This window comes from Psychrobacter urativorans, from assembly GCF_001298525.1.
GTDB lineage: Bacteria > Pseudomonadota > Gammaproteobacteria > Pseudomonadales > Moraxellaceae > Psychrobacter > Psychrobacter urativorans_A.
In genome coordinates this window covers 1,845,484-1,903,154 of record NZ_CP012678.1, presented here as the reverse complement: position 1 = coordinate 1,903,154, position 57,671 = coordinate 1,845,484, and the positions used below count along the sequence as shown (strand labels likewise).

The 57,671-nt window shown below is 42.9% G+C and carries 44 protein-coding genes (2 of these 44 only partly in view); 19 read left to right on the top strand and 25 right to left on the bottom strand.

Annotated features, from left to right (window positions below; all coding sequences use genetic code 11):
* From AOC03_RS08175 to AOC03_RS08165, 3 genes are all read right to left on the bottom strand, one after another.
* Positions 1-46, bottom strand: the start of a protein-coding gene (locus tag AOC03_RS08175; protein WP_062534969.1) for an ABC transporter permease subunit. The gene continues 626 nt to the left of window position 1, outside the view; the window shows 46 of its 672 coding nt (coding positions 1-46); the start codon lies at positions 44-46; its stop codon lies beyond the left edge, outside the window.
* A complete protein-coding gene (locus tag AOC03_RS08170; protein WP_062534967.1) occupies positions 43-789 on the bottom strand; it encodes an amino acid ABC transporter permease in 747 nt (248 codons plus the stop codon). The genes AOC03_RS08175 and AOC03_RS08170 overlap by 4 nt, the downstream gene beginning before the upstream one ends.
* Positions 790-889: 100 nt before the next feature.
* A complete protein-coding gene (locus AOC03_RS08165) occupies positions 890-1,870 on the bottom strand; it encodes a glutamate/aspartate ABC transporter substrate-binding protein (RefSeq protein ID WP_062534965.1) in 981 nt (326 codons plus the stop codon).
* 348 nt (positions 1,871-2,218) lie between these two features.
* Here AOC03_RS08165 and AOC03_RS08160 point away from each other — a divergent pair, with 348 nt between their 5' ends.
* Complete coding sequence (locus tag AOC03_RS08160) at positions 2,219-3,211, top strand: Hsp33 family molecular chaperone HslO (RefSeq protein ID WP_084785813.1); 993 nt, start codon at positions 2,219-2,221, stop codon at positions 3,209-3,211.
* A 152-nt stretch (positions 3,212-3,363) separates the two neighbouring features.
* Positions 3,364-4,185, top strand: coding sequence for a hypothetical protein (locus AOC03_RS08155; RefSeq protein WP_062534964.1), 822 nt, complete (start codon positions 3,364-3,366; stop codon positions 4,183-4,185).
* A gap of 110 nt (positions 4,186-4,295) precedes the next feature.
* On the opposite strand, the gene AOC03_RS08150 is transcribed toward AOC03_RS08155, so the two are convergent.
* The 12 genes from AOC03_RS08150 to AOC03_RS08095 all read right to left on the bottom strand — a co-directional run bounded on the left by AOC03_RS08150 (position 4,296) and on the right by AOC03_RS08095 (position 18,908).
* On the bottom strand, positions 4,296-5,759 hold the full coding sequence (locus tag AOC03_RS08150; RefSeq protein WP_062534962.1) for an alpha/beta fold hydrolase: 1,464 nt from the start codon (positions 5,757-5,759) through the stop codon (positions 4,296-4,298).
* Positions 5,760-5,985: 226 nt separating this feature from the next.
* Positions 5,986-8,220, bottom strand: a complete 2,235-nt coding sequence (locus AOC03_RS08145; RefSeq protein WP_062534960.1) for a PhoX family protein — start codon at positions 8,218-8,220, stop codon at positions 5,986-5,988.
* A gap of 263 nt (positions 8,221-8,483) precedes the next feature.
* On the bottom strand, positions 8,484-9,212 hold the full coding sequence (locus AOC03_RS08140; RefSeq protein WP_084785812.1) for a fumarylacetoacetate hydrolase family protein: 729 nt from the start codon (positions 9,210-9,212) through the stop codon (positions 8,484-8,486).
* A 145-nt stretch (positions 9,213-9,357) separates the two neighbouring features.
* A complete protein-coding gene (locus tag AOC03_RS08135) occupies positions 9,358-10,413 on the bottom strand; it encodes a DUF3616 domain-containing protein (protein ID WP_062534957.1) in 1,056 nt (351 codons plus the stop codon).
* 167 nt (positions 10,414-10,580) lie between these two features.
* On the bottom strand, positions 10,581-12,422 hold the full coding sequence (locus AOC03_RS08130) for a DUF3616 domain-containing protein (protein ID WP_062534955.1): 1,842 nt from the start codon (positions 12,420-12,422) through the stop codon (positions 10,581-10,583).
* 174 nt (positions 12,423-12,596) lie between these two features.
* A complete protein-coding gene (locus AOC03_RS08125) occupies positions 12,597-13,322 on the bottom strand; it encodes an ABC transporter permease (protein WP_062534953.1) in 726 nt (241 codons plus the stop codon).
* A gap of 13 nt (positions 13,323-13,335) precedes the next feature.
* Positions 13,336-14,070, bottom strand: a complete 735-nt coding sequence (locus AOC03_RS08120) for an ABC transporter permease (protein ID WP_062534951.1) — start codon at positions 14,068-14,070, stop codon at positions 13,336-13,338.
* Positions 14,071-14,502: 432 nt separating this feature from the next.
* Positions 14,503-15,402, bottom strand: coding sequence for an ABC transporter substrate-binding protein (locus tag AOC03_RS08115; protein WP_084785811.1), 900 nt, complete (start codon positions 15,400-15,402; stop codon positions 14,503-14,505).
* Between the two features lie 73 nt (positions 15,403-15,475).
* A complete protein-coding gene (locus tag AOC03_RS08110) occupies positions 15,476-16,393 on the bottom strand; it encodes a transporter substrate-binding domain-containing protein (protein ID WP_062534947.1) in 918 nt (305 codons plus the stop codon).
* 51 nt (positions 16,394-16,444) lie between these two features.
* Positions 16,445-17,239, bottom strand: coding sequence for a transporter substrate-binding domain-containing protein (locus AOC03_RS08105; RefSeq protein WP_062534945.1), 795 nt, complete (start codon positions 17,237-17,239; stop codon positions 16,445-16,447).
* Between the two features lie 245 nt (positions 17,240-17,484).
* Entirely contained in the window at positions 17,485-18,276 is a 792-nt protein-coding gene (locus AOC03_RS08100) for an ABC transporter ATP-binding protein (protein ID WP_062534943.1), read from the bottom strand.
* A 347-nt stretch (positions 18,277-18,623) separates the two neighbouring features.
* A complete protein-coding gene (locus AOC03_RS08095; protein ID WP_227514215.1) occupies positions 18,624-18,908 on the bottom strand; it encodes a hypothetical protein in 285 nt (94 codons plus the stop codon).
* Positions 18,909-19,408: 500 nt separating this feature from the next.
* Between AOC03_RS08095 and AOC03_RS08090 the strand changes: the two genes are divergently transcribed.
* Together AOC03_RS08090 and gltS are read left to right on the top strand one after the other, a co-directional pair.
* Complete coding sequence (locus AOC03_RS08090; RefSeq protein ID WP_062534941.1) at positions 19,409-20,710, top strand: glutamate-5-semialdehyde dehydrogenase; 1,302 nt, start codon at positions 19,409-19,411, stop codon at positions 20,708-20,710.
* A gap of 492 nt (positions 20,711-21,202) precedes the next feature.
* On the top strand, positions 21,203-22,474 hold the full coding sequence (gene gltS / locus AOC03_RS08085) for a sodium/glutamate symporter (RefSeq protein ID WP_062534939.1): 1,272 nt from the start codon (positions 21,203-21,205) through the stop codon (positions 22,472-22,474).
* A 104-nt stretch (positions 22,475-22,578) separates the two neighbouring features.
* Here gltS and glyA read toward each other — a convergent pair whose 3' ends face one another.
* The 3 genes from glyA to AOC03_RS08070 all read right to left on the bottom strand — a co-directional run bounded on the left by glyA (position 22,579) and on the right by AOC03_RS08070 (position 26,135).
* The gene (gene glyA / locus AOC03_RS08080) at positions 22,579-23,835 is read right to left on the bottom strand and encodes a serine hydroxymethyltransferase (RefSeq protein WP_062534937.1); all 1,257 of its coding nucleotides are present in this window, start codon (positions 23,833-23,835) and stop codon (positions 22,579-22,581) included.
* 390 nt (positions 23,836-24,225) lie between these two features.
* On the bottom strand, positions 24,226-24,735 hold the full coding sequence (locus tag AOC03_RS08075) for a chorismate--pyruvate lyase family protein (RefSeq protein ID WP_062534935.1): 510 nt from the start codon (positions 24,733-24,735) through the stop codon (positions 24,226-24,228).
* A 50-nt stretch (positions 24,736-24,785) separates the two neighbouring features.
* Entirely contained in the window at positions 24,786-26,135 is a 1,350-nt protein-coding gene (locus AOC03_RS08070) for a GNAT family N-acetyltransferase (protein ID WP_062534932.1), read from the bottom strand.
* Between the two features lie 146 nt (positions 26,136-26,281).
* On the opposite strand from AOC03_RS08070, the gene AOC03_RS08065 reads away from it, so the two are divergent.
* The 6 genes from AOC03_RS08065 (at position 26,282) to AOC03_RS08040 (ending at position 34,726) form a co-directional block, all read left to right on the top strand.
* Positions 26,282-27,064 carry a hypothetical protein gene (locus tag AOC03_RS08065; RefSeq protein ID WP_062534930.1) on the top strand — a complete coding sequence of 261 codons (783 nt, stop codon included), beginning with the start codon at positions 26,282-26,284 and terminating at the stop codon, positions 27,062-27,064.
* A 470-nt stretch (positions 27,065-27,534) separates the two neighbouring features.
* Entirely contained in the window at positions 27,535-29,751 is a 2,217-nt protein-coding gene (locus AOC03_RS08060; RefSeq protein ID WP_062534928.1) for an NADP-dependent isocitrate dehydrogenase, read from the top strand.
* Between the two features lie 443 nt (positions 29,752-30,194).
* Positions 30,195-32,414 carry an NADP-dependent isocitrate dehydrogenase gene (locus tag AOC03_RS08055; protein WP_062534926.1) on the top strand — a complete coding sequence of 740 codons (2,220 nt, stop codon included), beginning with the start codon at positions 30,195-30,197 and terminating at the stop codon, positions 32,412-32,414.
* Positions 32,415-32,643: 229 nt separating this feature from the next.
* Positions 32,644-33,267 carry a pseudouridine synthase gene (locus AOC03_RS08050; protein ID WP_062534924.1) on the top strand — a complete coding sequence of 208 codons (624 nt, stop codon included), beginning with the start codon at positions 32,644-32,646 and terminating at the stop codon, positions 33,265-33,267.
* 246 nt (positions 33,268-33,513) lie between these two features.
* A complete protein-coding gene (locus AOC03_RS08045; RefSeq protein WP_062534922.1) occupies positions 33,514-34,302 on the top strand; it encodes a DUF305 domain-containing protein in 789 nt (262 codons plus the stop codon).
* 58 nt (positions 34,303-34,360) lie between these two features.
* Positions 34,361-34,726, top strand: coding sequence for a glutathione S-transferase N-terminal domain-containing protein (locus AOC03_RS08040; protein ID WP_062534920.1), 366 nt, complete (start codon positions 34,361-34,363; stop codon positions 34,724-34,726).
* A gap of 152 nt (positions 34,727-34,878) precedes the next feature.
* Here AOC03_RS08040 and AOC03_RS08035 read toward each other — a convergent pair whose 3' ends face one another.
* On the bottom strand, positions 34,879-36,840 hold the full coding sequence (locus tag AOC03_RS08035; RefSeq protein ID WP_062534918.1) for a M61 family metallopeptidase: 1,962 nt from the start codon (positions 36,838-36,840) through the stop codon (positions 34,879-34,881).
* 318 nt (positions 36,841-37,158) lie between these two features.
* Here AOC03_RS08035 and AOC03_RS08030 point away from each other — a divergent pair, with 318 nt between their 5' ends.
* Positions 37,159-37,644 carry an FKBP-type peptidyl-prolyl cis-trans isomerase gene (locus AOC03_RS08030; RefSeq protein ID WP_062534917.1) on the top strand — a complete coding sequence of 162 codons (486 nt, stop codon included), beginning with the start codon at positions 37,159-37,161 and terminating at the stop codon, positions 37,642-37,644.
* A gap of 534 nt (positions 37,645-38,178) precedes the next feature.
* Here the strand turns inward: AOC03_RS08030 and AOC03_RS08025 are convergent.
* Positions 38,179-40,410, bottom strand: a complete 2,232-nt coding sequence (locus AOC03_RS08025; RefSeq protein WP_062534915.1) for a carboxy terminal-processing peptidase — start codon at positions 40,408-40,410, stop codon at positions 38,179-38,181.
* A gap of 576 nt (positions 40,411-40,986) precedes the next feature.
* On the opposite strand from AOC03_RS08025, the gene nagZ reads away from it, so the two are divergent.
* Entirely contained in the window at positions 40,987-42,072 is a 1,086-nt protein-coding gene (nagZ, locus tag AOC03_RS08020; protein WP_062534912.1) for a beta-N-acetylhexosaminidase, read from the top strand.
* A 126-nt stretch (positions 42,073-42,198) separates the two neighbouring features.
* On the opposite strand, the gene AOC03_RS08015 is transcribed toward nagZ, so the two are convergent.
* Both AOC03_RS08015 and AOC03_RS08010 read right to left on the bottom strand, forming a co-directional pair.
* Complete coding sequence (locus tag AOC03_RS08015; RefSeq protein WP_084785810.1) at positions 42,199-43,749, bottom strand: OmpA family protein; 1,551 nt, start codon at positions 43,747-43,749, stop codon at positions 42,199-42,201.
* A 335-nt stretch (positions 43,750-44,084) separates the two neighbouring features.
* On the bottom strand, positions 44,085-45,647 hold the full coding sequence (locus AOC03_RS08010) for a hypothetical protein (RefSeq protein ID WP_062534908.1): 1,563 nt from the start codon (positions 45,645-45,647) through the stop codon (positions 44,085-44,087).
* A 511-nt stretch (positions 45,648-46,158) separates the two neighbouring features.
* On the opposite strand from AOC03_RS08010, the gene AOC03_RS08005 reads away from it, so the two are divergent.
* The 5 genes from AOC03_RS08005 to AOC03_RS07985 all read left to right on the top strand — a co-directional run bounded on the left by AOC03_RS08005 (position 46,159) and on the right by AOC03_RS07985 (position 50,560).
* Positions 46,159-46,767: a rhomboid family intramembrane serine protease gene (locus AOC03_RS08005; RefSeq protein ID WP_062534905.1), complete on the top strand. Its 609-nt coding sequence runs from the start codon at positions 46,159-46,161 to the stop codon at positions 46,765-46,767.
* 78 nt (positions 46,768-46,845) lie between these two features.
* The gene (locus AOC03_RS08000) at positions 46,846-47,826 is read left to right on the top strand and encodes a metallophosphoesterase (protein WP_062534902.1); all 981 of its coding nucleotides are present in this window, start codon (positions 46,846-46,848) and stop codon (positions 47,824-47,826) included.
* Positions 47,827-47,970: 144 nt separating this feature from the next.
* Positions 47,971-48,525, top strand: a complete 555-nt coding sequence (gene purE / locus AOC03_RS07995) for a 5-(carboxyamino)imidazole ribonucleotide mutase (RefSeq protein ID WP_062534900.1) — start codon at positions 47,971-47,973, stop codon at positions 48,523-48,525.
* Between the two features lie 215 nt (positions 48,526-48,740).
* Positions 48,741-50,108: a 5-(carboxyamino)imidazole ribonucleotide synthase gene (locus AOC03_RS07990; RefSeq protein ID WP_062534897.1), complete on the top strand. Its 1,368-nt coding sequence runs from the start codon at positions 48,741-48,743 to the stop codon at positions 50,106-50,108.
* Complete coding sequence (locus AOC03_RS07985; protein WP_062534892.1) at positions 50,108-50,560, top strand: YaiI/YqxD family protein; 453 nt, start codon at positions 50,108-50,110, stop codon at positions 50,558-50,560. The genes AOC03_RS07990 and AOC03_RS07985 overlap by 1 nt, the downstream gene beginning before the upstream one ends.
* Positions 50,561-50,595: 35 nt before the next feature.
* Here AOC03_RS07985 and epmA read toward each other — a convergent pair whose 3' ends face one another.
* From epmA to AOC03_RS07970, 3 genes are all read right to left on the bottom strand, one after another.
* On the bottom strand, positions 50,596-51,630 hold the full coding sequence (gene epmA / locus AOC03_RS07980; RefSeq protein ID WP_062534889.1) for an EF-P lysine aminoacylase EpmA: 1,035 nt from the start codon (positions 51,628-51,630) through the stop codon (positions 50,596-50,598).
* A 109-nt stretch (positions 51,631-51,739) separates the two neighbouring features.
* The gene (locus tag AOC03_RS07975; RefSeq protein ID WP_237182085.1) at positions 51,740-52,825 is read right to left on the bottom strand and encodes a 4-phosphoerythronate dehydrogenase; all 1,086 of its coding nucleotides are present in this window, start codon (positions 52,823-52,825) and stop codon (positions 51,740-51,742) included.
* A gap of 222 nt (positions 52,826-53,047) precedes the next feature.
* Complete coding sequence (locus tag AOC03_RS07970; protein ID WP_062534887.1) at positions 53,048-54,199, bottom strand: AI-2E family transporter; 1,152 nt, start codon at positions 54,197-54,199, stop codon at positions 53,048-53,050.
* A gap of 653 nt (positions 54,200-54,852) precedes the next feature.
* On the opposite strand from AOC03_RS07970, the gene AOC03_RS07965 reads away from it, so the two are divergent.
* A complete protein-coding gene (locus AOC03_RS07965) occupies positions 54,853-56,544 on the top strand; it encodes an NAD+ synthase (protein ID WP_062534885.1) in 1,692 nt (563 codons plus the stop codon).
* A 213-nt stretch (positions 56,545-56,757) separates the two neighbouring features.
* On the top strand, positions 56,758-57,671 hold the 5' portion of the coding sequence (locus AOC03_RS07960) for a hemolysin family protein (RefSeq protein WP_062534883.1). Its footprint extends 361 nt past the window's final position; 914 of the gene's 1,275 nt are visible here — the first part of the coding sequence; its start codon is at positions 56,758-56,760; its stop codon lies beyond the right edge, outside the window.

Sequence of the window (57,671 nt, the reverse complement as noted above, 5' to 3'; positions counted from 1 at the left end):
CCATCAAACCGGGATAGGCGGTGGCAAGTTCAGTCATCATACTCATTTTTGACCTCCCGCGATAAGCCCAGGTACACGCAGTTTGCGCTCAATGAAGCCCATAATGGCAATCAATGACAGGTTAAATACCAAATAAATAATCGTCGCATAGGTATAAATCTCAAGGCTATTTTGAGTATATTCACTGATGGTTTTGGTTTGGCTAATCAGCTCCATGACGCCAACAAGTGAGGCGACCGACGCATTTTTAAAACAGTTGGTCAGCTCCGAGCTAAGTGGTGGCAAAATGACGCGAAACGCTTGTGGTAACAGCACTTCTTTATAAGCTTGCGGAACGGTCAGACCGAGCGCATAAGCCGCATTGATTTGACCTTTTGGCAAGGAATCAATACCGGTACGCACCTGCTCAACAATACGCGCTGCTGTAAATAGCCCTAAACCAATACTCGCTGAGAGCATGGCGGACGTATTTGGTGATAAGTCCTTATACCACCACTCTTGTAAGGCTGGTGTCAGCCAACCGGGTGCTATATAAAACCAAAAGAATAACTGCACAAGCAAAGGAATATTACGGAAAAACGTCACATAGGCTGTGCCGATACTACGGGCAGTTTTATTGGGTAACGTGCGCATGATACCGAAGATAGTACCAATCACCATCGCGATTGCCCACGCGATACTACCAATCAATAACAGCCAGCCAAGACCAGTAATCATCCAGTGGATATACAGCTCATTACCGATGCCAGTCTGCTCAAAGAGCACACCCCAGTTCCAGCTATAATTCATTATTGTCTCTCCGAGTAGCGATTAATAGGCTCATACGCTAGGCAAAATTTAAACCATCACCTAGACGCATGAGCGAACCATATTCAGGGACAAAAATTCATTACTGGGCAGTCGCTACTTTAGGCTGAGCGCCGTCATGAGGATTGGCAATAAGCGCTTTTAAGTTGTCTGACATCTCAAATTTTAAGTTAACATTTTTAGGTGGAATCGGATTTAAGAACCACTTGTCATAAATGCTGTTAATCTCGCCTGATTTGTAGACATTGGCTAAGGCTTCATCAACCACGGCTTTAAATTCACGATCGTCTTTACGCATCATACAGCCATAAATCTCAAACGATTGTGGCGTACCGACAATAACCCAGTCATCAGGATTTTTCGCTTTGGCTTTTTCGCCTGCGAGCAATACGTCATCCATCATGAAAGCATCAGCACGCCCACTTTCAAGCATCAAGAAGGCTTCACCATGGTCTTTTGCTGAGATAATGTTCATACCCAGCTTTTTCTCATCATTATACTGACGGATAAAACGCTCTGAAGTCGTGCCGGCAGTCGTGACCAAAGTTTTGCCTTTGAGGTCTGCAAAGTCTTTGATACCCGAGTTTGCTTTGGTGAGCAAACGTGTGCCAATCTCAAAGAAACCATTGGAAAAAGCGACTTGTTTTTGGCGCTCTTCGTTATTGGTCGTTGAACCACACTCAAAGTCTACCGTGCCGTTTTGTACCAACGGAATACGCGTTTGTGAGGTGATGAGGTTGTAACGCACTTTAAGATCAGGCATATTCAGCTTTTCTTTTACCGCATCCACCACTTTCATCTCTAGATCATGCGCGTAACCCATCGGCTGATTCGGATCATCGGCAATATAAGAAAATGGAATCGAAGAGTCACGATAACCGACCACAATCGTACCTGAGTCTTTGATTTTTTGTAGCGTGCCATTCACATTTGTGGCAGCTTCGGTACTTGCGCCATCTGCTGGCACTTTTTCATTGGCAGTTTGGCTGCCGTTATTACAGCCAACCAGACCTAATGCCATAAATGCGGCGAATGTTAAAGGTTTTGAGAGTGAGTAAGCCATGAGATATATCCTTTTATCACATCATTACAAATTTGGAATGGGATTTTCACTATTATCGTCGTCATTACATCATTGTTGTCATCACTATAAACGCAATACGTCTCTGATGTTACTACAAACTATAGTCATGCAACTTAATGTTACTGTACAACAATTTTCCCGACGTTAGTAAAGTTTTTTAAAATGTAACCCAACTTAAACAATTATGTATGCCTTAATATTATTAACTTATCGAACGCTACTGACAACGCTACTGACAACGCGATGGCGTATCATTAGTGATAAATATTGATAAATAATGAATAATCCCCATAAAGTTAACAACTTCTCAACCATAAAAAACGACTTATGACCCAAGATACTCAAGCATCGAACCCTGAAAACAATCAGCCTAATGATAATCAGCCTCAAAGCAATCAACCTCAAAGCAACGCTATCGATAACGATGTGCGTCAACGGTTTTTTATTCAAGAATCACCCGTGCGTGGTGATGTGGTGCGCCTCTCCCGCAGTTATGCTTCTACTATTGCCCAAAAGCCTTATCCTGAAGCCATCAAACGCTTATTGGGTGAAATGCTCACCGCGGCAAGCTTGCTGATTGGTACGGTTAAAATTGATGGTCATCTCTCCATTCAATTGCAATCGTCGGATAAAGATAGCTTGCTTAATTGGGCAATGGCAGAATGTGACCAAGCCGGTGTTATCCGCGCCCTTGCCAGCTGGAAAGCAGAAACTGACGAGCAAGTGCAAGCGTGGGAGAATATGACCAGTGCCAATGACGCGTTTGCTGAGCTAGGCACATTTGGGCAAGGGGTATTATTTATTAATATTCAGCCTGAAGGTGGCGAGCCGTATCAAGGTATTGTCGAGCGCAGTCATGATAATCTAGCGGACTGCTTAGCACATTATCAAAAGCAATCAGCGCAAATTCCAACGCTAATTAACTTGGCATCGGACGGCTTGCAAGCCGGCGGTATCTTGGTGCAGTTATTGCCGCGTCGTGATGATGAAGAGCAAGAGCACGTCGATAATGATTTGTGGCCGCGCCTGTCGGTATTGACGCGTACGATTAAGCCTGAAGAGTTGACCACATTACCAACCACTGAATTGTTATATCGTCTGTACAATGAAGAAGACGTGGTATTGCCTGAACCGGTGGCGTTAACCTTTGGCTGTACGTGTTCAAAAGAAAAATGTGAGCAAGCCATTGAGCAGATTGGTGAAAGCGAAGCATTAGAGATTTGCGCAGAACAAGGCGGTAAACTTGAAATGGATTGCGGTTTCTGTGGTGAGATTTATCGTTTTAATAAAGAAGCGGTTGCTGAGATATTTGCTGAGTAATTATTGCTAATTGGCTTAATTAAACCTGACTTGTTATCTAAAACCCTTAAGCGTCATGCTTGAGGGTTTTTTCATAGGGGTAGACTCCATTAAACTTCGAATCCAATAACTTACACAATTATAATTAATTTTATCTCATGGAAATAAGTAGAATGATTAATAAAAAAATAGATTGGGCAGTTATTTGTACTGCTTTATGGATTATATTTTGGGTATCTTTCTTTATGAAGGGTTTTGATAGTAATGAAGGCTTTGGTGGATTAGGAGCATTTTTATCCGGTATTTTTGCGCCACTAGCACTTTTTTGGTTTTATAAAAGCTATAGAGTTCAAACCAATGAATTAGGATTACAACGTCAAGAATTAGAGTTACAGCGTGAAGAGCTGACTCTACAACGTAAGGCATTAGAACAATCTGTAATGGCTCAAAAAGGTTCAGAAGCAGCTTTAAAAGCACAGTTGGCAATTACTGAACAGCAATTTAGTGCTTATTTAAAGGAATACGAAGGTAGAAAACCCTTCTTTATTTTATTAGACGATGGTTATAACAAGTTAAAAATAGAAAAGCCTATCGGGAATGGAAATACGCTAGATATTACTACTGTCTCTCAAATTAACACATCCGAATGGAGCAATATTTCTGCTAAATGTTATCTTACGATAAAAAATATTGGTGGAGTATTTGAATTAATTGATATCGAAGTTACTGTTACACCAACAACGATAAATAAAAAAATTAAAGCGCACTGGACTTTAAATAGGAATATCAAACAAGGCTTCATTGCCTACTCAATAGTTTTAACTTTAAGAAATAATTTCCAGACATTATCTCCAAAAGATTTTATCACATTTTCAGAAAACACTTTTTCGGATATAATTTTGAATTTTCAATATCAATATGCCGACACCTCATCATCTGACTTATATCAGTTAAAAGTTGACAACGAAGTTTTTGCTTTAGAAAAACTGATGTAAGTAATAGCAAGCCAGTCATACTGCCTAGCTAATATAGAAGGCTCGGTTGAGATTATAGCTTACTATATTAGTCTACCCTACTATCACTCAAAAGCACACTTGTAAATCCCTTAAACCACCACCCGCAACTCATCAGGATAAGAGTGTATGCAAGTGCTAGGCTCATTATCGCTCCACCCATTGTCTAATAACCACGCGACGACTTGTTGATGCACTCTATCGTTATAAAGTAAGTCATAATGACTGACGCCATAAAAGACCGCCTTCCGCCCTTCTGGTACAGACAAAGCATGTTCGCTATCATGTTCGCCTAGCGCAGAGTCTACCGTGACCAAACCATCGCCCAACAAGCTAGTTGCTTTAGAATCGTAAAGCGCTTCGGCTAACGTACCCGCAATAAAATAAGTATTCACATGAAAAGGCAGGTGAGCAGGATGGCGAAATTCATGGGAAAGCACACTGCGACCTTGTAGAAATTTCCAATCTTCATCACGAATACTGCCATGACGTAAATCGATGATACCTGAGCTACGCAAATCGCCTAGTTTGGCTAATGACCCTGCAAAAGGAAGCTTAGCAATCCTATCTTGAACAAAATTACCAATACGCTCAAGGCTTGCCCCATGATGCGGTGAACCAAGAGTGATGAGATTACCCACCCGTTTTACCCAGTTAAAGCCTTGTTGTTGACCATAAAACAGGGCACTACGCGCGACCAATCCACCCATGCTATGACCAATCAAATCAATTTGCGTGATATTTGGATTCTTATCTGCTAAGTTTTGAATGACTTTAGAGAAGTTGCGTCCGTTACTTGAGATGTGTCGCCCTGTATTGTAATCCAGATATAGAACGGTGAGTGTCGGCTGACTTTGAATAATGCGTTCACCTAAACTGTCATTTTGGAAGGGATACCAGCTTAAATGACTCATACACAAACCATGACAGAGAATCACAATACGTCCTGACACTTCCTTATGTTGCAAATGCCCGTGTCTATCGTATAGCACCATTGGAATGGCAAGTGGGTTATGGTGCGTGACCAAATGATCACCCATGACGCCATTTAGAACATTGACGAGGCGTTTCATCTTTTCAGGCAGCGGTTGGGCATTTTTTTTATTGAACATATTGTCATACAGTCTCACGCCTGATGCGACATTATCACCTATCAGTTGCGTGGCTTGACGTACCGTTCCATAGACGCGTCCGACGATACCGCGTTGCCATTTACTTTGATTGCGATCGTTAAAACGTCCTAATGGGCGTAAAACAATCTCACGGTGGATGGCTTCTGCAATATCAGTGACTTCAACCACACCCATCGTCACCAGTTGCGCCAATCCTTCAAAAAAATCAACCAAAGTGACAGGCTCACGGTCAATATCAATATTGCTGTCATCCACACTCAATGCCGTTTGCTTATCCACATAAATATAATCAAGATCAGCGAGCTGCTCATAGACATTATCCTGAAAATCTTGGTTAGATTCAGGAGTAGGATAAGCATCAGGTTCGTCCTGAATATGGGCGAAGAGATCATGAATAGTATCGATTGGCTTTTGATTGGGCATAGTTTTGATAGTTTCAACGATAAGGATAGCTTCATATACTATCCTGTAAATAGGATAAACAGAAGAGAATGATAGCGTTAAATACTAAAAAGTTAAATACTAAAGCACAAAATCCCAAGTCGTAACTTAGGATTTTTGATACACATAGACGTTATTAATAACGATATGAATAAGGCGCTCATAGATATGAGACGTGATTGATTTCTAAATTTTTACTTTGTTCCTTTTAGCCGCTATTTGATGGTGCAAAGGATTCCGCCAATATCACATCACCATCTTCTTTAGTAATCATCACCGTGGCTGAACGTGGGATTTTACCGCCTGCAACCGCGCCCCATTGATTACCCGGATGTTGAATATTAATAAACAGCGTCTTAAAGTCGGGGGTAAGGGTGATGCCTGTCACCTCACAGCCCTCAGGACCAACAAAGAAGCGCTTAATATTGTCATTATTAGCCGGCATACCGACGCGAGTTTGTTGCCCTGCAGTGGTGATGGTCAGCGCCCCGTCACTCACCTTACCCGGTAGCGCAGCAAGCAACATACAGCTGCTGGTATCAGTATACGCGCCATCATCGGTTTGTATCCATAGCACGCCGCGTGGGTCAAAATATAAGCCGTCTGGGGACGAAAAGTCATTATTGTTATTCAGTTTTGAGAGGTTTTCAGTGGCTAAATCATAAGGCGCAGCAAACAGATAGACATCCCATTCAAAGCTTGTGGCTGTATGGTCGCCGCCCGTTTCTGCCCAGCGAATAATATGACCGTTGTCATTGCCGCCTGCTTTGCCGCGTACGTTATAGCTGCGCGGGTTGGTTGCCGATACTGGTTGGTCAGCACTGACACCACGATATTTATTATTGGTCAATGTTACATAAACCTCGCCAGTAATCGGGCTAACGGACACCCATTCAGGGCGATCCATTTTGGTTGCACCCAATACATCAGCCGCTGCACGAGCAAAGATTAAGACTTCATCTTGTCCATGAAAAGGCAATTCGCTATTAGAAGTATCCAGTCCGCTTTGCCCATGTATCAGAGCTTTCCATTCACCGCGACCATCGTCATTAAATACCGCAACGTATAAGGTGCCGTCGTCCATATATTTGCTACCGGCTTTTAGACCGCCACCAATATCATTATTTGACCACGTGGCTTTGGAGACAAATTTATAAATATACTCACCCCTCGCATCATCACCCATGTAAAAAACAATCGGCTTGCCCTGTTCAACGGGCGCATAGGCGCAGTTTTCATGAGCAAAACGCCCCAATGCAGTGCGCTTTTGTGGGATAGACTGCGGGTCAAACGGGTCAATCTCGGTGATATAGCCAAAGGTATTAAAGCCATTGCGATAGTCATCCGCTGCCGTGACCCCAACCGCAGTCATGTCCCAACGGGAAAATTCATCCGCTATTTTGGCGTCTTTAGCTTCGGGCGTATGCCATAAATACTCCCAACCGGGGAAATCCTCTTTTGCCCCATAACGCTCCCGCCCATAATGATGCCCCGCTGTCAGTTGGCTAGCATCCTGACCACGAGCAAATACGCCTAAGAAGTTCTCCTCTGTGGTCAAATAAGTGCCCCAAGGTGACAGCCCTGCACCGCAGTTATTATTAATACCGCGAGTCTGCAAGCCAGTCGGATCAAATTTGGTTTTGACCCAATCAGAGCCAGCAACCGGACCTGTCAATTGCGCCACCGTGCTACTGGTAATACGGCGATGATATTTTGAGTTGCGCACCATCTCATAACCCTTGCCGTCAGCACGGCGCTTCATTTCAACCACCGCAACGCCATGACAATTGACCTCACGGCGTACATCGCTGGCAAGCCTACGATTCTGGAAAATAGGCGCAGCATTGTTATCTTTGATTAAATGATAGCCAAATGGGCTTAGCTCAGCGCTATTCACATACTCATGATTCATAACGAGCAGCCCATTATCCGAAGCTTTTGGGTCATAAGCGCCACCGTTCTTGCCAAAGAACCACATGCCATCATGGTTATCGCCCATACGCCATTCAAAGGACTCAGCAGACTGTTCGCGGTTGTCTTTCCAGTCATCAATACCTGCAATAAGTGGCATACCAAGCGGCAATATCATCTCGGCATTATAGCCTGCCGCCACACTCATCTCCGCCGCTTTAGAATGGGCAACTGCTTCGAACTTTAACGTTTCAGGGCGTTTTAATTCTCCCGTTGCTGGTATAGCGGCAGTATTATCATTCTTAATCAGCGGACGTCCATTGGGCTTACTGTCCTCGCTATTACAGCCGACTAACGGCAAGGTGCCAAAAAATGCCGCTGCTGTTAATCCTGTGCCGCCTTTTAATAGGCTGCGACGGTTTAAACGGCGACTAATGATGGTCTGAAAATCAATATTATTGCTCGGATTCGAGTCTTCGATTTCTTCGTGGGCAAGATTGCGCTTACTATTTATATTATTTAATAATGTCATGTTCAGTCACCTTGGCTTTTAGGCTAGATTGTCATGCAAAGTTAAGAGCGGCGTTGTATATATAAATGTGCTTATCAATATAAATTACGCTTCATCCTACTTTGCATTGATGACGGTTTGGTGACTTTTCAATAATATGACGATGTCTGATTGATCCTTTCTAAATTAAAAAACCTTTAATTAAAACCCTTTAATTAAAACCAAAAAAAATCCCAAGCCGTAACTTAGGATTTTTATTTATAGTAAGATTTTTTATGCAAAAATTATTGCACGCGCGTTCGCCATTCATGTGCACCTAAGACTAATCTCAGCTCATCACCCGCTTGCAATACGCCAACACCGCTTGGCGTTCCCGTCATAATCACATCGCCTGCTTGCAAGCTAAAAGCATGACTGATTTCAGCAAGCAATTCATAAACCGGAAACAACATCAACGCGCTATCGCCATCTTGCTTAAGCTCATTATTGATATAAAGCTGATAATGCACCTGAGTAAAATCGCCAAACGCGTGCGGGTCAATCCAATCAGCAAGCACGCAAGCACCATCAAAACACTTGGCACGCTCCCACGGCTGACCTTTATCTTTTAGCTTGGTTTGCAAATCACGTAAGGTTAAATCAAGCCCCAAAGTGACACCACCAATTGCTTGCTGTGCCTGTTCAGTAGTCGCGTTACTCAAATCAGCCGCTAACTGAATACAAAGCTCTGCCTCGTAATGGGTTTCACCAAAAACAGCTGAATTTGGGCAAACCAGCGGATTGCGCACTGTAACGATAGACGATGCCGGCTTCATAAACAATAGCGGCGAACTTGGTACTTCATTACCCAATTCACGCGCATGAGCCGCATAATTCCGACCCACACATACCACTTTACCGATAGTACTACGCGCGCTACGATTCGCCTCCGCATGTAACGATTTTTCATCACTAATATGGACGCTATCGACAATTAAATGTGCGGTAGAGGTAAGCTGGGAAGATTGACTCATAATAGACTCTTCTTAAAATAATTAATTTGGCTACTATTTATTATGCTCATGTTTTGGGCATAGATTATTAGGCATTGGTTATTGGTTATTGGTTATTGGTTATTATGCATCAGTTATTAAGTGCGAGGAACTGGGCAAACCATTACTATTTAAATCTAGTTTCATCTACAAAGCGATATTTAGCAGGGATTTCCTTTTTCTCATCGCCTTCATCGGCGGTAAATAACAGCTTGGCAACACCATTAACGTTCACTGAATCAATACCTTCGATGTTCTTTAAATCTGAAAGCTCAGGTATATCAATAAATACAGGCGCTTCTTTAGGATTCCCGCTCCACGTCCATATTTTTGAATAATGCTTACCTTTTGCATCTAGCACTTCATTGGCAATCACATATTTATTTAAGATAGTACTAAAATGCAAGGAACGAATACCACCACCCTCTAAATTGAGAAAAATAGGCTTACCAAATATGGGCGCGGCATTTTTCTCGAACACTTCAGCGGGGTTTTCAATAGCAAGGATAATAGAGTATTTTCCTGCCATCGGAGCACGTAAGCCAAGCAGCAAATCTTCGGTTTTATGGGCATACGTTAAGCCTTCAATATTCAACGTGTCAAAATCAGGATTTTTACCCGTTTTTGCTTTAATCGCCGCGGCAATCGATTTTGATCCGGATATTTCATCACGTAACGTTTTAACCGTTCTGACATCCTGAACGGTATCACCGTCTACGCGAAACCGTACCAGTTGTTCACGATTATGTCTGCGCTTACCATTTTTCATTGAAGAATGTGAGGTAGTGATATAGATAAAACCATGATGATCGGCAGTTAAGCCTTCTAAATCATCCAGCTTATGCTCAAACCCTTGGTTAAACTGAAGATTAGCAGCGGCATCCTCAATCAAACTACCATTGTCCGAAATCTTTAAAATATTTAGCGCCCGATGCTCTTCATCTTCAACGATAAGTACCCGACCATCTGGAAGCTGCAATACGGCAGACGGCTCATAAATTTTATTAAAAGTCCCCATGCCATCTTCAGTCAACTGCGGTGCAGCAGTGGCTGCAGCAGCTTTTACCGAGGTACTAGGATAGAAAAACAAACATAAACTGATAACTACGGCTGCTAAAATCGAAGCAAGTATCGCCCAACGGAAAACTGAAGAAGAAATAATCGGTGCCTGTGGTTGGCTCATAAAGCGTCTCATGCTAAATATTATGGATAAGATTTATTATAAAACGAGATGATGTAGGTCATTAAATAGATTGTGTGATTTAACGTAACCACACACTCTATTGAGCTGACAAAACGCCTGTTTATAGCGATGTTTTGGTAACGTTTCAAGGCTCTGACTGATGAATGCTATTGCGTAAATTTCTTATAATCTAACAACACATAGCGGGCATGAATGCCTTTTTTCGCATCGCCTTCATCCGCCATAAATATCATTTTAATAGTGCCATTAGCGGTGATTGAATCAACGGCTTCTATATTTTTTAGGGCTGCTAATTCAGGCGTTTCTACTTTTGCAGGTTTATCTTTCGGATCACCCGTCCATGTCCAAATTTGCGCTTCCTTATTGCCCGCCGGATCATTAATCTCGTTGGCAATCACGAACATACCTAAAACAGGATCAAAGTACAACGAGCGGATACCGCCACCGTTTAGATCAAGGAAGATTGGTTGACCAAATACAGGGGCTGCTTTATTAGTAAATATGTCATCCGAGTTTATGATAGGAATAATGACGGACGACTTTCCTGCCATCGGTCCACGCAAACCAAGCATCAACGAGTGCGTGCTATTATCATAAGCTAAACCCTCGATATCAAGCTCATCAATGTTAATACCAGTATTCAAGCGCGCCTGAAACGCGGCGTTAATCACAGGTGACTTGGCAATCTCTTCGCGCAAGGTACTCATGTCTGAGATGTCCCCAGCGATGTTGCCATTGACGCGAAAGCGTATCAGTTGCTCGCGATTGGGATCACGTTTGCCACTGGTATCCGACGAGTGCGACGTCACTGCATAGATAAAACCTTTATCATCAGCAGTCAAGCCTTCTAAGTCATTCAGCTTACGCCCAAAGCTACGCGTCAGCTGTAAGCTTGCTACGGCATTTTCACTCAAGCTGCCATCAGGAGCGACCGTCATGATATTCATCGCCCGTTGCTCTTCATCCTCAACTACTAACACCCGACCGTCAGGAAGTTGCTGAACGGCTGACGGCTCATACACACCGACTAACGTGCCCATTCCAGACGCATCCAATTGTGGTGGAACGTCTGAGGCTGCCGCAGGATAAAAGAACAATAATGCTTTTAAGAAAATAGATGCTAAAACAGAGAACAGCATGCCCCAGCGGAAGATAGAATAAGAAATATTGAGCATTTTACCATTGCGCGCTGCAATTTGACCGAGCCAATACAACTGATCACTCATCGCATGATAAGTCTCATCGCGGTCACGCATCATCGCCTGCATACGTTCCCAATATTCTTCACGCGTCAATTGCATACGATCTTTATTAATCAGCAGGTTAACTTCCCCATCTGACGACCGATTGGCACGCGCAAGGAAACCATGCAAATCACGAAAATGCGCTTCACGCTTAATAAGTGCTTTAAGCCATTTTGAAAAACCAGTGAAATAATGTGCTTTTTCGGGAGATGCGGCGAGAATAGCGAAAAAGATAGAGGCAGCAGCAGTGAACATAAACATGCCGGCTGGAATTAAGAATGCGACTGACGAGACAAAAATAAATGCGCCTGAAATCATCAATGCCGAAATGATGATGCCATTCATCGAAATCATAATATTGGCTTTGGTCGCTGCCAATGCGATTAAATCAAGTTCGGTACGCAACGCATTACGAAACATCGTTTCGACCGCTTTTGACGTGCCAAGTGGTGCTTTAACCTCACCATCGACTGCGTTTTCTACGCTAGATTCGGCAGGAAGTTCTAACTTAGCCTTTTTCTTCTTTTTCTTTTTTTCACTCAAATCTGGAGTCAAGCTTTCAGTGTCGTTTAAATTTTCACTTTTTAAGTCTTCACTTACTGTGCTATGCAATCCTTTATCTACCTGATCATGTAAACGCTTATTCAAATTCTCATCTAAATTTTCGTTTACATTATCATTGGACGCGCTATCTAAATCTTCATTCACATATTTATATAAATTTTTGTTTGAAACATCGCTCAAAATTCACCTACTTTTTCAATAAAAACAATATTGGCAATCACCCATCATTACGAGCTGCCAATAAAAAAACGTGCAGAAATATACACCCACGACCTTGTGTTAGCATGAATATGCTATTAACATATTTTATATAATAAGAATAAAGATAGCCATTGTAAAAAACTAATGACAAAGTTAAGGAATAGTATGCGTCGTCACATCGGGCGGTACATAGGTCGTATAACGATTCATTTTCTTTTCAAACAGTCTAAAGCTAAATAAGATAACCCAAGACAACAGCAGGTAAACGATACCTGCGGCAAAGAACAGTTCCATCAAAGTATACGTGCGCGCACTAATGGTACGGGCAACGCCAGTGATGTCCATCAACGCAATGGTTGATGCCAAAGCACTGCCCTTAAGCATAAAGATAACTTCATTACTATAAGCAGGAATCACAATACCAAAGGCACGCGGTAAGGTAATACGCGTCAGCTTTTGCCATTTTGACATGCCAATAGCATCCGCAGCCTCAAGCTCACCAATCGGAATAGCCTGAATAGCACCGCGAATAATCTCAGCCAAATAAGCACTGGTATTCAGGGTAAAGGCAATGATGGCGCACCAATACGCTTGGCTGAGCACCGGTTCCCATAAGAACGAATTACGGACGGCTTCAAACTGCCCCAGACCGTAGTAAATTAGGAATATCTGTACCAGTAGCGGGGTGCCACGAAAAAAGAAAATATAAGAAAATGGTAATACCTGTACTGCCCAGCTTTTAGACAAGCGCAGCTGCGCTAAAATCAAGCCAAAAAATAGCCCAATAATGCCGGAGATAACCACCAGCTGTACGGTTAGCACCGCACCACCTAATAAATCTGGGATATGATCAAAAATAACCTGCCAATTCCAATCCATGAGTAACTCTCCTCTACCCTATGGTCGATTGACGGTTGGTTGATTGACGGCTAATTTTTTTAGCATAACGCGCCGCTGGATTGGCGCGCCATTCAAGCCACATCATAAAGCCAGTAATCAGCATAGTCAGCCCTAAATAAATAATTGCGGCTGCCATATAAAAGGTAAACGGCTGCTGCGTCGATTGCGCCGCGCGCGATGACTGATACATAATGTCTTTTAGACCCACTACTGACACCAATGCGGTATCTTTTAGGAGCACCAAAAATAAATTACCCAAACCCGGTAGCGCAATTTGCCATATTTGTGGCAACGTAATACGATAAAAAGTTTGCAAAGGACGCATGCCAATCGCTTGCGCCGCTTCATTTTGTCCTATCGGAATCTCTTGAATGGACATCCGGAAGATTTCAGTCGCATAGGCACCAAAGGCGATTGATAACGCCATGACCCCGCCCCAAAACGCACTAATCTCAATATAATCATTGTAACCGAAGTTTTTGAGAATGCTCATGAGCAGCATGGAGCCGCCGTAGTAAATGAACAGTACTAATAGTAGCTCAGGAATACCGCGCATCGTCGCCGTATAAAGGGTCGCAAGTTTACGCAACAGCCAGACATTAGACAGCTTGGCAGTGGCACCCATTAGCCCCAAAATCAGACCTATCACGACACTGGTCGCAGCAAGCTTGATGGTGACGGTTGCGCCGCTTAGTAATAGCGCGCCAAATCCTTGTAAATCAAACACAATTGTCCACTTAGTCTCTTTATATTAGCCAGTTAGCAAAATATTGATGAAAAGAATCGGTACCCAAATCGGTAAATACAGCCTTTTGCTATCTATAACAGAGCAACAGGTTAGGCTCACGTATGAGACCGATATCAAGGTATGGTCGATTGACAGGGTAAAAATGACTGGTGATTTTATCATATTCACGCCACGTCATGTTACTACTGGCACGCAAAAACGGTGCTCAAATAGACACTTATTAGTTTAAAACCCGTATAAATAAGGTATATTTAACAATACTGAGCAGTAAATTTTTTAAAAAGCCGTTTTTTTATACAAAAAGGCATTTTTCATTAAAAAGACAAAAAGGATATAGCTGACGTAGCGATATCCTTATACATGATTGTTCGACATCTATTTTATACTTAATAGTTGTTTTACATTTGCCAACTATTTTTTAGTATTGGTTTCAGTGCTGACGTCTTTGTCATTACTGTTGTCTGTTGTAGGCTCAGTTTGAGCCGTGTTGGCAGCAGTATTGGCGGCTGATGGAACTGAAAAATACTGTTGATTGATTTTATCGTAAATGCCATTGGCTTTTATATTGGCTAAAGATTGATTAATTTTGGCTTGCAACGCATCACCCGGACGCACCGCAATCGCAAAATTGTCATTGATATCAATCTCATTCCCTTTAAGGGCATAATTGCTACCCGATGGTGAACCAAGCCACTGCAAGGCGGGTAGTTTGTCAGATATCATGGCGTCAACACGACCTGAACCTAAGTCCAAAAACGCATTGCTCAAGGTGTCATATAGCTTCATATCGGCTTTTGGATACGCTTTTTCAAACCACTGTGAGGAGATAGTAGCGCGTTGAGCGGCAATCGAATGGGCATTAATATCGCTGTCTTTACTGGGATCAAATGCGCTGTCTTTCTTCGCCAAAAATACCAAAGTATTGCTAAAATACGGGTCGGTAAAGGCAACTTGCTGCGCGCGCTCAGGCGTTGCCGACATTGCGGCTACAATCGCATCATACTTGCCCGCTTTTAGCCCAGGAATAATGCCATCCCAGTCTTGGGCGGTAATTTCACAAGTGACTTTCATGTCCGCACATAACGCCTTGGCAATATCGACATCAAAGCCACCGAGCGTACCATCGGCATTGGTATAGTTAAAAGGGGCATAAGCGCCTTCTGTGCCAATGCGTAGCACCTCGCCCGTTGTGGCAGCGCTCGTTTCAGTAGCCTCTGTATTACTTGGCGTAGCGCTGTCTTGACTATTACTACAACCTGCTAATGTTAAGACAGCCACGCTTGCTAGCATTGGGATTAAAATTTTGCTCATGCTTATCCTTGACTTACTTATTCAATAAAAAGACAGCTGACTATAATCAGTTTATTACCACGTTTACGTCGCATTATTTCGCAGTAGTAGAATTGCTAGCGTCAGCATTTGCATCTTTAGCTATTGCGACGCCTTTTACGTCATTATTTACGTCATTAATCGCTACCACTTTTTGCGCAGCAGCCGTCGAGCTAGTGCCAAAGTAGCTGCCAGAGATTTGATCATAAGTACCATTAGCTTTTATCTCAGCTAATGCTTTATTGAATTTAGCCACTAACGGATCCCCTTTACGGAAGCCAATACCCATGGCATCTTTATCAGTAGTGATTTCTTGCCCTTTGACTTCATAGTCCTTGCCAGCAGGGGTTTTTAACCAATCCATACCCGTGACTTTATCTGACATCATGGCGCGTACACGACCTGACGTTAGGTCTAAATAGGCATTATCTTGGGTGTCATAAAGTTTAATATCGGCTTCTGCATGTTTATCTTGCAAGTACTGCGAAGCAACGGTGGCACGCTGTGAGGCAACAGGTTGACCTTTGAGGGCATCGATACGGACATCATCGCCTTTTTTACCGATTAAAATAATACTGGTATAAAAGTAGGGATCTGAGAAGTCGACCACTTCTTGACGTTCAGGGGTGATGGAAATACCTGCCATAATGGCATCGAATTTCTTTGCATTTAATCCTGGGATTAAACCATCCCAGTCTTGTGAGATAACTTCACAATTCGCCTTCATTTGCGCACAAAGAGCATCAACCAACTCAATCTCATAGCCAATAAGTTTGCCATCCGCGTCGGTATAGCTAAACGGTTTATAGCTTGATTCGGTCGCGATTTTTATAGTCATCGGCGCGCTATCAGTTGCCGTATCGGTCGCCGCGCCCTCTTCTGGCGTTGAGCTATTACTACAGCCAGCTAGCATGAGCATTGCAGCACTAAGCGGGGCAAGCCACAATGCTTTATGAGTAATTGAAATTGACATTTTTACGCTTCCTTTATGAGTTGACCCGCAGTATAGATAGTGACCGCTAGTTTATTGACCGAAGTTTGCTTGCTCAAGGCGTGCCAGCGTGCCGTTACTACGAATCTCGCTGAGTGCTTTGTTAAAGTCTTCTTTGAGTGGGTCACCTTTACGCACAGCAATGGCGATATTGTCATTATTGTCAATCTCATCACCAACGATACCAAAGCCAGCAGGATTGTCTTTTAGCCAAGATTTAGCAGAGACTTTTTCAGCCAACACCGCATCGCTACGACCAGACTTTAGGTCTAAATAGGCATTGTCGTAGTTATCATATAACTGTACGGTGTTGCCGTCTTTACCGTCATAATTGTCTTGTAAATACGCGCCTGGTGTCGTTGAGCGTTGACCGCCAAGGGTTAAGTTTTTGATAGATTTGGGATTAAACTTACCTTTGGTATCAGTCAGCCATACCATCGTATTGGCAAAATAAGGCTCGGTAAAATCAACTTTTTCTTGACGTTCAGGAGTAATAGACATGCCGGCAATCACCGCATCGTATTTCTTAGCCAATAAGCCAGGAATAATGCCATCCCAATCTTGCGCGACAATCTCACACTTGGCTTGCATTTGCTTACACAAGGCATTGACAACGTCAATATCATAGCCCGCTAAACTACCATCGGCATTGGTATAGTTAAAAGGAGGATATGCGCCTTCAGTCGCAATACGTAAAGTCTTGCCAGCTGTACCGGCAGCTTGGGCATCAGCATTGGTATCTTTGGCATCTTGCGATGGGCTACAGGCACTAAGCGCTAGCGCGGCAGTGAGGGTCAGCGATGACCACAATAGGCGAGAAGTCGACATCATACATTCCTTGGTTGCTGATATGTGTTGCTGATATTTTTACCCTCTGACATCCATGCCAGATAACAAAAACAGTAACAATATTGACAAGTTATAAAATTGTTGATGATACCTGACTCAAAAATCAAAAACAAACGTTTTAGATATTGACTGTCATTATGATGTCATAAACGGTCTATATATACACCGTTTATGAGGACGAGTTCGTTAATTACTATTTAACCTAAAATCAACCTAAAACGTGCCTAGCGATGCGATGCCATAAAGTCGCGCACGCGCTCTGATTTTGGATGATCAAAGACCTGTTCGGGTGTGCCCATCTCTTCAATAACGCCTTGATGCAAGAACACCACTTTACTAGAGACTTCACGAGCAAAACGCATTTCATGGGTGACAATCAGCATGGTACGCCCTTCTTCGGCAAGCTCACGCATGACCGCGAGCACCTCATTGACCAGTTCAGGGTCAAGCGCGGAAGTTGGCTCATCGAATAATAACACCTGTGGCTGCATGGCAAGGGCGCGCGCAATCGCCACACGCTGACGCTGACCACCAGACAAATTTGCCGGATACGCATCTTTTTTATCGAGTAAACCGACTTTATCGAGCAGTTTTTCCGCATCACTAATAGCTTGGTCTTTTTTAATTTTTAGAACCTGCGTCGGTCCTTCGATAATGTTTTGCAAAATCGTTTTATGCGGCCACAAGTTAAAGTTCTGGAACACAAAACCCACACGCGCGCGTAAGCTTTCTAATTGCTTGATATTTGCCGCTTGCATTTCGCCCGTTTTGGTTGGCTTTAATATCAGCTCTTCATTACCAATGATAATGCGACCTTGTGTTGGTTTTTCCAGCAAATTAATGCAGCGCAAAAGGGTTGACTTTCCAGAGCCTGACGACCCCAGAATAGAGATGACATCGCCATCATAAGCGGTCAGGGAAACACCTTTAAGTACAGCTAGAGAGCCATAGCTTTTATGGAGGTCTTGTACCTCAAGGGCGATAGGACGAGTCGAATCTTTGGCAATATCAGGCATGGTTTAGCAGACTTCCAATAGTGATGAATAAATAATAGTGATGAATAAATAATAGTGATGAATGAATCATTATTAGTGAACTAATTATCAGTGATATCATGACTAATAAAATAGTTATCAGCAAATAATGACCAATAAACAGCAATGACAATAAGCACCATAAAAAATAGCCCAGACTGCCATTGCAACTCTGAGCTTATTTTATCATTTTAATGACTGCTATGCTGTTTTATACGATTGAGCTAATAGATTGCTCTACTCATTTGTATTCAGGTGCATTCTAGAATATTTGGGGTAGTAAGTCGAGACGTTCTCGCCTGATTCTACCGTTCATTTTCTACCGTCTATTATTTAGAGTCGTCGGCAGTCGCTACAGCGACATCATCGTTTGGCATATCTGTCGTTGCCATGCCCTCATTGGCGCTTGCAACTGCGACCTCATCATGAGCCACCGCTGATTCGTGTTTCTCTACTGAAGCTTGGTTATCGACTGCTGGGTCAGCTTGTACCACAGGCGCATCTTTTTTACCGCAAGCACTTAGCGTTAATGCCGCTGCTGCTAAGGTAACAAATATCAGTTTTTTATGGATCGTCAGTGCTGTCTTTTTATCTGTGCTTGTCTGTGACATCATCGTTTTCTCTCGTATCTGATTGAGGTTGCTAAAATTTTAAACGTTAGGCAATACTAAAATTATTTACTGTTTAACTATACTAATAAAAAAATGTAGCCACCTTAGTAGTTGCAGCAGTATTGTGTTGACAACACGTAACTGTAAAATAGAAAAGCAGTGGAACAATATAAGCACAATGTAGATTAAGATCAGCCATTTTTTAGTACATTATAAAAACAATTCAAAATATACAGCTTCGCTACTAAAACCACCGTTCATAAAAAATCCTATTCAAAAATTCGTCTTTACTATCGGTCTAATCTAATCTATTTTAAATGGCATAACGCTATAGATGCGTTAAAACGCCCATTTTTATTCATCACTGCCGATATTTAGCATAGTCTTCGCCTGCTGATGCGCATTTGCTTTATTTAGTAAACTGCTTGATATTTTTTATTAAAATTCAGTTACAAGAATTTCAGGCACACTTTTATTGCCTATATATATAAGGAAATTAATTAATGAGTCAATCGACCACATCAGATATCAAAACCTATATGAACACCGTTGGCAAACAAGCGCGCGTCTCCTCGCGAGCCCTTGCTGCTGCCAATACGAGTATCAAAAATGCTGCGCTAATGGCAATTTATGATGAATTGGTCAAGTCCAAACAAGACATTTTGTCGGCGAATAAAATTGATATGGATAATGGCACGAAAAATAATCTTGATGCCGCCTTACTTGACCGCTTAGAGCTAAATAATGCACGCTTTGATGGAATGTTGCAGGGCTTAAAAGACGTATCAACCTTGCCCGACCCTATTGGCGAAGTGACGGATATGACCTATCAGCCGTCAGGAATACATTTGGGTAAAATGCGCGTACCACTTGGTGTTGTCGGCATGATTTATGAGTCGCGTCCGAATGTCACATTAGAGGCAGCATCATTAGCACTCAAATCAGGCAATGCGATTATTTTGCGTGGTGGCTCTGAAGCGTTTGAATCCAATCAAGCGATTGCCAAGTGTATTCATCAAGGTCTTAAAAACGCAAAACTGCCTGAGCATAGCGTGCAAGTATTGCAAACCACTGATCGCGCGGCGGTTGGCGAGCTGATTACGATGACTGACTATGTCGACGTGATTGTGCCACGTGGTGGTAAAGGCTTGATTGAGCGTATTAGCCGGGATGCCAAAGTACCAGTGATTAAGCATTTAGATGGTAATTGTCATACCTTTATTGACCGTGACGCTGAGGCAAAAATTGCGATTGATGTTAGCGTCAATGCCAAAACCCATCGCTATGGTACGTGTAATACCATGGAGACGTTATTGGTCGATGAAGCCATTGCTGAGACGTTATTACCACAAATTGCCGAAGCCATTGTTGCAGCCGATGAGGCCATGCAGCTGCGTCTTGATGAGAAGTCGCAAGCCATTTTAAATAATAATACCAAACTTAGTGGGCATTTATCAGCGGCTACCGATGCCGATTGGGATACCGAATATTTAGCGCCCATTTTAGCCATTAAAATTGTCAGCGGTTTGGACGAAGCCATTGAGCACATTAATACCCACGGCAGTCATCATACCGATGTCATTATCACGGATAATTACAGCAAGTCACAGCGCTTTATCCGTGAAGTCGATTCGGCAAGCGTCATGATTAACGCCTCTAGCCGCTTTGCTGATGGTTTTGAGTACGGACTTGGCGCGGAGATTGGTATCTCAACCGATAAAATCCATGCGCGTGGTCCAGTTGGACTACAAGGCTTAACCTCACAAAAGTGGATTGTCTATGGTCATGGCGAAACTAGAACGTAATAATCATTCAAAATTGTGTTAATTTGATATAAAATGTATCTCTTATAATAAACGTCAGCATCAGTGCTGGCGTTTTTTTAGTTTTAAATTGGGCGTCATGATTGGCGGGCAGGTTATTTTTGATATTCAATCATGCGTCTATCTCATCTGATTTTACTGATGAGTTTTACAATATTTATTTCCTAAACTACTTTTTATATACATAAAATATAGTTTGAGAATGTTTAACTGATAGTAATATAACCTATTTACAACGCTATTTAACTGATATGCAGCATTTAAGTTACAGCTTTGTACCTAATTTTAGCCTGTTAGCTGAAAATGCTTATAAAAATTTGAGTCAGTCGCTGTGATGAATGGTGGTATCAAATGCTGGTAAGTTGTTTATTGCAGTGACTTATGTTTTAAACCTAATGCTTCAAACCTAAATTCGAGATACTGCCAGACTTATCCCGAATTCAGGTTCATTTATATTTATAAAAGGACACACTCATGGAAGTTACTTTAAATGGATATTACACGCTCATTTTAGCGACGTTGGTATTACTACTTGGGCGCTTCTTGGTCAAGAAAATTAAGTTCTTAGAGGACTTTAATATTCCAGAGCCTGTCGCAGGCGGTCTGGTTGCTGCCGCGATTGTATATGCTCTTAACTTAGTATGGGGTTATAGTTTTACCTTCAATCAAGCATTACAGACGGCGACCATGCTGATGTTTTTTGCCTCAATTGGTCTGAGTGCCGACTTTGGGCGTCTTAAAGCGGGTGGCTCACCGTTACTCATTTTTACCATTGTCGTATCCGTTTTTATTATCTTGCAGGATGTGGTTGGGGTAGCCATGGCAAGCGTACTTGGGCTTGATCCGCTGCTCGGTTTGGTAACAGGTTCTATCGCCTTAACCGGTGGACACGGTACGGCTGGGGCATGGGGTATTGTATTAGAAGAACAATACGGCGTGGTTGGTGCCACGACCCTTGGTATTGCTGCTGCGACTTATGGTTTGGTTGCAGGTGGTCTAGTTGGTGGTCCTGTTGCGCGCCGATTGATCAACAAAATGGGGCTTAAACCAGCTCCAGTCAATGCAAATCAAAGTGACGTTGAAAAGCTTGCCGGTAAGCAGTCATTATATAGCACCAAACATAACGAAGATGGTGATAATAGACATGAAGAGATGTTTGAGAAGCCGGATAATATTCGTCTGATTACCGCCTCTTCTACCATTGAAAGTTTGGCGTTATTTGCAGGTGCTTTGGCGTTTGCCGACTTGATGACCATCGTTGCACAGGGCACGGCATTTGAGTTGCCTACCTTCGTTTGGGCATTAGCAGGTGGCGTGATTATTCGTAATGCACTGACTATGGTCTTTAACTTTGATATGTTTGACCGCGCGATTGATGTGATTGGTAACGCCTCGTTAAGCCTGTTTCTAGCCATGGCGCTGTTGTCGCTAAAGCTATGGGAATTGACAGATTTAGCCGGTCCAGTTTTAATTATTTTACTGGTGCAAACTGCGGTTATGATTGCTTATGCTTACTTCATCACCTTTAGAATCATGGGCAAAGATTATGATGCGGCGGTATTAGCAGCCGGACACTGTGGTTTTGGTATGGGCGCAACGCCAACTGCGATTGCTAATATGCAGGCGGTTACCGATCGCTATTTGCCATCACCTAAGGCGTTTTTAATTGTACCGATGGTTGGTGCTTTCTTTGTTGATATCGTTAACGCGACGGTATTGCAGATATTTACGAAATTGCCGTTTTAACCTGTTAAATTAATGTCCGAAGAATAAAAAAACCGCCTAGCATAAGCTAAGCGGTTTTTTTAATATCACTCTTAATAAGAGCGCTTAAAAACAGTAATTAAAGCTTATTGATTTTTAGCATAAACTGGAAGCTCTTTACAGATAGCTTCTACTTTGCCACGGACTTCAGCAGTCACGGCTTCATCGCCACGGCTGTCTAACACGTCACAAATCCAACCTGCCAACTCACCTGCTTGCGCTTCATTGAAGCCGCGAGTGGTAATGGCTGGTGTACCGATACGGATACCAGAGGTCACGAATGGAGATTTTGGATCGTTTGGTACGGCATTTTTATTGACCGTAATGTGCGCATCACCCAACCATTTATCCGCTTCTTTACCCGTCATTTCTTGCTTAACTAGGCTGATCAGCATGAGATGATTTTCAGTGCCGCCAGAGATGATTTCATAGCCACGGTCGATGATTACTTTCGCCATTGCTTGCGCGTTTTTAACCACTTGTTGCTGATAGGTTTTGAAATTGTCTTCTAATGCTTCTTTGAATGATACCGCTTTGGCAGCGATAACATGCATTAATGGACCGCCCTGATTACCTGGGAAAACGGCTGAATTTAGCTTTTTCGCTAGCTTCTCATCACGAGCTAGAATCATACCTGAACGTGGACCGCGTAAGGTTTTGTGCGTAGTGGTAGTAACCACGTCAGCAAATGGTACTGGGCTTGGGTAAACACCTGCGGCAACCAGACCAGCAACGTGAGCCATATCAACCAATAGATAAGCGCCAACTTCGTCCGCGATATCGCGGAAACGCTGCCAATCGACCACTTGTGAATACGCTGAGAAACCAGCAATAATCATTTTAGGTTTATGTTCACGAGCGAGGGCGTCAACTTGGTCATAATCAATCAGACCAGAGCCTTCGATTAAACCGTACTGCACCGCATGGTAGTTGATGCCTGAAAAGTTAATGTGTGCGCCGTGAGTCAAGTGACCACCCGCATCAAGGCTCATACCAAGAATAGTGTCATTAGCTTTTAAAAGTGCTAAGAATACTGCTGAGTTGGCTTGGCTACCAGAATGTGGTTGGACGTTCACATATTCTGCACCAAACAATTCTTTTGCACGATCAATCGCCAATTGCTCAACCACGTCAACGTGCTCACAACCACCGTAATAACGCTTGCCGGGATAACCTTCAGCGTATTTATTGGTTAAATCGGTACCTTGTGCTTCCATCACCGCTTGTGAGCAGTAGTTTTCTGAAGCAATCAGCTCAATGTGATTTTCTTGGCGAACACTTTCAGCTGCTAATGCTTCAGCAAGTACTGGGTCAAATTCCTTAATCGAGATATCTTGAAACATATTTATACCCTATATAATTTCTTTTATGAAAAGGAAGCTACTAAAAGATAGAAGCTCGGAATCCGCTTATCATGCTTAGCAATAGTGTTGATGCGCTTGGGCACCTTTAATATCGCCGTAACTCAGTGTAGCATGAAACTTTAGCTTCTGAGCGCGAAAAAACCTCATCCTAGCGTGATTAAAGGACATGTGTCTATTGTATTAATAATCGTATAAATATAAGTGTCTAACTGGCAGTAACCTATAAATATAAAGCATGATTCATCATAAGCGATTTATTTAATATATTGCCTGCATACCTTGATAATAAAGGCATATAGAGATAAAAAGCTGACTAATTGGTCAGCTTTTTTAGTTTATAGATGATGTTTTAAATTGAAACATTTAAATTTAAAACTTTAGTATTTGTTGGCAAAAATGCGGTAAAAAAGTCTCACTTATGAGCAAGGTACGCCCATACCAATCGTAGCGCGTTTGCCGACGCCAACCCTCATTTGTATACTCAATAAAACGCTGATTAGGCAAGGTTCGGCAACGCTTAAATAATACATAGCCAATCGGTGTGCCTTTGAGCTGTTGCAACCGTCGCGCCTGCCCTTGCAAGCTGATTAGAGGAAAGATACTTTGTGCCGTCACCCATGGCAATTCGTCGTTACCATATAATTGTGCCTCACGCACCCATGCGAGCAGTGGTCGATTTAGCACCGCACCTTGTAATCCAAGCTGCTGCTTTTGTCGAAGCGATAACAAGCGATAACCTTCAAAACTTCGAACCACCCGTAAAGGCTGCCCTGCTTTTGCCTCTAGCATCGCGGTCAATGAACCATTGGTATCGAGCCATGGCAGTAATGCTGGCGGTGGCGATATTTTTGTTGACGTATTAAAGCGATTAGGGCGCATAGTTAATGACTGATTATCAAGTTAAATAAGTAAAACACTAAATACTGGAATTAAAGACTGCTATCAAAATCAGGCATATTGTCATTATTAAATGGCAACGCCTCATGTGCCTGCTGACGATACTGCGCCATATGAGCACGGTCTTGCTTACAAAAGTCGCTAATCGTTGGGACAAAACGCGGATCATAAATACGATGTAAGGAATGGGTCGTCGTCGGAATAAAACCGCGAATCAGCTTATGCTCACCTTGGGTGCCGGGATCAAAATTCGACAATCCTTGCTCAATAGCAAATTCAATCCCTTGATAATAACACAGCTCAAAATGTAGACTGTCATACTCACCCAGTGCGCCCCAATAGCGCCCATATAACGTGCGCTTGTGCGTATTTTTTGTATCACATGTATCATGAGCAACATCATATAAAAATAAGCTACTGGCGATAATCTCGCCTTCGCTGTCATAAGCTTGCGCCAGCATAATATGCTCTGGCATGGTCTGTGCCAATGCCATAAAAAAATCAGTGGTTAAATAAGGTTGCTGCCCACGGACGGCATAAGTCATCACATAACAATGATAAAAGATTTTCCAATCGTCAGCGCTGATAGCATCCCCGCATTTTCGTACACAAGAAATCCCTTGTTCCGATACTTTACGGCGTTCAGCGCGAATATTTTTGCGCTTTTTGGCGGTCAGTGTCATTAAGAAGTCATCAAAACTGGTAAAAGGCTGTGCATTATTGACGAGATCTTTATTTTGCCATAAGAACTGACAGCCTTGACGCTCAAGGATAGGAATCGTTGCAGATAAAGTGGCGCTCGCTGACTGTGAATACAGCGTTTCTATGGCACTATCTATTTCAATATCTGTTGATGCAGCAAGCGTTGCAAGTTCAGAATTTACAAACAAGCCATGCCAACTTGACGCGCCAACTTGCTGTGCAAGATCATCAACCCCCGCCATTGCCATTTTTATAATATCAGCGCTGAGACTCTCGCCTTGTGCCAACCATAACCGCTCACCTGTAATCGGTGTATAAGGCACACTGGTCACCAAACGTGGATAATAATCAATTCCATAACGCGCATACGCTTCTGCCCATGCATGGTCAAAGACAAACTCACCGCGATGGTGACCTTTTACAAATACCGGCATTACCGCTACCGGTTCAGTTATATCTGTAGTTGGTAAACTCTCATCGGTTAAACTTGCAGCGTTATTGATATCTTTATCACGATATACCAATATAAAAATAGGCAACCAACCCGCATCCTCACCAATCGCGCCCGTATCAATCAGCGCCTGCCAAAAGGCAAACGACATAAATGGCGTATCAGGTGTCTGCCACTGGGTTTGCTGCTGCCAACTCATATCGCCCACGAGCGCGTACTGTAAACTCATAATGCTCACTACTTATTTTTAGATGAATCTAGCGTAGCAAATTTTTACGCTTATGCTGTCACAATTTGCAAAAATACTGTGGATATTTAAGCTGAAAATAGGCAAATTGGAGTTAATGATATCGCTGTCATACTTAGGAGACCAATATGTCTACTTTACTGACTACGCCATTTAAGACCACGGTCAAGACCACTCTAAAACACATAGTCGCAGCAACCTTAATGAGCAGTTGTTTGTGCATACTAAGCGCCTGTGATGCTCAAAAAATCACCAGCGCATCAACGGTAGGTAGTAATAATATCGCGCAGACTACTCCTGAAATTATCAATAGAAACAGCATGCAAGCTGAAACTTCTGACGCACCTTTTAATACACAGACGCTTAGTCCTTCGGGTTATAAAGGTCTGCACTTTGGACAAACCATCACGCCTGAAGTTCTTAGCCGTTTAGGATTGATTAAAGGCGAGCATGGCTATGATGAATGCTACTATCTCGAAGACCCTACTAAAGCCAGCGTGAAGAGAGACGACACTGACTTTGAACCAATATACTATCAGGTGATTGATGGAAAATTAGCACTCATTGGACTTAATGCGCCTGATATTAATTTTTATACGGGCATCCGTAGCGGTGATAAAGTCGATAAAATTATCAGCGCTCATCCGAATAACTTACGTTATAGCATGGATAAATACGATGAAACAGGTGATTACTACCATTTTATTTATGATATTCCTGCTAAAGCAAATACCTTGTCTTTACAGATTAAATACACCATGCGGGGCGGTAAAAAAATTGCAAACGCCAATAGCATGACGCAGCCAGTTGATAAATGGTCAGCAGCGCAACGAGCACAGCTACAAGGGCAGGTTGAAACCATTGAGCTGGGTATTCCAGACGCTATAATGTTGGTTGAAGGTTGCTCATAACCCTTTTGACTAGGTTCAGCAGCAGTGCTTGCACAGAAAAGATGAAATTTATGCGGATGACTGGTAGAATAACGCTATTAATAGTTTAATATAATCCAGATACATGGGATACGAGTCAAAACAGTATCCTGAGTTCATTATGCGAGATTGACATCGCATCGGATTTATAGTGAGTTCGCTATAATATAGCCCTCGATAATTCACTTTCAGACAAGTCAAATAATCTCTTTCAGACAAGTCAAATAATCTAGCTACCGTGCCTTTTTAACTTAACGACAGTTAACGAAAGACCATTCAGCGAAAGCAGCTAAGCAAACTCAAAACTCTCTAAGAGTCTGTATTTTCCAAGAGCCTACATATAATGTACTCGTTCTAAGCACATAGTCCATGATTGCATAGGGGCTGTATAGAACGATTCATGATATGTAAGCGTTATTATTCACAACCACCCAAAGGAATGCACTACTACAATGACAAAAATTATTTATACAAAAACTGACGAAGCCCCAGCGCTAGCGACCCTGTCTTTCTTGCCTATCGTGCAAGCCTTTACAAAAACAGCAGGAATTGAAATTGAAACCGCTGATATCTCTTTAGCGGGTCGAATTATTGCTTTATTTTCAGAGTTTTTACCAGAAGAACAACGTATTCCTAGCGCCTTTGTGGCGTTAAGTGAATTGGTAAAACAACCTGGTGCCAATATTATTAAATTGCCCAACATCAGCGCCTCTATCCCGCAGTTAAAAGCGGCGATTAAAGAGCTACAAGATAAAGGCTATGATTTACCTGATTACCCAGATCATCCAGAAACAGATAAAGAAAAAGACGCGCGCGAGCGCTATGACAAAATTAAAGGCAGCGCCATTAACCCAGTATTGCGCGAAGGTAACTCTGATCGCCGTGCACCAAAAGCGGTAAAAGCGTTTGCAAGAAACCACCCACATTCAATGGGCGCATGGAGTGCCGATTCTAAGTCGCACGTAGCCACTATGCAACATGGCGATTTTGCCGATACCGAACAATCAGTAACTCTTGATAAAGCGACTGACTACCGTATCGAATTTACCGCTGAAGATGGTACAGTGACTGAGCTAAAAGCACCTGCACCATTACTAGCTGGTGAATTAATTGATGCGGCAATCTTAAGCCATACCGCATTAGTAGAGTTTTTAGAAGAGCAAGTTGAAGACGCTAAAGCAGAAGATGTGTTGTTCTCATTGCATCTAAAAGCCACCATGATGAAAGTTTCTGACCCGATTATCTTTGGTGAAGCGGTCAAAATCTTCTTTAAAGAATTGTTTGCTAAACATGGCGATACGTTCAAAGAACTTGACGTTAACGTCAATAATGGTTTTAGCAACTTATTGGCTAAAATCCAAGAATTGCCTGAAGCAAAACGCAAAGAAATCGAAGCTGACATTCAGACCATTTATAAAAACAACCCTGATCTTGCGATGGTAGATTCAGCCAAAGGCATTACTAACCTACACGTACCAAGTGACGTCATCGTTGATGCATCTATGCCAGCTATGATTCGTAGCTCAGGTAAAATGTGGGGCGCGGACAATGAGTTGCATGACACTAAAGCCGTTATCCCTGATAGCAGCTATGCGTGTATCTATGATGAAACCATCAAATTCTCTAAAGAACATGGCGCATTTGATCCAACTACCATGGGTTCAGTACCAAACGTCGGTTTGATGGCGCAAAAAGCAGAAGAATACGGCTCGCACGACAAAACCTTCCTAATTCCTTCTGCTGGTAAAGTACAAGTGCTTGATAGCGAAGGCAATGTATTGACCGAGCATCAAGTAGAAGCGGAAGACATCTGGCGCATGAACCAGGTGAAAGATGCACCGATTCAAGATTGGGTAAAATTAGCCGTGACACGTGCCCGTGCCAGCGGTATTCCAACGGTATTTTGGTTAAACCACAAACGTCCACACCATGCAGAACTGATCAAAAAAGTTGAAAAATACCTTAAAGATTATGACACCACTGGTTTAGACATTCGCATCATGCCAGTACGTGAAGCGACTCGTTTCACTCTAGAGCGTCTAAAAGAAGGCAAAGATACCATCTCTGTCACTGGTAACGTCTTGCGCGATTACCTAACTGACTTGTTCCCAATCTTAGAGTTAGGCACCAGTGCTAAAATGCTATCTATCGTACCATTGATGAATGGCGGCGGCTTGTTTGAAACAGGTGCAGGCGGTTCAGCTCCTAAGCATGTACAGCAGTTAGTTGAAGAAAACCATTTACGTTGGGATTCACTCGGTGAGTTCTTAGCGTTGGCGGTATCTTTAGAGCACTTGGCAGTCAAAAATGACAATGCTAAAGCACAAATTTTAGCCGATACGCTAGATAAAGCGACTGAAAAACTGTTGTTAAACAACAAATCACCATCACGTAAAACCGGTGAATTGGACAACCGTGGCAGTCATTTCTATCTGGCTATGTACTGGGCTCAAGAGCTTGCTGCACAGACTGAAGATAAAGAATTGGCAGCACAGTTTGCACCACTTGCTGAAAAACTTGCCAGCAACGAAGACGCTATTGTTAAAGAATTAAATGACGTTCAAGGTCAGCCGGCTAATATCGATGGCTACTACTTCTTTGATGAAGCTTTAGCAACTAAAGTCATGCGTCCAAGTCAGTTATTGAATGACACGATTGACTCTTTATAATTGAAATAACGTTATAACCTAAATAGCTTTATACTTTAAAGCTGTTTAAGTTTATATAACTTAAGCTTATACAACACAGCACCCCAACCGTCTTAGATGGTTGGGGTGCTTCTTATTGCCAAGATTTATGATTAAAATAAATAATCATTAACCGTGCCTAGTATTTGAAATACATGATATTAACTTAAACAACACTGTTGGTATGGAAAAGATGAAATTTATGCCGATGACTGGTAGAATAAGGCGTTTGATACGCTTAATATCATTCAGATATACAAGCCTATAGACGTACATATACAGATACATACGACAAAAGCGACAAAAAATTAGCGTTAAGTTATTTGATGTAACCGCACAGTTTATTATTGCATAAGGGTATTGAGAACTATTCATTTAGATTTCAGCCTTATTATTAACGATAACTAAAGGAATGTCATACCACCATGTCAAAAATTATTTATACCAAAACTGACGAAGCACCAGCGTTAGCCACGCTATCATTCTTGCCTATTGTTAAAGCATTTACCCATACCGCAGGCATTGCTGTTGAAACCAGTGATATCTCTGTTGCCGCGCGTGTATTGGCTGAATTCCCTGATTACCTAACCGAAGAACAACGCGTTCCTGATAATCTAGCGGAGCTTGGTAAACTGACCCAAGACCCTGATACCAATATTATTAAACTACCTAACGTGAGTGCCTCTATTCCTCAATTAAAAGCCTGTATTAAAGAATTACAAGGTAAAGGCTTTGCGATTCCTGACTTTCCAGATGATCCAAAAACGGATGAAGAAAAATCAATTCGTCAGCGATATGGTAAAAGTTTAGGCAGTTCTGTGAATCCGGTACTACGTGAGGGTAACTCAGACCGCCGCGCACCGAAAGCGGTTAAAAACTTTGCCCGTCAACATCCACATTCTATGGGTGAATGGAAACAATGGTCGCAGACGCATGTATCGCACATGCACAGTGGCGACTTTTATGCCGGTGAGCAGTCACTTACTTTAGACAAAGCGCGTACCATACGTATGGAACGCTTGGCTGACGATGGCACTATCAAAGTCTTAAAACCAGAAATTGCGTTGCTTGATAAAGAAATCATCGACTTGATGTTTATGAGCAAACAAGCGCTGTGTGAATTTTATGAGCGTGAAATGGAAGATTGTCGTGAAGCCGGCATTTTATTTTCCTTACACGTAAAAGCCACCATGATGAAGGTGTCGCACCCTATCGTATTTGGGCATGCGGTTAAAATCTACTATAAAGATGCCTTCAAAAAACATGGTGCATTATTTGACGAATTAGGCGTTAACGTCAATAACGGCATGGCAAGTTTGTATGAAAAAATTGCCGAGCTACCTGCCAGTAAACGTGAAGAAATCGAACGTGACTTGCATGCGTGTCAAGAGCATCGCCCACGTCTGGCGATGGTTGATTCTGCAAAAGGTATCACCAATTTCCATTCACCCAGTGACGTGATTGTCGATGCGTCTATGCCTGCTATGATTCGCGCGGGTGGTAAAATGTGGGGTGCTGATGGCAAAATGTATGACTGTAAAGCGGTCATGCCTGAGTCTACCTTTGCTCGTATCTACCAAGAAATGATTAATTTCTGCAAATGGCATGGTAATTTTGACCCAACTACGATGGGCACTGTACCTAACGTGGGCTTAATGGCGCAACAAGCCGAAGAATATGGCTCACACGATAAAACGTTTGAAGCCAGCGATGCAGGTATCGCACGTATTGTTGATGTTGATACTGGTGAAGTATTGCTTGAGCAGCGTGTTGAAAAAGGCGATATTTGGCGGATGTGTCAAGTCAAAGACGAGCCGATTCAAGATTGGGTGAAACTTGCCGTACGCCGTGCACGCGAGTCTGATACACCTGTCGTATTTTGGTTAGACTCTTACCGTCCACACGAAAATGAGCTGATCAAAAAGGTAAGAACGTACTTAAAAGACTATAATACCGAAGGTCTACACATCGAAATCATGTCACAAGTTCGCGCGATGCGTTATACCTTAGAGCGCGTCGCTCGCGGTCTTGACACCATCTCTGTGACCGGTAATATCCTCAGAGACTATCTCACCGACTTGTTCCCAATCCTAGAATTAGGCACCAGTGCAAAAATGTTGTCAGTTGTGCCACTTATGAAAGGCGGTGGATTGTTTGAAACCGGTGCCGGTGGCTCAGCGCCTAAGCACGTGCAACAGTTGTTAGAAGAAAACCATTTACGTTGGGATTCACTGGGTGAGTTTTTAGCCTTGACGGTATCTTTAGAGCATTTGGCAACCAACGACCACAATGCCAAAGCGCAAATCTTGGCGGATACGCTAGATAAAGCGACCGAAAAACTGCTATTAAATAACAAAGGTCCATCACGTAAAACGGGCGAATTAGACAATCGTGGCAGTCATTTCTATCTTGCCATGTACTGGGCGCAAGAGCTTGCGGCACAAAATAAAGATACTGAGCTACAAGCACAGTTTGCACCACTTGCCGAAAAACTAACCAGCAATGAAAATGCTATTGTTAAAGAATTGAATGACGTTCAAGGTCATCCTGTCGATATCAAAGGCTACTACCTTGCTGATGAGAAACTTGCTGAGCAAGCAATGCGTCCAAGTAAGTTATTCAATGAGGCGTTAGCGTCATTATAATTGTAATTGCACTTAAATAGCTTTGCACCTTAAGGCTTTTTAAGCTTATATCTTTAAGATAATGCAAAAAACACCTCAACAGTTTAATACTATTGGGGTGTTTTTTTGTCTTGGAAACTATCATAATTTTGCGTAGATAACCGCTATAATGGTCACCACTCGCTATTCTGCCAATGTTTGATAGTTTCAGTTCATTGCAGTTCATTTATGTTTTAGGAATATCCATTTTATGTCGACCTCTAGCCTGATTCTTTTTAACAAGCCTTATGGGGTACAAAGCCAATTTCGCGATGATGGTGGCAATGCACATACCACCCTTGCCCCTTATTTTACCGATAAGTCACTACGCGTTGCGGGTCGATTGGATGCTACTTCTGAAGGGCTATTAATTCTTACCAATGATGGGCGGGTGAATAAAGCCATCACGCAGCCACCCCGTGCGACTAATTTTGAAAATAACGCCAAGCAAGGTAAAACCTATCTAGTGCAAGTTGAAGGCATCATCACAGCGGCACAATTAGCAGAACTTACCAATGGTGTGACGCTAAAAGATGGCAAAACCTTACCCGCCATCGCAAAAATAGTCGAGGAAGCGGATTTACCAATTACCTTATGGCAACGAAATCCGCCTATCCGTGAACGCAAAAATGTTCCAACTTCGTGGCTGATGTTAACGATTTACGAAGGTAAAAACCGCCAAGTACGCCGGATGACGGCGCATGTGGGATTGCCTTGTTTGCGCCTCATTCGCTGGTCGGTAGCTGGGTTTGAGCTTGGCGAATTAGGCGTTGGTGAGTTTGTACGCATTCATTTAAATGCGGAGCGCTGTGAGCAATTAGGGATTTATAATTAGACGGTTTTGGTTAGCAGTTATTTAGAGCTTGTCTGTTTAAAGTCTTAGGTATTTAAGGCTTAGATACTCTATGATTAACATGTTTCATTATTACGCCAAGCACGCTCAGTACAGTTACAAGCTGTAGTAGACTGGGTTTTGAATGAGGGCGTTTTATCTGTTAAGATTCAATACCTTATTATATATGTACTAGATTTTTCTAGCGCGTCATCTCATCATCTAGCCCATTTAAGTGAAGGATATCACATGACCATTTCTACCTATCGTTTTGCGTTTTTAGCGTCCAGTATATCTGTAGCGCTTGCACTGACTGGCTGTCAACCTGCTAATGAGAATACTGAAGCAACCCCTACGGAAGACGTTGCGCCAGCGGTTGAAGATGCACACGTAGAACACGCTGAAGCCGTTACAGAGATGGACGCGCATGCGGGTCATGATATGACAGCTGCAGCGCCAATGTCTGATATGTTAAAGGACTACACCAAGTCGATGACTGCTATGCATGATGAAATGATGGTAGGTATGGCATATAACGACCCAGATACCGCCTTTGCTAAAAGCATGCTCGGACACCATCGCGGCGCGGTTGATATGGCAAAAATTGAGCTAAAATATGGCACTGATGAAGTCATGAAAAAGTTAGCGCAAGACGTTATCGACGCGCAGCAGCTTGAAATTGATGTGATGAATAAATGGCTTGCCAGCCACCCTGACGCGGTCAAGCCTAAGCCCGAAACCGCAGACATGCAAATGGCATACGCTAATGGTATGGACGCCATGCATGGCGAGATGATGGCAGGTATCGCTGACCCTGTAGCGGATATGGCGTTTGCTCGCGGTATGTTAGCGCATCATGTGGGCGCGGTGGATATGGCAAAAGTTGAGCTGAAATATGGCAAAAATGAGGAAATGCGTAAATTAGCACAACAGATTATCGATGCGCAGCAGCCTGAGATTGAGTTGATGCAAAATTGGATTGCTAAAAACGCAGCTGATGCAAAAGAGACTGACAAACTATCTGATAGTACTCAGTAAATACAAAACACCATAATTTAAGATGTCATCATTCAAAATGCCATCCATAGAGGTCTATATGTTAGTTAGTTTAATAAGAGAAGGTTTAGGACGCATCATTGCTGCTATGAGTGTATTAACTCAAGGTAAGGCAATGGTACGCACTGAGGAACAGCAAGCCGACGTCAATGCAGCATGTAAAAATTTATCACTCTATCAATTTCAATCTTGTCCTTTTTGCGTCAAAGTACGTCGTCGTATGCATCAATTAAATTCACCTATTGAGCTTCGAGATGCAAAAAACAACCCGCAGTTTCGCAGTGAGCTTGCTGAGAAAGGTGGGCGTATCAAAGTACCTTGTTTGCGTATTGAAGAAAACGGTGACGTGCAGTGGATGTATGAATCCAATGATATTATTGCTTATTTAGAACAACGCTTTGGCTAATATTGATGATAAATGAAGGGCATGAATGAGCTCAATTGATACGGAGTCCACTCATGCCCTTCTCACTATTGCTTAGGATTTTTAGAAAAGTAATTTTTTAAAATTTCCAATACCTAACAAGCTTCGCTCGAGTGAGTAACCACATAACCCAATCATTTATGTATCACATCAAGCCACGCTTCCCATGCCTGTGCAGACCCTCGGTGATTTGATTCACTTGTCGCCACACTATCCATCCTTGCTAAACGCAAATTTATTTGATGAGGATAGGACAGGGTTAGACTTGATTTTTCGTTATCCGCATTGGGCGCAACGGTAACACGCAGCAGCTCATCACGGCGGAACAGATGACAGTCAATATCATGCTGTGCCGTTTTCAAAGACGCTAATTGTTTGCTATCTGCTTTGATACCGTCCATAGCAACAATCACATCATTTGCAGATATTCCCGCTTTCGCGGCAATGCTGTCACGCTGTACGCGATTGACTTTGAGTCCAGCTGGTGTTTCACTACAGCGCATACCCCACGGGACGTGTTTATCCGCCGTGTCTTTGATATCAGCATGGATTTTAATACCATTGGCGGTCAGCAATTTTTCTAACGGCAGCTCCTCCACCCCATTGACATAACGACGCTCAAATTCTTCCCAATCTGCTACTGGCATAAACTGCCCAATGACCGTGCCCATATCGGCGCTACTAATACCAATTCGGCAGTTATCATTGGCTTTCGCTTGTTCATAAAACGCCTTAACCACGTCAAATAAACGATAGCGACCGGCACTTTTTTCCATTAAAGTTAAATCCAAGCACAACGCCACCAATGCACCTTTATTATAATAACTAATCCCTGCATTACCGGTATTTTCATCATTACGATAGAGTTTAATCCACGCATCGAAACTTGATTCAGCAACGCTTTGATGGGCTCGTCCGTGAGTTTGATAATAACGGCTGATTTGGTCGGCAAGTAAGGTCAGATAACTGGCTTTATCAATCACTCCAGACGCTTGCAACATAAAATCATCAATATAAGATGTGAAGCCTTCAAATACCCAAAGTAGTGGCGTAAAAGCTTCTTTACGCAAATCAACATCTAACATTACATCGGGGCGTACCGTTTTGACCCACCACGCATGAAAATATTCATGACTACATAGCCCTAAAAATCTCTGATAACTGGCGCTTGGCAATTGCGGCTCATCAATACTGGGCAAGTCACGGCGCGGGGTAATCAGACTGGTCGAATTAATATGCTCTAAGCCGCCATAATCGTTGCCGCTCGCATAAGTCATAAAGGTATAGTCACTAAATGGCGCATCTCCCAACCAGTTCAGATACGTCTGGCAAATCTTCGTCACATCTTGCTGTAGCCGTCCCATATTTGTACTGTGCTTGCCTGATATAAAAAAGCGATGGCTGAGCGTTTGATGCTTATTATCTTGAATAATAAAATCAAACCTATCTTGAATCGCAATCTCAAACGGATGGTCAATTAGCTGCTCATAACTGTGCGCATACAGTCCATAGACATGCCCAGCACTGTATTCACTGACGCTACGTAAATGAGTAGCTTCTAGCCCACATGCCAACACCACATTGTCTGCATTTTTATCCGCTAAAAATGCTGCTGGTACGAGTAAACTCACACGTATCGGTAAATGCTCCTGTCCTTCCACTGCTAATGCCAGTGAAGTAAAGTTTCCATACAAGCGCTGCTGATCGACATAAGCCGTGCGTACCGATAAATCATAACAATACACTTCATAATTGACGGTTACTGCCTGCCCTGTTTTTACTTCTGGTAATTGCCACGTATGCTTATCAATTTTTTGGGCACGGTAGGATTTGCTATCCTTATTATCACCATCCTTGTCATTGTTATCGGTAATTTGATAGTGCACCGCTGTAATATGACGCGCAAATTCACGCATCAAATAACTGCCCGGAATCCATGCCGGTAACCACAGCTGCGGTGTATCACTATCAGCCGTAAAAGTCAGTGTGACGTCTATCAGATGCTCATAAAAGCGCTCGAAGTTAAGACAATAATGAATGTCAGTAGAGTGCGCGTTCGTAGATAAGTGTGCAGAATGCTTAATTATTTGAGTCATAGTCATCTCTTATCGTTATGTTTATCATCATGGTAAAAGCCCCCACCCTAAAACGCAACCAGCACTAAGTATCGGCATCGCTCTATAATGACCTTTATTTAGCAAAGTTTTATCTATATTGATATTAATTATGATTTTTTATAACTTTTACCTTGAAAGTTATTAATACCATCGCAATTAAAGGTGCTAACTGCTAAAGTTACTCTAATAAACTGATGATAATTGACTGATAATAGGGCTTTTGGGCTTGATCATTGGCTTTTTTAGGTTTATTGCAACCGCATTTAATTTTTTATATCGACATATTTAGGATAATTTATGACTACTATCGCAAAAGACACTGCCGTCAAATTTAATTACACCCTAAAAGACGACGAAGGCAATATCCTTGACCAGTCTCCAGAAGGTCAGCCATTGGCTTATCTGCATGGTCACAGCAACATCATTCCTGGTCTTGAGCAACAACTAGAAGGCAGATCAGCTGGCGAAACCATCACTGCTGTCGTTGAACCTGCTGACGGTTACGGCGAATACCAAGCGCAAGCGGTACAACACGTACCACGCGACAACTTCCAAGGCGTTGAAGATATCCAACCGGGTATGCAGTTTCAGTCAGAAGCAGGCGGTCAAGTCATGCTAGTAACCGTCACTGAAGTGACTGATGACGAAGTTATCGTTGATGCCAACCATCCGTTAGCAGGCAAGCGCCTGACTTTTGAGGTTGAAATTCAGGAAGTACGTGGCGCTACTGAAGACGAACTTAACCATGGTCATGTTCATGGTGCAGGTGGCGTTGAGCATTAATTTTATCCCCATTCGTTAAATGATGGTTAGTAAGTGTTAAATACCAGACGACTAACTATAAGAGTAGAGTGTCGTCGTTTAACCTAAAAAAGCTAGTAGCATCGTCTACTGGCTTTTTTTATGGGCAATCATTTTTTATGGGCGGTCATTGAGATAAAATAAACCAAAGTACTCACTCAAACGCATTTTATTAACCAAAGCAAAATAGTTGCTCAAACGTAAAAAAACCGTATAACGGCAAGCGTTACACGGTTTTTATTACTATCACTATCCAATACTATAATAATAGTATCACTATCCTTGTTGATGTAACAACTGACCTAATCCCGAGGTCGGTTGTCACTAACAGGCTTCCAGCCTTATCATCCATGATAAGCAGTTCATCCCTGAAGCAATTTATAAATACCAATCCCTAGTATCATTAAATTGTGCAGTGAAGCTATCATCGCAGATTCGTCGGCGGCTGGTAAGAGGTCGTAGCGTCATTGCGTGTAAGCATATGCTTACGCCTTCTATTTGCTAGCTATTTGCCTGTTATTTTTTTGCCGCAGCGAGCTTAAGCTGCTCTTCAGGGCTGACAGTCACTGTTGAATCCGCACTGAGCATCAGATAAGCCGCTTCATTAATATAAGCTTCATCCTCTGGCAACTGCGGACGTTCCAACGCTTTCATTTGGCTACGTTCTTCAAACTTCGCATCCATTGCCGCCTGATACGTATTCCAGTTGGCATAAGGACGTTCACCAGTGGCTTTGAGACGTTGGTTCTCAGCCTCTAATGAGCGCTTTTCAACCAGATGCATCTTGGCACGGCGACTATTGATATCGAGATTAATGGGCTTTTTACTATCTTCCATATCACGAATGGTGTTAATGGCGTTTAAATAAGCAAACTGTGGATTTTGTTGCTGACGAATTTTTGATTGTTGATTCAGTGTCGCTAGGGTATTGGCGCTAAACTTACCTTCAGGCTTATACGGTGACGTGTTAATGGTATCCCAAGGCAGCGCTTTTTTCTGTGCACGTTCACCAAAGGTCGCATCATCATATATATTGACCAGCTCAACATCAGGAACGACGCCTTTATTCTGCGTACTACCGCCAGTGATACGATAGAATTTACGCTGAGTTAATGTCGCTGATCCCAGTGCTAGATTATCGAGTTGAATTTGTGCTGAACCTTTACCGGTAGTGGTGTTACCGACCACCAATCCACGACCATAATCTTGAATCGCGGCCGCAAAAATCTCACTTGCCGAAGCGGACGCTAAGTTGGTTAGTACGACCATTTTACCGTCGTATAGTTGCTTACCACCATCATCATCACGGAATACTTGCACATTGCCACGGTTATCACGAATTTGTACTAAAGGTCCACTTTTGATAAACAAACCGAGCATTTTGGCAACTTCATCGAGCGAGCCACCTGGATTGTTGCGTAAATCTACCACCAAACCATCAATATTTTGTTTGTTTAATTCTTTTAATGCTTTTTCAGTATCAATACTGACACTGCGATAATCTTCGCCATTACGACGCGCGCGATAGTTTAAATAAAAGCTTGGAATTTCAAGCACGCCAATACGCTTAGGCGTGGCATCAATGTTAGGACGCTGAATTTCAACCACACGCTGAGTCACGCCCGATTCTTCCTGTTGAATGATATCGCGTATCACCGTTACCGTACGGGCACTGGCTTCAGGCGCGTTAGGCTGACGTACTTTGAGCGTCACTGGTGTACCACGTTTACCACGAATCAGACCGACAATTTCACGCGTCGACCAACCGACCACATCGGTCATGTTCTTACCATCTTTGGCAATACTAATGATTAAATCATTCGGCTTAATCTGCCCGCCTTTCGATGCCGGTCCACCTTCTACTAAAGTTGCAATGCGCGTATAGTCTGGATTTTTACGGTCAGGACGGATAGAAACCCCGATACCTTCTAACTGTAAGCTTGACTGAATCTGTAGCTCATTTGCTTGCACAGGGGCATAATAATTGCTATGCGGGTCGTAGGTAAGCATGGCAGTATTCAACACCGTTTCCATCACTTCATCATCACTAAGACGCTGCATTTGCTCTTGCTGACGCGACAAGCGATTAAGCAAAATCTCACTCGGGGTACGTTTATCATCACGCACCAAATCTTGTCCACGAGTGATATCTGGATCGTCTAAAAATACTTTTTCTTTCGCCTTTTCGTCTTCTTGACCTAACGTAATACTAATCAGCTGAAACTTTAACTGACGTGTCCAGTAGTCTTGCTGTTCTTTTTTGGTTTTAAAATGTCCCAGTTTTTCGCGGTCAAGGATAATAGTGTCTTTTCCGGTCAAGTTAATCTTGGTTTTGAGTAATTTTTTTGATAAGGCAAAATACTCGTTCGAGCGTTTACGATAGCGTTCAAAAACATCAATGCCAGCCGACAAGTCACCAAGTTTCAGACGATTACCAAAGTCATTGGCATATTTCTTTTTAAACTCATCAACGTCAGATTGTAAAAATAGCGTGTGATTGGGGTCAAGACTATCAATATACATCGATAGAATCTCAGCGCCCATTTTGCTGTCTAAGGGCTGATTTAAATAGTGGCTACGGTCTAATAATGCTGCCACTTGACGCGTGGTCAGTTTTTGTTCAGGAGTTTGGACAAAGCTGCCGGTTTCAGTATTCGCCACCGCAGTACCATAGCTTTGGGTAAGAATAAGTCCAGCGACGCCCACTGACGCCACACTGAGTAACCACTGCGCGGGTTGTTTTTTCATCATATACACCTAGTTGTTTTAAGTTGTGATGTTAAATTGTTGTACCATTAAAATATTGTACGATTAAACCGAAGATACTTAAAAATAGTTGATTACAGTTTGTATTTATAGAGATTAAAAAAACGTGAATCTATAAAGTTATAAAATTAATTTGCATTATTGTTATTATAATAGGTGTCTAAGCTAAGTGCGAATAAGCGCACATATCACCGACAATTTAATATTAAAAGGCAGTCGATATTATCATGACTATTTATACCGCACTGTCTCAATCTGTATAAACAATCTTACACACGATATCGGTATATACCAAACTTTCTGTCATAGCTGTTATCTGTAGCTATTATATGATGATAAATATCTATTTTATGAGTCACCCTTTAGTTAGCCGCTCTTTAATTAGTCACTTTTTACCAAGCTATTCATGAGCAATCAGCTCGTAGTGATGCGCATTGTTATGCTCACGAATGAATAACTGGCATAATAGATCGCTTACGGTAATGGGTGGCTGTTGTTATTTTGCAGTGCTGTTATTGTAAAGCTGACTAGACCCTATAATTCTCTGGAGAGTACGCGATGTATGGCGTCTTAATGATTGATATCGATAGTACCGCACTGACAACTGAAGATGTGAGTTTAATCAAACAAGCACAGGTTGGGGGCGTGATATTATTTGCGCGTAATGTAGCAGATGCGGCTCAGGTACGCGAACTCTGTGACCATATACGCCATCATAATGCAGATATTCTCATCGGCGTTGATCAAGAAGGTGGACGGGTGGCACGGTTGCGTAAAGGCTTTACGCCGTTACCAGCAATGGGTGAGTTAGGTAAATTATTTGACCAAGATCCCAGTCGAGCGCTAACGTGCGCTTACGATTGTGGCTATTTAATGGCAGCTGAAGTATTGACGGTAGGGATAGATGTCAGCTTTGCCCCCGTGCTTGATACTGATGGTATCAGCCAAGTGATTGGTGATCGTAGCTTTCATGCTGATCCGCAAATTATTGTGGCGTTATCGTCGCAGTTTATGCGCGGGATGAAGGCGGCAGGCATGGCAACGACGGGCAAGCACTTCCCCGGTCATGGTGGTATTGCACCGGACTCACACGTCGCAGAAGCGATTGATGAGCGTAGTTTAGATGAGCTTATGGCGCATGATATGCAACCCTTTATCCAAACGCTGCCGTGGCTTGATGCGTTAATGCCCGCGCACGTTATTTTTTCGCAAGTGGATAATAAGCCGGCAGGATTTTCTAAAATTTGGCTACAAGATATCTTGCGAGACCAGCTAAAATTCGATGGTGTATTGTTCTCTGACGATTTATCGATGGCAGGTGCATCTGCGGCGGGTGACATTAGCGCACGCGTACATGCCGCTATTAACGCAGGCTGCGATATTGCATTGGTCTGTAACGACCGCATTGCGGCTCACGAAGCGGCTAAAGCGGCGCAAGACTTGCCTTATCCCAATCAAAACCGCATTAAAACGATGTGCGGACAAATTCCAAGGTGGCAAGGTGATTTGGAATCGACTTGCCAGCAATTTAACCATTGGCAACAGGCAAAAAATAATATCATGCAAACATTTTTTGAGACGCAAATGGATACAGCAGCGACAGATAATAATACGGGCTTAAAAGACCCAACCAACTATAAATAATTCATTATTAGTGGTCGCTTATTTATCCCTCAAAAACTTGTCCAAATAAAAAACCGCACCTTTCATAAGATGCGGTTTTTTAATTTTATACCAGTTAATTAACTAAGCGTTACTCAGACATAATTTTTATTGAGCGTTGGCATTTGGGTCAAGTGCAATACCTGACTCATTGCCTACCGTTGCCACCACCCCATTATTATTCTGTGCAGATTCATCATAGACCGTAAATTCGATACGGCGGTTACGGAAGCGACCTTGCTCCGTTGAGTTGTCAGCGATAGGGTCTGTTTCACCCATACCTTTGGTCATGAGTTTTGCAGGATCAGCACCTTGCGACACCATGTAATCTTTCATGGATTGCGCGCGTTCTTGTGATAACTTCATATTATAAGCCGCGTCAGCCGTTTTATCGGTATGACCGATAATCATCAACTTCATATCTGGCACTTGTTTCATTAAAGCAACGGCACGGTCAAGCAGACGCTTATTAGCATCAGGAATAACGGCTTCATCGACGCCAAAGTGGACGACTTGTAGACTTAATGCCCGCGCAACATCACGTGGACTTGGGTTTGCACCAAGATTATCCATCGCCGTTCCAGCGGCAGCTATACTGTTATCAACCTCACTTTGTAAGTTTAATGGTTTTTCAGCGATGACAGTCATCGCAGGTGCAGCAGCTTGCAAATCAGCAACCAGCTTCTTCAAGGTAGTGGCATCTGGCGCATTAACGGTGATTTCATTACCCTTAATCACCATGCTGGCGTTGGGAACACTTTTAATAATGGATAAAATAGACGCCAGCTGGGCGGCGGCTGGCATATCCATGGCAAAGCTGCCATCAACATCGGCTCTACATTTATTCGCATCATCACCAAAGGTGGCGCTCATCGCGTTCATGACGGTGGTTTTTAGCGTTTCATCACCAACGTTCATACGGCAAGCATATAATGCACCCGCATCACCGGTTGCAATACGCAACGAGGCAGGCTCAATACTAGAGGCGACCGTTTTATTATCGCCTGTACCAGCTTGCTGCTCTGTTACCATGGGTGTGCCAACCGGCTCAGGATTGGTATTTTCCTTACAGCCTCTCAATAGCGCCCAAGCCAATGCCCCTAAAATAATCAGACCAATAATAGGCAGCAACGCTTTCATAAAGTTGCCTTTTGGCTCTTCGGTATGTTGCAACGGTGCCATACTAACGGTATCAGAAATCCGCGTGCCAGCGGGAGCAGCCGCAGCCGTAGTCGCAACCATAGCGGCAGGCAAAACGGCACTTGCCCATACAGGAATATGAGACTGATAATTAGCACGATTGTCATGCAAGAATTGCGGTACGGGGGTAGCACCCGCTAAGCTTTTAATCTCGTGATAGGCTAAAGGCGCAGCCATCGCGATAAGACCACGCGCTGCTGTAGCATCAACATCATGGGCAGCGGCAAGCTCACGTGAGATGATGTCGCGTTCACCACCATCCGTCCACACACGCTCATAAAAACCTTGGTCGTCGCGTGCAATATTCTCATTAGCAAAGTGCCCGTAAGCTTCTTTATCTGCTAAACGTGAGGCAAAAATAGCATAAAATTGTTCAAGTAAATTTTTCTTAGCGGGCGTACTGTCATCTCCAAGCACTGCTGGACTGACCGTTCGGGTTAAATGACTGATAATATCCATAATGTACTGCCTCCGATTATAATCGTTTCATTTTCATTGTCATTTTTACAATGTTTTATATAAAGTTGCTTATTTTTTTCACTTTATTTTAAAAAAATGAGTGACCAGCTAAAAACTAGCTAAAAACAAACAGCGTAACGCTTACATTATAGAGTTGTGTAGGGAAAGGTCACAATCTAGTCGCTGTTGTGTAAATGATACGAGAGGTAAGGTTTCAGTTGCAACGCGTAACCATAATTAGAATTGACTACCAATCGATAACAAAAATACTCCATATCCATGCATATTTATATGAAGTATTTTTTATTGGTAATCTTAACTAGAGATACTATTGCCTAATTCGCAGGTTTTCTAATAATAGGCTGTTCTGCAAAGATAGGCTTCTCTAAATCTGATGTATCGGGCGTCATTGGCGATGACGATTGCGGTGCTGGATTGTTTTGTGAGGGGTACGGCGGCGCAACAGAATCATTACTGCTGTTATTGCCAGTAAAAGATGATGGGTTCGGCTGATTGGTCATCATATTGTTATCAGTGGTGATAGGTGCGGGTGCGCTACCGTTGTTTGGCACTGCCCCATTATTGTAAGCACCATTGTTATAGTTGTTATTATTGTAGGTTTCATCATAAGTGTTTGCAGGCGGCTGCGTGTTGGTGATCGTTGTGGCGGTAGTAACGGTCATCGCTGGTAATAAAGTGTGCATATCAACGAGCAAACGCTGTAATAACGTCTCGTCTGGCGCTTCTAACGTCATGCTGTCATTTTGTAATTGCAAACGCAAAAATGGCGCGGTTCGCATCAACATTAACACATTCGGTAAGGTGTCTATACTGACATTGGTCAGCGTGGTAGCGACCCCTTCTTGCACAGTAATCTGACAGGCATTGGACTGGTCACCAAAGCTAGTATAAAGCGCTTGTTTAAGGACATCTTGCAAGCCGATATCGCCAACCGTTGCTGAGCACGAATATAAATTACCACTGTAATCGACGCTAACCGCCAATTGCGCTGGCGTCAATACTGGCGCTGGTTCTTCAACTTCTGGCGCCGGCTCTACAGGGGCGGTGGCGACTGGCACTATCGGTTCTACTTCATCATTTTTGCTGACCAACACCCACACTAAAGCAATCGCCCCTAATGCTGCGGCAAATAATAATGCGCGTACGATTAAATCATTACGCTGATTACGCTGCCGTATTTCTGCAAGGCTGCTGTTTGAATGACTGTCAGGCGCGCGATAATCTGCAGGATTGGCATGAATGGCATCGGTGCTATCAATGCTATCAATGCTACTAACCATCGCGGCTTGCCCATCGCTGCCTTCAACAATCACGGGCACACTATCAGCAGCAAGCACTTGATTGGTGGTGACAGCAGCTTTTGGCGTTTGATAATTATCATAAAGTAGTGCATCGGCTGCTAGCACTGTGCGTTGTACGGCAGTTTCTTCCGCGACTACCGCGACCACAGGCGAGACCACTGCTGCTGCCCACACTGGTAAATATTGGCGCACAGAGGCTTGCTGCATTTGTAAAAATGCCGGTAAAAACTGTCCATTTGCTAAATTTTTAAGTTCTTGATACGCCAAATACGCCGCATTGATGAGCAATTGCTCTGTCGTCGTTTCATCGACATGGTGTGTCGTTGCCAGCTCTTGTACCAATAAATGGCGTTGACTGGGCTGTACCCAAAGCTGCTCAAACAATATGCTGCGTGCAACAGAGGGCTCTATATAGCTTTGATCGTTGCGCTGTAGCTGCGTGTATATTTCTGATACGGCTAAACGGGTAACTAAAATGGCATAAAATTGCTCAAGTAAACTGATATGTGCCACGCTACCGCTTGCGCCTAATACTGCGGGCGTGACGGTTTGTTCTAGTTGATTAATAATGTTCATAAATACGGTCTTTACCAGTGTGAGAGTTAAAGGGATAAGTTTCCAAACGTGCGATAGCCAAAATTACGACAGCTAAAATTACTATAGCTAAAAGTACGACAACCAAAAATGTTAAAAATTACCTATCTATATAAAAATAGTCATATAAATAGCAATCATAAAAGAATAAAGTACTGCATAACTGCATCATAAACAATGTTCATGAGACAGAATGCTCAGGATATAGAAGGTTACGGCATTAAGTTAGCCATTCATCGGGCTTATTTTGTATGGGTATGTAAATTCTGTTCGTGCATAATTGTGATTTAACTTTAAACTATCTAAGATGATAGTGAAATGCTGAACGCTTGCGTCCTATTTACGCCAGTGTTTATGACTATTATTGCTATACTCGTGCTTTATACTGTTTTAACGATATATTGTTTTAACGATGATTTACTGACTGCTATTCAGCGATTGCCATTGGGCTGTTGATGTTTTTATTCATCAGGCTTGGCCTAAGGATTATAATTTGTTTGACCATACGACGCTTATTATTATCATCACGGTTATTGTCAGCTTATTAGCGTGGCAAAATAAAGCGCTGTTTAATCGATTGATTTTTTATCCGCCAGCGATAGCGAATGGTCAGTGGGATCGCTTTGTGACCCATGGCTTTATTCATGCCGATAGTATGCATTTGCTGTTTAATATGTTTACGTTGTACTTTTTTGGTCGTGCTATTGAAGGCTTATATCAGCAATTTTTGGGCGGTTATGGCTTTGTGATTTTTTATGTCTTGGCTATTATTGTGGCGATGATTCCAAGCTATATTAAGAATAAAAATAATGCCAGTTATTTGAGCCTTGGCGCATCAGGCGGTGTCTCCGCAGTATTATTTGCATTTATATTAATAAGACCGTGGGAAACCCTTTATCTGTTTGCTATTGTTCCGATTCCGGCTATCTTATTTGCGGTCGCTTATGTGGCATATAGTATTTACGCGGATAAGCGTGGCGGCTCAAATATCAATCATATGGCGCATCTGTGGGGCGGCGCGTTTGGGGTGATTGCGACTATTGTACTGCAACCACAAATTGTGCCCCACTTTTTTACTGCATTACTATCCCCAAGTTTTTAGAGCAAACAGTTTTTAACGCAGCCAGTTTTTCTAAGATTTTCTAATATAATGACAACTTATGATTTTTGATGACAATTTATGATTATAGATATTATTGGTGATGTGCATGGTTATGCAGATAAGCTGACGGGTCTGCTTGAGCAATTGGGCTATGTGCATAATGGTGAGTGCTATATGCCGCCAGAGGGACATCGGGCGCTGTTTATTGGCGATTTAATCGACCGTGGCGCTCAGCAGTTGGCAACGCTTCAGACGGTATTTGCGATGTTAGATGCGGATGTTGCCGATGCGGTGATGGGCAATCATGAATACAATGCGCTGGCTTTCGCGACGCTTGATCCTCATCCTAATTACAATGACAAGGACAAGGACAAGGACAGCGACTCTAAACATTACCTGCGCTCACACAATGAGGTACATATACGTCAGCATGAAGCGTTTTTAGCGGAAATACCTTTCGGCTCTGAGTTGCATCATTATTGGCTCAATCGGTTTTATGAGCTTCCATTATGGTTAGAAACCGAATTTGGCTGCTTTGTCCATGCCTGTTGGGATGTCGATAGCATGGCGGTGCTACAGCCTTTATTGACGGTTGATAACTGCCTAACGCCTGAAGCACTGATTCTAACCTCGCAAAAGCATTCTGCACCTTATGACGCGTTAGAGCGCGTGCTAAAAGGGGTAGAAACTGCCCTGCCTGAAGGCTTAATCATGGTCGATAAAGATGGCGCAGAACGCTCACAAGTTCGGGTACGTTGGTGGCTTGATGAGCTCAATACTCGCACAATTCATGAAATTGCTCGCGCTCCGGCATCCGGATTGGCACAAATCCCAGTCGATGCGATGGCGGAGAATATTAATTTTGCGATTAAAACGCATAAACCCGTGTTTGTTGGGCATTATTGGCTAACGGGCAATCCTGAGCCACTTAGTATTCAAGTGATTTGTACGGATTACTCTGCGGCTGTCGATAGTGGGTATTTAACTTGTTATCAGCTTGATACAGCGCAGCCATTACCGCTGCATGCCGATAACTTTGTGCAATATCGCCACGACTAAAATGGCGATACTCGGTTAACGAATACTGCCAATAAAGATAGCTATATATTGAATGATTATACTGACTTTCTCAATAACTGTGAAACTTGGCTTTACGGCTGGGGCAAAACTTTTGTATGATGGTCTTTTTGAGGGTATCGCATTATGAGCAACGCACCTGTCCACGCTACTGAACCACACGGTCCTATTACCTCCCCTGCGGGTCAACCCTTAGTTGGCATCATCATGGGTTCGCAGTCTGATTGGACAACCATGTCTGCTGCTGCGCAACTGTTAGCAGATTTCGATATTGCTTTTGAATGCGAAGTGGTGTCGGCACACCGTACGCCTGACAGATTATTTGATTATGCGAAAGGCGCAAAGGACAATGGCTTACACGTTATTATCGCCGGTGCAGGCGGTGCAGCCCATCTGCCCGGAATGTGTGCCAGTCAAACGCCATTGCCGGTATTAGGTGTACCCGTAAAATCCTCTATGCTGAGCGGTTGGGACAGCTTACTGTCTATCGTGCAAATGCCAAAAGGCGTTGCGGTCGGAACACTGGCTATTGGTTCAGCGGGTGCTTATAATGCCGCACTGCTTGCCATTCAGATATTAGCGCTGCATGATAATTTGATTGCCACTAAGCTGCACAATCTCCGCCACGAGCAAACGGCGACGATTCTAGCGAGCCCAACGCCCGGTATTATTAACAGCTAATTAAATTGCCTATTTTAATAGCTGTTTTTTATCATGCAGTATTTATAAATCGCTTTTCATAAATAGCTTTTATAGATAATGTTATAAATTTTTTACTCAGTATAAGGTGCCGACAGTGCACCTTTTCCTATTTTAATTTAGCATTCTAAACTGCCTTTTTATTTCTTATTTTACTGAATAAACATTCTATTCATTGCCAACCCAAAGAGCCTATCATGACCACAGCCAACGCTTATCCTATTAACCAAACCATTCGCACTATCGGTATTTTAGGCGGTGGTCAGCTCGGCATGATGCTTGCTGAAGCGGCAATGCCATTAGGCTATCACTGTGTATTTCTAGAAGACAATGCCAGTTGTCCTGCCAGTCTTTATGGTCGCGTATTTAGTAGCGCACAGTTAGAGGATTTTATTGCTGCCGCCGATGTGTTTACGTTAGAGTTTGAAAATACGCCAACCGCAACGGTTGAGCAATTAGCAGCTTTATCCGCAAATGGCAGCAAACAAGGGATGTTTCCACCGCCCATCGCCCTTGAAATCGCTCAAGACCGCTTAAAAGAAAAGCAGATGTTTAATGATTTAGACATTGCAACCGTGCCATTTATGGCAGTGAGCTCGCAAGCTGAATTACAGCAGGCATGCGACAAATTAGGATTGCCAATTGTCCTTAAAACCAGTCGCGGCGGTTATGATGGCAAAGGTCAATTTGTCATCAAGCAAGACAGTGATATTAAGGCAGCATGGCAAGAACTGAAAGATGCGGTGAGTGGTAAAGGTAGCCTGACCGCCACGCCTGCACCACTGATTGCCGAAGGGTTTATTCATTTTAGCCGTGAAGTCTCTATCATTGCCGCACGTGCGCAAGATGGTCAAGTGCGCTGCTATGACTTGGTAGAAAACCATCATCATCACGGTATCCTTGCCAAAACCCAAGCGCCAGCCGTCGGTACCAGTCATTTATTTCAGCAAGCCACCAATGCGATAACTACAGTGATGAACCGTTTAAATTATGTCGGAGTCATGGCATTAGAGTTATTCGTCACCAAAGATGAGCGCGGACAAGACTATGTGCTTGCCAATGAGATTGCCCCGCGCGTCCATAACTCAGGGCATTGGAGCATTGAAGGCGCGATTACCAGCCAATTTGAAAACCATATCCGCGCGGTCGTTGGACTACCATTGGGCGATACCGACAATATCCACCCTTCCATTATGATTAATGTATTGGGGCAATATCCTGATATCAGCGCGGTACTGGCTATCGATGGCATGCATTATCACAGCTATCATAAAGAAGAACGTGACGACCGCAAAATCGCACATATTACTTTGATGACTAATGACGTTGCCGATTTAGAGCCCGCACTCGCCAAACTGGTCGCTGTCCTACCGAATAAAGTGGGTCTAGATAAAACAAACAGCGTCATCACTGAAAATAGTGCTGAGCTAAATAGTACAAATGCTGCTGAAATTCAAGAATCCGTCCTTGACGATAACCTAGATACTAAAACTGATAGCACCAAACAAAATACCATCGAATTAAATGATACCAAAACAAGTAACGACCAAAAGGCAAAAAAGTAATGCAAATTTGGGTTGATGCTGATGCCGTACCTCTGATTGCCAAAGACTTAATCATCAAAACGGCTGAACGCACGCAAACGGTGGCGATATTCGTCGCCAATCAGCCCATTAAGCTGCGCAAATCACTGCTATTGGTTATGACCGTGGTGCCGTCAGGGTTTGATAAAGCGGATGATTATATCGTTGATAATATTAAAGCTGGCGACTTAGCAATCACTAGCGATATTCCATTGGCTAACGACATTCTAGATAAAGGTGGCAAAGTCCTGACTACGCGTGGTTTGATTTATGATAAAAATAACATCAAGCAAAAGCTGAATATGCGCGATTTTATGGATACCATGCGCGGTACTGGCGTATTAGAATTGCAGCAAATGAGTGGGCAAAAACCTTATGGCGACCGCGATAAAAAAGCATTTGCTGATGGGCTTAATAAATTGGTGCGCGGCTAACTGTCGTCATCATCTTTCTTTGTTTTTAGAAAAAATTAAGCCAAATCGCTAGGAAAAGAGATAACCTCTTGTAGATTTTTTGCGCTCGTTAAAACCATTAACAAACGGTCGATACCAACAGCAATACCACTACAAGGCGGCAGATTATCACAAGCGGCTAGTAGATGCTCATCAATAGGCATTACAGGTAAGCTATGTTGGCGACGTAATACGTTATCTTGCTCAAAGCGCTGCCGTAATGCACCTCCATCTGCGAGTTCATCATAAGCATTGGCAATCTCAATGCCATTAATATACAGCTCAAAGCGTTTCGCCACCAAATTACCGTCCTTATCAAGGGCGGTTTTTGCTAATGCCGCCGTCGCCGGTGGATAATCGGTAATCAATGTCGGCAAGTCATGACCTAAATTTGGCTCAACGACATGGCTAAACAGCAAATCCAGCCAACTTTGCCGACTGTCTTCTTGATCATTGGCTTTATCACTGTTTGTATCATCAGACGAAAAATCAAAACCCGTTAAACCTTTATCTTCAGCCACTGCCTGTAGCGCGTCAATACTTGCAGTCAGTGGATGAATACCGACAAAATCCATAAAGGCATCGACATAACGATAATGATTTAATATCACCGGATAGCCGTATAACACCTCAAGCAGCGCACCCAACTCATTAGCCAAATCTGCCAAATTATAATGCGGCTGATACCACTCCAACATCGTGAATTCAATATTATGGCGCGTGCCGATTTCATTATTACGAAACACCGGACAAATCTGATAAATAGCAACTTGCCAGCTCGCCAGTATGCGTTTCATGGCAAATTCAGGCGAGGTATGCAGATAATAGGTGCAGGGTTGGTCTTGATAAGTCACATTAGCCGATACCGATTGTAAAAAGGTATCGGTGTTACCCGCTTGTGATAGCAATGGCGTTTGCACTTCTAATACCTGCCGCTCAGCAAAAAACTGCCGGATATCATGCAGCATTTTTGCACGCTGACGCGCCATGGTTAGCGTCATAGTTGGTGCATAGTTGCAGCTAGAAGAAAGCGAGTTGCGGTTTTTGCTCATTAGCGGTTTTTGCTCATTATTAGTGACTGTTTATTATAATTAGTTACTTGGCTTATAAATTATAAAAACTGATCGTTAAATACTAACACTTACATACCGGCGTTTAATTTTAAGCTTGCCACTCACGGCGCAAATGATAATCTCGTCTCAACTGATCAAAATCTGCGCCACTCACCTGCCCATCGCTAACTTTTTTGCGCAATAACTGGTCATCGCGCATAATGTCATAAAACTTAACCAGTCTGTCTGCATTATGCTTCAGCTCCGACCATTGATACATATTAACCGGTAGCAGTTGGTGCATCGATAGCGTTGGCGTCACATTAAATTGCTCACATAGCGCATCATAAATCATCTGCGTACCACGCAGCTTACCTTCTAAGGTATATCCTGCGATGTGGGGCGTGGCAATGGTCAACTTTGATAATAACTGCTCAGTAATTTGTGGTTCGTGTTCAAAGACATCAAGCACCACTTGCCGAGCGGTTTTATCAATATTAGCCTCAAGTGCTGCTGCGTCAATCACCGGCCCGCGCGCACTATTAATTAATATTGTATCTGCTGGCATTGCCGCCAACGCTGCGCCATCAATCAAATGATGGGTTGGATAAGGGCTGCTATTCATACCTTCTGTATGCGTTAATGGTACATGCAAACTAATGGCATGACTTTGGGCAATCACTTCATCAAAACTGGCATTATTAAATTTTGATTCTGGCAATAACGGATCATAACCCAACACTTGCCAGCCCAAATCCGCCGCATATTGTGCCAGTGTACTGCCGATATTACCCAGTCCAATAATACCCAGTACTAAAGGCTGCTGCCAGTATTGCGGACGTAACGTTAAAATAGAAGTCACTACATATTGCGCCACCGAATGCTTACTACAACCTGCGGCATTGGCAAAAATTATATTGCGCTCCGCCAAATAAGCTTGATCGACATGATCGGTGCCAATGGTCGCTGAACCCACAAACTTCACACTGTGATTGTCCGCCAGTAATGCGGCATTAACGGGCGTCACCGAACGTATTAATAACACGTCTGGCTGCACATCAGCAAGCAATTGCGCCGTAATCTCTCGCCCTGCTACGGTAATAATATTAACCGTTTGTGCATGCTCAGCACCAAGCGTCTCTACATTAAAAAAATCATTCAGACTGGCAATATTGATATCCGCAATAATGGTCAGCGCGCGCGTATTTGGTGCATCCGTACTCTTAGTAAAATTAGTATCAGCCAGTTGATTAGCGTTAAAGGTATCAGCGTTGGTATTAGGCATGGCTTTTCGGCTCTATTATTAGAAGTTTATTATTAATCAGGTGTCATAAATATAATAGGCGATATTAAAGGTTGTGCAAGTCATTTTATTTAACGACACACTTATCATTGAGTATCATTATTTTAAGCTTAACTATTTATCGTCTGCTGTAATATCAATCTCTACCTGCTCAACCGAAAGCGGTACTTGGCTTTCGGTTAATACCACTTCTTTTGGGGCAAAAAGCTCATTTTTATGTTGTGATATCCATTCACGCCAGACCGCAAGCCCAATCGCCAACACCACAGGACCAATGAATAATCCGACAAAACCAAATGCCGTAAGACCACCCAAAACCCCAATAAAAATAATAATAAAAGGTATCTTGGTCGCGCCACTAATAACTATAGGTCGAATCAAATTATCCACCCAACTAATCACCAGTACGCCCCACACCGCCAAGCCAATCCCCTCTGTCGTATGTCCTTGACTCAACAACCACACCGATACCGCGCCCCACGCAAAGGGCGTTCCGAAGGGAATGAGTGCTATAACAAAAGTCACAAGCGTCAACAAAATAGGACTCGGTGCGCCCGAGAAATAATAACCAACGCCTGCCAGTAACGCCTGCGCCAATGCGGTTAGCCCAATGCCATATACCACCGCACGCGTGGTTGTGCCGACAGAATCAATATAACCATCGATACGATTACCGATGATATTACGCAGCGCTTGGCGGATTTGGCGGATTAGGCTGGTGCCGTCACGATAAAAGAAAAACAGCGTCATCAGCGCCATCCCTAATTTAGCAAGGGTACTAAACACCACATCTAGCGCAATCTTACCATAATACAAATGCGACTGAATCCACATCCGAAAGGCATCAAGCGTGCCCTCAGGATCTTTATTTATTTTCCACAAAATATCTTTAATTTGCTGACCAATAATTGGCAAATCTTTGAGTGAATCCGGTACATCAACATAGCCCACTTTCACACGATAGACCAAGTTAGTAATGATACTCAGCGCTTCTTGTTGCAGGACAAACAAGCCCATAATAAGAGGTATACCCATAATTAAGGAGATGCTCACCGTCATAAGGGCGGCACTAAATCCTGAGCTAAGCCTTATCTTTTCATGAAGAAACTTATAAATGGGGAAAGTCACATAGGCTAAAATCGCCGCCCACAATGCCGGCACAATAAAAAACTGTATCACTTGAAAACATAAGATGAACAGCACGATCAATAAGGAAATCGCCAGCAAGCGCTGAATAACAAATTCTTTTGTCCAGTTTTCTATCATAACCCGTCGACCAATGACCAATAGCAAAAATGGGAGTGATTTTGCCACGAAATTTATAAAGAACCAGCAGTCCATTGACAGATGATATTGACCATCGATCTCTAGTAATACCAGTTGATGAAGATACAGTGAAGCGTTAGGCGTGATTATGCAATAAGACGCCACAAATACATAATGCTATGTTGTAATTTTTACTTACAATTTTGTTGATGTTGCACTTAACGATGATTCATCCCATCGAAAACTCTCATGGCGAGCAGACGCTTATCAGCTCCTCGTTAACATCACCATCAACGTGACCATTAAGGTCAGTAAAACCGTGCGGCATTCTCGTTGGCTTAATAATTGATGGTATACTAACGGTATTATTTTGCATTTTTGACGGTCATTAGGCATATTTTTAGTCCTAATTTTAATCTGTAACTTAATCTAGATTCTAGACGGTGTGTTGCAGCGGAATATTTTCGCCTACACATTTTTTAAATATATCCATCACCGATATATTTTATATTAATAACTGAATCATTTAATTGGTCACCCAACCTAATTGGACACCTGTTTTCGATTTCTCATGCTTATATCTAGGCGTGTTTGAACGATAATTCAGCGTTATCCACCAGATTTTAAATAATATATTGATAGGAACAATAACAATGTCAAAAGACAATGATACCTCTAATACAACAGTGACCAACGGTGCGGGTGCGTCTACTGCCTCGCCAAAGACGGTCACTTTTGCGTTGGCTCAATCTCATTTTTTAGTAGGCGACATTACGGCTAACGTCGAACAAATGCGCGCGCTCGCCTTACAAGCACGTGAGCAAGGCGCTGACGTTATCATCTTCCCAGAGTTGGCATTACTAGGCTATCCTCCGCAAGACTTACTGTTACGCCCAAGTTTATCTGGTCGCATCAAAAGTGCCCTATCAACGTTAAGCGAGATTAACGACATTGTCATGATTGTCGGTTATCCGCACGTTGACCATCACGGCACGTTTAACTCGGCAGCTATTTTGCATAATGGTCATCAAAAAGGCTTTTATCATAAACAGTATTTGCCGAATTATGGTGTCTTTGATGAGCGTCGCTACTTTGATAAAGGTCGTAACCAAGTTTTATTTGATTATAAAGGCATTACCATTGGTCTACTTATCTGTGAAGACTTATGGGAAAAGAACCTGATTGCGGAGCTAAAACAGCAAGGCGCTGACCTTATTATCAGCTTAAATGCGTCACCGTTTGAATTGGAAAAACAAGACGCGCGCAAGACGATGTTGGCAAAACGCAGCCGCGATCATAAGCTACCGATTATCTATGTCAATGCGGTCGGTGGTCAAGACGATTTAGTCTTTGACGGCGGCTCAATGGCAGTGCAAGCCGATGGCTCTGTCGCTCATGAAGCCTCACGCTTTATGAATCAGCTGATGCTGGTCAACTTAGACGTAAATACCTTTAAATTCAACGCGCAAGCCAAAGCGCCATTGACCTTAAGTCGTGAGTCAGAGATGTACCAAGCCTTGGTCGTGGGCTTACGTGACTATGTCAATTATTCAGGATTCACTGGTGTAATTGTGGGTCTATCTGGCGGTATTGATTCGGCATTGACGCTTTGTATTGCCGTCGATGCACTGGGCGCGGATAAAGTCTATGCGGTGATGATGCCGTACGAATATACCTCAAAAATCAGCTTAGAAGACGCTCAAGCGCAAGCCCGTCGCTTGAACGTCTCTTATACCGTTTGCCCTATTTTTGATGCGGTTGAAGGTATCCGTCATACGCTTGCGCCTTTATTTAACAAGTCACCTGCGGACACCACCGAAGAAAATATCCAAGCGCGCGCCCGTGGCGTTATCTTAATGGCGTTGTCTAATAAGTTTGGGCACTTAGTCATCACCACAGGCAACAAGTCAGAATTAGCGGTTGGCTACTCAACCTTATATGGCGACATGGCGGGTGGTTTTGACGTGCTAAAAGACGTCTATAAGTCGCAAGTGTATGACTTGGCGAATTATCGCAATCGTCTTGAGGACACACCCGTTATTCCTGAGCGTGTTATTACTCGTCCGCCATCTGCTGAGCTGCGCCCTGACCAAACGGATCAAGACAGCTTGCCAAACTATGACATTCTCGATGGTATCCTGACGTTATATGTGGATGAAGATTTGGGCTATAAAGATATTGTCGATAAAGGCTTCGATGCTGAGATGGTCGCCAAAGTCATCTCTATGGTCGATAACAGCGAATATAAACGCCGTCAAGCGCCAATCGGCACCAAGATTAGCAAAAAAGCCTTTGGTCGTGAGCGCCGTTATCCATTGGTTAATAAATGGTCAATCAAAGGCTAATGACGCAAACTAAGTATTTTTAAATACCTGACCTATTTTCATCAGGTTACTTATCATAAAATAATATTAGCTGGGTGCTTGCCCAGCTTTTTTATTATCAGAATTTTGTGTTGAGCCTATTATTTTTACTTTTTTCTATTGTGAATTTCTATTTTTACAGTTTATTTTTCTAATGCTAAAGGTCGTTTTGACCTATTTTTATCCGAGTATTTCATGAGCTTGCTAACCGCTGGTCTATTTATTTTTATCTTAATCGCGCTGAGTGCCATTGTGTCTAGCTCCGAGCTGGCATTGGCTTCCTCACGCAAAATCAAGCTCCAAGTCATGGCAAAAGAGGGCGACGTGCGTGCGCTTGACGTGCTCAATATGCAAGAGCAACCGGGCAGCTTTATCACTGTGGTACAAGTGGCACTCAACGCGGTGGCTATTTTGGCGGGTGTCATCGGTGAGTCGGCTGTCAGCCCTTATTTAGAGCGCTTATTTGGTAATCAAACGGTTGGCTCCATCCTCTCATTTGTTTTAGTGACCAGCGTATTTGTCCTGTTCGCTGATTTGATGCCCAAACGCTTGGCGATGTCTAACGCTGAACCCATCGCAGTCAAGATGGTACGACCGATGATTTTTTTGATCTTTATATTTAAGCCCATTATTTGGGTCTTTGATGGCGCGGCAAATGCCCTTTTTAAATTGATAGGGGTCTCAACGGTACGCCAAGATGACATGACCTCAGAAGATATCTACGCCATGATGGATGCGGGTGCAGAAGCGGGCGTGCTCAAAAAACAAGAGCATCATCTGATTGAAAACATCTTTGAGATGCAAGAGCGTACCGTAACGTCAGTCATGAACCCACGCGAGCACATCGTCTATTTCGATAGCCAAGCCACCACTGAACAGGTGGTTGAGATAATGATTAAGCAGCCACACAATAAATTTTTGGTGTGTAATGATGATGATTTAGAGCATATTATCGGTTTTGTAGAGTCGCGTAGTTTTTTAGCCTCCGTCCTTAAACAGCAAGAAGTGTATTTAACGGACAAGGCGTTACTCAAGCCCGCGCTATTTATCCCTGATACGTTATCGCTGTTTGAAGTGCTTGAAACCTTTAAATCCACTGGCGCAGATTT

Excerpts from the sequence above, each read along its gene's own strand:
- AOC03_RS08170 (WP_062534967.1), bottom strand. The coding sequence starts at position 789 with ATGAATTATAGCTGGAACTGGGGTGTGCTCTTTGAGCAGACTGGCATC.
- AOC03_RS08165 (WP_062534965.1), bottom strand. The coding sequence starts at position 1,870 with ATGGCTTACTCACTCTCAAAACCTTTAACATTCGCCGCATTTATGGCA.
- AOC03_RS08160 (WP_084785813.1), top strand. The coding sequence starts at position 2,219 with ATGACCCAAGATACTCAAGCATCGAACCCTGAAAACAATCAGCCTAAT.
- AOC03_RS08155 (WP_062534964.1), top strand. The coding sequence starts at position 3,364 with ATGATTAATAAAAAAATAGATTGGGCAGTTATTTGTACTGCTTTATGG.
- AOC03_RS08150 (WP_062534962.1), bottom strand. The coding sequence starts at position 5,759 with ATGCCCAATCAAAAGCCAATCGATACTATTCATGATCTCTTCGCCCAT.
- AOC03_RS08145 (WP_062534960.1), bottom strand. The coding sequence starts at position 8,220 with ATGACATTATTAAATAATATAAATAGTAAGCGCAATCTTGCCCACGAA.
- AOC03_RS08140 (WP_084785812.1), bottom strand. The coding sequence starts at position 9,212 with ATGAGTCAATCTTCCCAGCTTACCTCTACCGCACATTTAATTGTCGAT.
- AOC03_RS08135 (WP_062534957.1), bottom strand. The coding sequence starts at position 10,413 with ATGAGCCAACCACAGGCACCGATTATTTCTTCTTCAGTTTTCCGTTGG.
- AOC03_RS08125 (WP_062534953.1), bottom strand. The coding sequence starts at position 13,322 with ATGGATTGGAATTGGCAGGTTATTTTTGATCATATCCCAGATTTATTA.
- AOC03_RS08115 (WP_084785811.1), bottom strand. The coding sequence starts at position 15,402 with ATGAGCAAAATTTTAATCCCAATGCTAGCAAGCGTGGCTGTCTTAACA.
- AOC03_RS08110 (WP_062534947.1), bottom strand. The coding sequence starts at position 16,393 with ATGTCAATTTCAATTACTCATAAAGCATTGTGGCTTGCCCCGCTTAGT.
- AOC03_RS08105 (WP_062534945.1), bottom strand. The coding sequence starts at position 17,239 with ATGTCGACTTCTCGCCTATTGTGGTCATCGCTGACCCTCACTGCCGCG.
- AOC03_RS08100 (WP_062534943.1), bottom strand. The coding sequence starts at position 18,276 with ATGCCTGATATTGCCAAAGATTCGACTCGTCCTATCGCCCTTGAGGTA.
- AOC03_RS08095 (WP_227514215.1), bottom strand. The coding sequence starts at position 18,908 with ATGATGTCACAGACAAGCACAGATAAAAAGACAGCACTGACGATCCAT.
- AOC03_RS08090 (WP_062534941.1), top strand. The coding sequence starts at position 19,409 with ATGAGTCAATCGACCACATCAGATATCAAAACCTATATGAACACCGTT.
- gltS (WP_062534939.1), top strand. The coding sequence starts at position 21,203 with ATGGAAGTTACTTTAAATGGATATTACACGCTCATTTTAGCGACGTTG.
- glyA (WP_062534937.1), bottom strand. The coding sequence starts at position 23,835 with ATGTTTCAAGATATCTCGATTAAGGAATTTGACCCAGTACTTGCTGAA.
- AOC03_RS08075 (WP_062534935.1), bottom strand. The coding sequence starts at position 24,735 with ATGCGCCCTAATCGCTTTAATACGTCAACAAAAATATCGCCACCGCCA.
- AOC03_RS08070 (WP_062534932.1), bottom strand. The coding sequence starts at position 26,135 with ATGAGTTTACAGTACGCGCTCGTGGGCGATATGAGTTGGCAGCAGCAA.
- AOC03_RS08065 (WP_062534930.1), top strand. The coding sequence starts at position 26,282 with ATGTCTACTTTACTGACTACGCCATTTAAGACCACGGTCAAGACCACT.
- AOC03_RS08060 (WP_062534928.1), top strand. The coding sequence starts at position 27,535 with ATGACAAAAATTATTTATACAAAAACTGACGAAGCCCCAGCGCTAGCG.
- AOC03_RS08055 (WP_062534926.1), top strand. The coding sequence starts at position 30,195 with ATGTCAAAAATTATTTATACCAAAACTGACGAAGCACCAGCGTTAGCC.
- AOC03_RS08050 (WP_062534924.1), top strand. The coding sequence starts at position 32,644 with ATGTCGACCTCTAGCCTGATTCTTTTTAACAAGCCTTATGGGGTACAA.
- AOC03_RS08045 (WP_062534922.1), top strand. The coding sequence starts at position 33,514 with ATGACCATTTCTACCTATCGTTTTGCGTTTTTAGCGTCCAGTATATCT.
- AOC03_RS08040 (WP_062534920.1), top strand. The coding sequence starts at position 34,361 with ATGTTAGTTAGTTTAATAAGAGAAGGTTTAGGACGCATCATTGCTGCT.
- AOC03_RS08035 (WP_062534918.1), bottom strand. The coding sequence starts at position 36,840 with ATGACTCAAATAATTAAGCATTCTGCACACTTATCTACGAACGCGCAC.
- AOC03_RS08030 (WP_062534917.1), top strand. The coding sequence starts at position 37,159 with ATGACTACTATCGCAAAAGACACTGCCGTCAAATTTAATTACACCCTA.
- AOC03_RS08025 (WP_062534915.1), bottom strand. The coding sequence starts at position 40,410 with ATGAAAAAACAACCCGCGCAGTGGTTACTCAGTGTGGCGTCAGTGGGC.
- nagZ (WP_062534912.1), top strand. The coding sequence starts at position 40,987 with ATGTATGGCGTCTTAATGATTGATATCGATAGTACCGCACTGACAACT.
- AOC03_RS08015 (WP_084785810.1), bottom strand. The coding sequence starts at position 43,749 with ATGGATATTATCAGTCATTTAACCCGAACGGTCAGTCCAGCAGTGCTT.
- AOC03_RS08010 (WP_062534908.1), bottom strand. The coding sequence starts at position 45,647 with ATGAACATTATTAATCAACTAGAACAAACCGTCACGCCCGCAGTATTA.
- AOC03_RS08000 (WP_062534902.1), top strand. The coding sequence starts at position 46,846 with ATGATTATAGATATTATTGGTGATGTGCATGGTTATGCAGATAAGCTG.
- purE (WP_062534900.1), top strand. The coding sequence starts at position 47,971 with ATGAGCAACGCACCTGTCCACGCTACTGAACCACACGGTCCTATTACC.
- AOC03_RS07990 (WP_062534897.1), top strand. The coding sequence starts at position 48,741 with ATGACCACAGCCAACGCTTATCCTATTAACCAAACCATTCGCACTATC.
- AOC03_RS07985 (WP_062534892.1), top strand. The coding sequence starts at position 50,108 with ATGCAAATTTGGGTTGATGCTGATGCCGTACCTCTGATTGCCAAAGAC.
- epmA (WP_062534889.1), bottom strand. The coding sequence starts at position 51,630 with ATGAGCAAAAACCGCAACTCGCTTTCTTCTAGCTGCAACTATGCACCA.
- AOC03_RS07970 (WP_062534887.1), bottom strand. The coding sequence starts at position 54,199 with ATGATAGAAAACTGGACAAAAGAATTTGTTATTCAGCGCTTGCTGGCG.
- AOC03_RS07965 (WP_062534885.1), top strand. The coding sequence starts at position 54,853 with ATGTCAAAAGACAATGATACCTCTAATACAACAGTGACCAACGGTGCG.